The following is a 57,671-nucleotide window of genomic DNA, read 5'->3' as shown; positions in this document are numbered from 1 at the left end:
AAGATTCTGCAGGCACGGTGGAAGATAGTCGCTGTCGTCACTGTAGTCGTGATCTTGGGTGCATTGGGCGCCTCGTTGATTGCCACACCGATTTACCAGGCTTCCACGCGCCTGTTCGTGTCGACCTCTACCGGAACAACGGTGAACGAGGCTTACCAGGGCAACCAGCTCTCGCAGCAGTTGGTCACTTCCTACGCCAAGCTCCTTACCGGCGAGACACTCGCACAGAGGACGATCGATTCAGTCGGGCCGGATCGGCTCGGCGGGCTTTCCGCTGCGGAGATTTCATCGAAGGTGACCGCCACATCGGCACCGGAGACAGTTCTTCTCGATTTGAGCGTGCAAGATGCGTCGCCTGAACTGGCTCGCGAGATCGCAAATGCGCTGTCGGACGAATTTGTCGTCATGGTCAAAGATTTGGGTACACCCGCCAACGGTGGCACGGCGCCCGCGCGCGTCGTTGTGGAGCAGCGAGCACAAACTCCCGCGGAACCGGTCTCGCCGAAGACGTCGCGGAACGTGGCACTGGGTGCCGCGATCGGGCTTCTGCTGGGGATCGGCCTAGCGGTGGTGCGTGACCGCTTGGACAACACTGTCAAGGAACGAAAGACAGTCGAGGACATCGTTGGTGCGGCGATGGTGGGAACAATTCCGTTCGACAAGGAACGTGAAGTTCATCAAGCGATCAACTTCCACGAAGGCAACTCCGCCAGTGCCGAGGCATACCGTGAACTACGAACCAATTTGCAGTTCCTGGCAGTGGATCGCCCCCCGAGTGTCATCGTCGTGACGAGTTCGCTTCCGTCGGAGGGTAAGACCACGACCGCCGTCAACATCGCACTCGTGCTGGCCGAGGCGGGCAAGAAGGTATGTCTCGTTGAAGGTGACCTCCGTAAGCCACGTGTGTCGAAGTACCTCGGACTGATCGGAAGCGTCGGGCTCAGTTCGGTCCTGGCCGGGCAAGCAGATCTGGACGACGTGCTTCAGGTTACGAGCAATGCAGACCTGACGGTTCTTGCCTCGGGGCCGATTCCTCCGAACCCGAGCGAATTGCTGGGGACTGACACTGCCCATGCAGTTTTTGCTGATCTCCGCAGAAGGTTCGACTACGTCATCATCGACGCCTCGCCGTTGCTCCCGGTTACGGATGCTGCAGTTCTGTCTGCTCTGGCTGACGGCGCACTCGTCATCGCTCGTCATGGTTCGACGAAGAGGGAACAGTTGAGCAGGGCGGTGGGCAACCTCCACAGCGTGGGCGCGACGATTCTCGGCACTGTCATAACGATGACCCCGCTGAACGGTCGTGGGGTTTACGAGTACAAGTACTACTACGACTCCGATCCTGTTGTTGCTGACGTACCTGTGGGAAGTTCGGCCAGCGCCAGCGCCAGCGCCAGCGCCAGCGCAGTCAGCGAAGTGCGGGCTCCGTCGACAGTCAACTGAACGGGTCGAGTACTGACCTTTGCTTCACCCGCGTCCGCGCTAACGGGCCCCCGAGCATTGCTCGGGGGCCCGTTGGCTTTGCAGCGACTCCGCTAGCCCCGACCGTGTCGGCGCGGAAGGCGACTACCCGTCGCAGACACCTCGATCTTTGAACCGGACCCGACTGGAGATGCTCGTGAGAGTATCGCCGGTCGGGTCGTCGGCGTTCGGATACGTTCTTATCGGTTTGCCGGGATGCCGGTGCCGGCCCATTGCGTTTCCGGCGATTTGTGTCAGACCACGTTGTCGGCACACTGCAGTCCGAGCATGCTTCCACTCGGATGTGCTTTCGCGTAGAGGGCGCCGCGTGTCCGCATCCTTGGCGGCGCGGTATCCCCGTTGCATAGAGACGCGATGACGTTGGGATCGAGCAGTTTACGAACTCAGCCGACGTGCTCTTCTTTCGGTAAGTGCCGATCGCAATTGGCCAGGTATATGCGGTAGCAGCCTCCGTGTATTGCAGCTTCGGGCCGGTGGCGGAGTCGGCTATTGCGAATGATGTTGTACTGCAGCGTTTTGCGATATGCGAACTGATCGATTGGTAGGTGTGGCCCAATTTGTCGGGGATTTCGTCTTCACATATCGCGGTGGCGCACCCAGCGGCGAAGTGTCGGACGATTGTTCAGAATTGCCGTGCGGCCGGACGGGCGATGGTTCGATTTGCGGAGCGTTTACCGACCGCGTGCGGGTTTCCGTCCAAACGTGGAGTCCAATTGATCAAGGCAATGAAAACTATAGGTACGCAATGCGACTGGTGAAGCATGTGCGCACGTGCTCGCCTGGAAGCTGAATAACTGAGCTCCATGCTGGCGTCAGGAAGAACTTGGTAAAACACTATTGCCACACTGTCCGGAATGTGGCAAACTCCTCACTGGTACTGACCAGCTAGCCAAGTAATTGCCAAGATGTTAGTCCCGGCAATATCGCGGCTGGCGACGTCAGCGGGCGAGGTGAAATCGCCGATCGTCCCGTGTTTGGGTCGTTAGTGGACTCTGCTTCAATCATGGGGTGTGAGCTGCGGCAATGCCGCAATAATTCGACAGTCGGGCCGAGGCCTGGCCATAGTCGCCGGTTGAACTACAAGGCGCACGTAATGCGACCATTCGCACTGAACGCAGTAATGCGGAGCAGTTGCTTCGCCGTCGAAGTATCTGGATTCGGCAAGGCGGTCCGATGGACCTCGGCCGGCGAACAGCTTCGCGCCGAGTTCTGTGCGTGGGGAAAGGTTTCTGAATACATGACGGTTCTCGAGATGGCCGCGCCCACCGAAGAACGGCCACAACAACACCGACGAGAAGCTCCGAAGAGGGCTGGTGGAGTATCCGCACGCAGGAAATGGCAATCTGCTTACCTCCGACGTCTGGCGATCACCGACACGATCATCGTTGCGGCAGTTGTGTTTCTGGCTCAATGGTGGCGGTTCGGTGGCGACTCGGATGTCCTCGACGGAGAAGCGCTCGGCCATTTGAGCTACACCGCACTGTCTTTCGCCCTGATTATCGGCTGGTTCGCCGTACTGAGAGTATTTCGCACCCGATCTCCCCGTGTGATCGGAAGCGGCCCTGAAGAGTATCGATTGATCGCTGTCGGAACGCTCCGGCTGTTCGGACTGATTGCGATCGCCAGCCTCCTCCTTCACCTCGAGATCGCGCGCCTTTACCTTGCCGTGGCGTTTCCGGTGGGATTGACGGCCTTGATCGCAAGTCGTTGGATCTGGCGACGAGTGATTGCCCGCGAGCGAGCTCGAGGTGAATTTCGAACTGCAGTACTCGTGGTCGGTGTGCGAGGGGCGGTTGTCGACCTTGCCCGAAACTTCGAGCGCGACGATGCCCATGGATACCGAGTCGTCGGAGTCTGCGTGCCCGGCCACGGAGGCGGAGCGGGTGAAGTTGTCACAGTGAACGGCCGGGACATTCCGGTGCTCGGTGACGAGCACAGTGTCACCGACGCACTCGAACAGGTCGGTGCCGACACCGTGGCAGTGACGGCGTCGGAGCGACTCGGACCGGAAGGGCTGCGCAAGCTGGCCTGGGATCTCGAGCGCGATCATGTGGACCTTGTTGTTGCACCGGGGATTCTGGATGTGTCCGGGCCGAGGCTCTCCATGCGTCCGGTCGCAGGATTTCCGCTGATACATGTCGAGCGTCCGCGTTATCACGGCGCACAGAAGTTCTCGAAGACGACCTTCGACATCGTCTTCGCGACGCTGGTACTCACCGTGATCAGTCCGGTGCTTCTGGCGGCTGCGATCGCCGTCAAGCTCACGAGTAAGGGTCCGGTTCTGTACAAGTCCGAGCGGATGGGGTTGGACGGTCAGCCGTTCCCCATGCTCAAGTTCCGCTCGATGGTCCAGAATGCTGATTCACAGGTCACGGCACTGATGAAGGAGAACGAAGGCGCCGGAGTGCTTTTCAAGATGCGAGACGATCCGCGTGTGACGACTGTCGGTCGATTCATGCGTCGATACTCGATCGACGAGTTGCCCCAGTTCGTCAATGTCCTCCGGCGAGAGATGAGCGTTGTAGGACCGCGGCCACCGCTTCGGCGCGAGGTCGAGATGTACGACGGTGCGGTCAGTCGTCGGCTACTGGTCAAGCCCGGTGTCACCGGCCTGTGGCAGGTCAGCGGACGTTCTGATCTTTCGTGGGAAGACACTGTCCGCCTGGATCTTTCCTACGTCGACAACTGGTCGATGATGGGTGACGTCATGATCGTCGCGAAGACGCTCAAGGCGGTGGTGGGAAGTGATGGCGCCTACTGACAAGAAGGCGGCACCGGCGCCTTGCGAGAACAAGGCTCCGAACAATCCGCTGATCTTGCGAACGGCATTGGTGATCGCGGTCGTCGGCGCGAGCGGAGCCTTTCAGGCGTACACGCAGAAGACAGCGCTCGGATCGTTGCTCGTACACGGTTCGGCCGTTCTCGCGGCGACACTGGCGTTGGTCTACTTCCTCGATCGGCGATACTCACGCAACGCGACCTGGCCGGTCTTCGCGCTTCTGGTCGCGGCCGGCGTTCCGGCAACCAGCTGGTACTGGTCGACACTGCCCCGGAATTCCGCCGTCGCCGGCATCGTCATCGTGTGCTTGGCGATCACGGGAATCATCGTCGCCCGTGAGTTGACCTTCGCGGTGCGAGTGCGGACTGTTGCCCTCACCTTGCTGGTACTACTCGTGCTGTCGCTGATGGTCGTGTTCCTCGATCCTTCGACTGGCCTCGACGTGGACACCCGCGCCGTCACGTATCGAGGAATCTTCACGCACAAGAACACTTTGGGCCGAATGGCTGCGATCGAAGTTGTACTCGTCGCTGTCATGCTCATGCTTCCCGACGTCAAGCGGATTCCGTGGGTTGCGGCGCTGGCTGTCGCCTGCATCGTGTTGTTCGAAGCCCGGAGCCAGACCAGTCTCGTCGCAGCAGGGATTGCGCTGGCGACAGTGCTTGCACTGAAGTGCTTTCGACGGACACCGAACGCTCACCTCGCCTCGACTGTGATCATCGGCCTGTACTTCGGGGTGTCCGGCGCGATGAAGGTGCTCGGACCCGATGTCGCAGAATTACTCTCGCGAGACGTCACGTTGACCGGCCGGCTTCACCTCTGGACCGTTTCGAACTATTACGCCGAACAGCGGCCTCTGCTCGGATGGGGCTTCGGCTCGGTGTGGGCGCCGGACAGTGCAGTGGGGCAAATGATTCGGTCCAAGCTGTCTTTTTCGGCAACCAGCGCACACAACGGAATGCTCGACATTCGGCTGCAGATCGGTTGGATCGGATTCCTGCTGCTGTTGGCCGGCTACTACCTGCTCCTGAGTACGGCTCTCTCGCGAGCTCACAGCAGAACCGAGTACGTCGCCGTCGTCGCGCTGATGGTTCTCGTCTTCTCGATGGACTTGACGGAGTCGACGCTCTTCTTCGGCGCTATGTGGTTGATCGTGTGGATCTTCCTGGCTCCGTACGGACCCTCCACACCCCGTTCACACGGTTCCCGCAGCGCCGAGCTGTCTATCGGTGGCGGCCGTATCGACAAGAACATCGCCAACAAATCCGTTCCGGCGCGAAGAGGAGGCGAGTGAGGTGTACAAGTCATTCGATGTAACCCGCACGGAGACCGCTGTGAGCCCGATCGCCGACGTTCGATCGGCGGCACCGAAAGCGCTGATGTTCCATGCGATCTATCGAAATCCGGGTGGTGAGGAACAGAGCTTCGCAAATGAGTCCAGGCTCCTCGAATCGATCGGGTACGAGACGGTTCGGTGTACCACCGAAAACAACAAGATCTCTCGAAGACCGTGGGCGGGCGCCGCAGCAGTGTTCAGTCCTCGGGTACTCGTCGATGCGTTGCGAATCATCCGCTCGGAGCGACCGGACATCGTTTACGTCAACAACCTCTGGCCGTCGTTCTCGGCTTCTTTGCTCGTGGCCGCAAGAGTCGCCGGAATTCCTACGCTGCAGGCGGTTCGGAACTATCGCCTGGTAACACCCTCGGCCAAGTTACGCGCAGATGGCACGTGCACCGAATGCGGTTCCACCAACTACTTCACGAGTTGTGTCCGCAACGGATGCTACGGAAACAGCCGACTGCAAAGCCTTGTCTGCTACCTGAGCGCTGCGGCAGTCAAGCTCAGCGTCTTGGGGTGGAAGCAACACAGGTTCGTCGCAACGAGCGCGATGACAGCACGTCTGGTCGAGGGACGACTGATCGAATCCGACCGCGTCGTGGTTCGTCCGAACTTCGGGTTCGAAGAAAATGAACCCGAATTCCGGAGCAATGATTCGGTTGTGTGTGTCAGCCGACTGACACCCGAGAAGGGCGTCCTCGACTTGGTGCGTAACTGGCCCCAGGGCGCCGGAAGCCCCTCCCTCACAGTTCTCGGTGACGGACCGCAGTATGGCGAGATCTCCAGCTTGAGTACAGCTCTCGACAATGTCACGATGGCCGGATTCACGTCACACGAAGATGTGATCGAGATACTCCGCCACAGTGCGGCGTCCGTGGTCCCATCTCAATGGGCAGAGCCGTTCGGACGCGTCGCGATCGAATCGATGTCGGTTGGTACCCCCGTCATCTACGCAACCAGCGGTGCACTCGCGGACATCGTCGGACCGGGCGGAACCCCCCTTCATTCCCTGGAAGAATCGTCGATCCGGGAGGCACTCGCACGGATCCTCGGAGCGGACGACCGATCCGCGATACGCAAATCCGCATATCGTCACTACGCGAGTCGCTTCACCTCGCGCAAGGCGGCGACGTCGATGCGTGAGCTCATCAACGAGGTGAGCTCGTGAACGATCGCACTCGACATGTGACATTCATGGCGGATCAGGGACTTTCGAGCATCCTCACTTTTGTCGTTCTCACCTCGGTGGCACGACTCGGTGGTCCGATCGAAGTCGGCCAGGTTGCCGTCATTCAATCGGCGGGTCTGTTGGCACTGGCGCTTGGGCGAGCGATCGGCGTCGACGTCTGGCTCTCACGAGGAGCGAAGTCGGACGAGCGTCGGCCGGCTTTGGCCCCCACGATCGTGCTGGCGGCAGTATCGGTGACATCGGTGTGGGCACTGTTCCTGATCGCCGGGTCGGAATCGATGAATCTCACGGTATATGCCTTGGCCGCAGTGGGTTTCGTGATCTTCGACGTGATACGCACGATGTTGATGCACGATGGTGCGAGTTGGATCTCTGCGTCGATACAGATCGTGACACTCTCGTTCGTACTTATTGCAGCTTTCCTGGTCGAGAATCTGACACTTGCTCTCGTGACCTACACGGTCGGTGTCTTCGTTGCGCTCGCTCTCGGTCACGCATCCATGCGTCTGGTGCCGCCGGTGCCGTCGATCAGGTACTCGCGCACGCACCGATACAGATCCGTGCCGTTCGCGATCGAGATATTGATGGGATCAGCTGCGCAGCAGGCAATGTTCTTGATACTGACCGTGGTGGCGTCGATCTCGATGATCGGTGAGATCAGAACTGCCCAGACACTGCTCGGTCCACTGTCCTTGATGTTCGCAGGTATCTCGCCGATCCTGATGCGCAAGTTCGGAAGTGGTGTCGAATCGATGAGCCCGAGCGAGTGCATGGCACTCGGTCGCCGAGTGGGATTGCGGATCTTCCTCGTCTCGATCGTCTGCGTTTCGCTGATCTGTCTCGTGCTCGAGATTCGGCTCTCGGGAGTTCGATTGATGGATCACCTTGTGGGGTCGCATTTCCCGAACTTGATGCCGGTCATTCTGCTGTGCGGACTGGCAGTGGCGTTCAACGGGATTCTTCTTGGCGTAGGAACGTCGATTCGAGTCGTGGACAAGACCGGAACGCTCAACACATTTCGCGCATTGCTGCTGCCGCTGCAGTTTCTGATCGTTCTCGGAGCGGGATTGTCCGACGATGCCGTCTATGTCGCAGGAGCATTGGCGGTATCGGCCGGTGTCAGTGCGAGCGTCGTGCTCCTGGTCTCGATGAACGACGTCTCTCGACCGAAGGTTGGTCTCTCATGAAGGACCTGAGCGGCGTCATGGTCGCGATTGTGACGTACCGTCGCGAATCGGCACTTGCGCTCTGCATTGACAGCGTCAGGGCGTCGATCGTGGCTGCCGGCGTTGCGGCCGAGATCGTGGTAGGCGACAACGATCCTGATTCCACCACAGCGACATACGTCGTCGACGGGATCGAGCGACTGCATCTCGGGTTCGGCGGGGTATCGGCAGCGCGACGTGCACTCGTCGATCTCGCCAACGCGCGAGAACGTCGATACATCGTGTTCGTCGACGACGACGAATATGTCGAAGTCGACTGGCTGTCGAATCTCCTCACCTGCGCCGCAGATTTCAACGCGGGTGCTGTGGCCGGTCCTGTGATTCCGGTGGGTCTGCCTGCTTCAGAACTTCCATTGCACGCGCGTGTTCGCCACACCACCGGCACTCCGGTTGCGTCGGCAGGCGCTGGAAACCTGTTGTTGGACCTGAAGGCTTTGAACGGCTTGAACTTCAGTGACGATTGGGATCTACCTGGCGGCGAGGACACCGAGTTCACACTCCGGATGTGCGCCGGCGGTGTCCGGTTGCTGTGGTGCGACGAGGCAATTGCGTACGAACCCGTCGACGCGGATCGGCGTCGGGATTCCTGGCTCTTCGCACGATACGTCAACAACGGCCGGATCCTGGCGCTCTGTCAGGGACAACTCACCGCGCCGCAGTTGACGGTTCAGATCGTCAAGCGAGCTGCTCTCGTAGTCGCAGCGGCCGTGGCGATACCTGTCGCCGTGTTCAGCCCGCGTGTCAAACGCGTCATTCTCGATCACGGTGCACGCAACATCGGCTGGTTCTCACAGCAATTCGACCGCCGCGGTTCTCGGATGCCGCGCGCACAGAGGCTGGAGGTAGCGCGATGACACGGTTGTTGATGACGGCATACGCCTGCGATCCGAATCAGGGGAGTGAATCCGGGGCGGGTTGGGCGCTTCTCTCGGCGGCTTCCGAACTGTGTGAGTCGATCACGGTGGTGACTCGCTCCGGTGAGGCTCCCACGTTGGAATCCGCGTGTGAACAACTCGGTTGCGAAGTTCGAGTCGTGCGAATAGCGACGTTGACCGCAGAAGAAGCCGGATCGTACGGTCGATATCTCCGATGGCTCTGGCACACTTCACTGTTCGTTCGGCGTGAAGCGGCACACTTCGACGTCCTGCACCACGCAACGTTCGCCTCCGACTGGCTGCCCCCACCGGTGCTGTTCGGTGGAGTCGGTGGCAAACGACTCGTGTGGGGGCCTGCCGGCGGAAACACCTACCCGCCGATGTCACTCGCCAGGAGTGTCGGTATGCGTTACCTGGCCACCACGGCTGTTCGCACCTGCTCGACGAAAGTCGTACGGGCACTGACCCACATCTTCGTGTCCGGGCGCGTCGACACCTTCATCGCGATGAACTCCGACAGCGGCCGCGGGGCCCCGCGAGCCTGCGACGTCGTCGTCCAGCCCAATTGCGTTCTGGACTACGACGGAATCGAAGTTCAATCGGTACCCAGACCGAAACGAAAACTGCTATTTGTGGGAAGGCTGTTGCAGTACAAGGGAATCGACCTGATACTCGACGCGCTCGAGCATCTCGGCGCCGATTGGTCCATGACCTTTGTCGGGGAAGGGCCCGCTCGAGCGCGAATCGAGAAGTCGCTGCCCTACCGGCGCGGTCAGATCACGCTTCACGGGTGGCGCGACAGATCGGAAGTGATGAGGGAGATGGGGGCCTCCTCGGCCTTGCTCTTCCCGAGCATGCACGATTCCGGCGGTTGGGTGGCCGCCGAAGCGGCCGCGGTGGGCCTCCCGGTGGTCTGTTTGGATCTCGGCGGTGTACCGACTCTGGCCGGTCGGAACGCCGTGGCGATTCCGGTTGCGCCGGCATCCACGCTTCCCTCGCGTATTGCTCGATCGATTGTCGAGACCGAGCTTTCTCACTTTGAACCGCAACGTGATTGGACTCGATCCCGGTTGGAATCGATCTTGTCGCGCAGCTACGGCCAGTGCAATGAACGTCAACAAACGAACTCGGAAAAGTGGTGAGACAGATGAGCAGTCCGTTCGAGGTCATCGAGGTCGGTGGCATTCCGTTTGCCGCGACCAATCTCGAGGGAGCTACCGATTGGGTAGTCAACGAGAGGCGGGAGGGGGCGGGAACCGGAGTCTCCGTGCGGTTGTCGAATTCCTACTGCGTGTCGGCGGCACACAACGATCGCGACTACTCCGCAGTGCTGAAAGGCCCCGGGGTGAACTTCGCAGACGGAACCCCGGTCAGCTGGGTCATGCGGTTGACAGGTGGCGGTGCCATTTCCGATCAGATCGGTGTGCGACCAGTTCGCGGTCCGTCGTTCTTCGAGGCCACCCTGGACAAGGGACGCAGCTACGGCCTTCGTCACCATTTTGTCGGCACGACAGAAGAGACGTTGAGTCTCTTGAAGGATCGAGTAGAGGAGTTGTACCCGGGCATCGAGGTGGCCGGCACGTATGCCCCACCGTTTGCCGCGTTCAGCAAGGAGTTCGTCGACGACATCATCACGAAGGTCGGTCCGTCGTCACCGGACATCGTGTGGGTCGGTCTGGGTGCACCCAAGCAGGATTTTGTCACGAAGGCGATAGCAGATCGAACCGACTACGTGGCCGTCGGAGTGGGTGCCGCCTTTGATTTCCTGGCGGGAACTGTTTCCGAAGCACCAACTTTCGTCCAGAACTCAGGTTTCGAGTGGCTGTATCGACTTGTTTCGGAACCCAAACGTCTGTGGCGACGCTACCTGTTCGGAAACTCGACTTTCCTCCGGCTGGCATCACGTGACATTCGAAAAGCATTCGGCCGTTTCGGGGGACGCACATGAGCGAGATCAAGACTGCCGAGCGATTCGGAGGAATACGGACCACAACCGTGGTTTCGCAACTATCAGGCGGGCTGTCCCGCAACGGAAGGAACGCAGGATGAAACGCGCACTGATTACCGGAATCACGGGGCAGGACGGCTCTTACCTCGCCGAGTTGCTGCTCTCCAAAGGCTATGAGGTTCACGGACTGATCCGTAGATCTTCGACGTTCAACACGTCGAGGATCAACCACATCTATGTGGACCCGCACCATGCAGGTGCTCGACTCTTTCTTCACTACGGTGACCTCAGTGACGGAGCGCGTCTGGTGACGCTGCTTGCGCAGATCAAGCCGGACGAGGTGTACAACCTCGCTGCGCAGTCTCATGTCAGAGTGAGCTTCGACGAACCCGAACACACCGGGAACACCACCGGCGTCGGGTCGATCCGATTGCTCGAAGCGGTTCGGATGGCAGGACTCGACTGCCGGTTCTACCAGGCGTCGAGCTCCGAGATGTTCGGTGCGACACCACCACCGCAGAACGAGGAGACACCGTTCTACCCTCGCTCGCCCTACGGTGCGGCGAAGGTGTACTCCTACTGGATCACCAAGAACTATCGTGAGGCGTACGGGATCTTCGCCGTGAACGGAATTCTGTTCAATCACGAGTCCCCCAGGCGTGGTGAGACATTCGTGACGCGGAAGATCACGCGCGCAGTCGCACGTATCAAGGCCGGTATCGAGGATCACCTGTACATGGGCAATCTCGATGCGATTCGCGACTGGGGATACGCGCCGGAGTACGTGGAGGGAATGTGGCGCATGCTGCAGGTCGACGAGCCTGAGGATTTTGTGCTCGCCACCGGTGGCAACTACTCGGTGCGCGACTTCCTCACCGTCGCTTTCGAACATGCAGGTCTGAACTGGGAAAACCACGTTCGATTCGACGAACGGTATCTTCGGCCGACCGAGGTGGACGCACTGATCGGGGATCCGAGTCATGCTGAGCGCAAACTCGGTTGGAAGGCCGGCGTCCACACACCCGAACTGGCCCGGATCATGGTCGACGCTGACATCGAAGCGCTCGAGCACGAAGGGCGACCGTGGATCGACACTCCGGCACTTCCCGACTGGTTGGCGACGCGATGAGTGATTCGTTCGCGCCGCGACCCCTCGATCGAGACGCACCGTTCTACGTGGCTGGACACCGAGGTTTGGTCGGCTCTTCGGTGTGGCGACACCTGGAATCTGTCGGCTTCTCCAGGTTGCTCGGAAAGACGTCGGCCGAACTCGATCTACGTGACCGGGAAGCTGTTTTCGATTTCTTCGCCCGCGAAAAGCCGACCAACGTGATCCTCGCAGCGGCAAAAGTTGGTGGGATTGCGGCGAACAGCACTTTCCTCGTCGACTTCCTGTCGGAGAATCTGCGCATCCAGGTGAACGTGCTCGACGCCGCCCTCGCGCACGGCGTCGAGCGTCTCCTGTTCCTCGGATCATCGTGCATTTACCCGAAATTGGCGCCGCAACCGATCAAGGAGGAATACCTCCTCACCGGTCATCTCGAGCCGACCAACGACGCCTATGCAATTGCAAAGATCGCGGGATTACTCCACGTTCAAGCTGCCAGGCGGCAGCATGGTCGCCCCTGGATCTCGGCTATGCCCACCAACCTGTACGGCCCGGGAGACAATTTCTCGCCACGCGGATCGCACGTACTTCCCGCACTCGTTCGGCGGTACGACGAGGCGCAGTCGTCCGCAGTCCAGTCGGTTGTCAACTGGGGGAGTGGCAACCCGCGCCGTGAATTCCTGCATGTCGACGATCTGGCGTCGGCGTGTCTGCATCTGCTCGAAAACTACGACGGTGCATCGCATGTCAACGTCGGAACCGGCGAGGATCACACAATTCGTGAGATCGCTTCGATAGTCGCCGCGGAGGTCGGATACACCGGAGAGACGCGGTGGGACACCTCGAAGCCGGACGGAACGATGCAGAAACTTCTGGACGTGAGCATGATTCGTGAACTCGGGTGGCGGCCGACGATCGGATTACGCGAGGGTATCGCGTCGACGGTCTCGTGGTACCGCGACAACATCGGTGCCGTACGCACCTGAATCGCTTTTCCCATCAACACACTTCGCACACTCTCGAGAAAGCAGATCGAGCAACATGAGCACTCGCATAGCAGTATTCGGCACGGGATACCTGGGCGCGACACACGCGGCCTGTATGGCCGAACTCGGTCACGAGGTCCTCGGAGTGGATGTCGATGCGGCAAAGCTGGAGAAACTGGCAGCAGGTGAAGTTCCGTTCTACGAGCCAGGGTTGGGCGAGGTCCTACGAAAAAACATCGATCGAGGGCGACTGAAGTTCACGTCGTCGTACGAGGAAGCCGCAGAATTTGCGGACGTGTTCTTCCTCGGCGTCGGGACGCCGCAGAAGAAGGGCGAGTTCGCCGCGGACATGATCTACGTGGACGCGGTGATCGAGACTTTGGCGCCGCTGCTCACCAAACCCTCGGTCATCTTCGGCAAGTCCACGGTGCCGGTGGGAACCGCGGAACGGCTCGGTAAGCGCGCGCGGGAACTGGCACCGGTCGGTGACGGCGTCGAAGTCGCGTGGAATCCTGAGTTCCTCCGTGAAGGATTTGCCGTCCAGGACACGTTGCACCCGGACCGGCTGGTGCTGGGAGTCGATCGAAATGTCCGCGGCCGGGCGGAATCTGTTGCGCGCGAGGTTTATGCAGAGCTCATCGATGAGGGGATTCCGTTTCTCGTCACGGACCTTGCGACGGCGGAGTTGGTCAAAGCGTCAGCGAATGCTTTCCTGGCCACGAAGATCTCGTTCATCAACGCCATCTCCGAAGTGTGCGAGGCCGCGGGCGCCGACGTCACGGTGCTCGCCGACGCGATCGGGCACGACGTTCGGATCGGACGTCGATTCCTCAACGCGGGAATTGGTTTCGGCGGAGGGTGTTTGCCGAAGGACATCCGCGCCTTCATGGCTCGCGCCGGTGAACTCGGTGCCGACCAAGCACTGACGTTCCTGCGCGAAGTCGACAACATCAATATGCGCAGACGTACCCGAATGGTCGAATTGGCGCGAGAGGCATGTGGGTCGCTGCTCGGCGCGCGAGTCGCAGTTCTGGGTGCCGCATTCAAGCCGGACTCGGACGACGTTCGTGACTCGCCGGCACTCAATGTCGCGGGTCAGATCCAGCTCCAAGGTGCCGCAGTGAATGTGTACGACCCGAAGGCCATGGACAATTCGCGCGCGCTCTTCCCGACGCTGACCTACTCGGCAAATGCGTTGGAGGCCTGTGAAGGTGCCGATGTCGTCCTGGTATTGACCGAGTGGCCCGAATTCTTGAAGTTGCAACCGTCTGATCTCGACTCGGTGGTTCGCAAGAAAGTGATCGTCGACGGGCGCAATTGCCTGTCCCCAGCCGGCTGGCGGGGCGCGGGTTGGGCATACCGCGGATTGGGACGTCCGTGAGCACAGGGCATGTTGCCTGCTGCAGTTGATCGATATCGAAGTTGAGAAAGCCCGGTTCGCCCTCGCGGCCTGACCGGCAACGACCGCTCAGACCCGCAGTGGACATGCGTGAGCCGAAGGAGACATCAAGATGGAAATAATCGACTACCTCAAGATATTACAAGCCAGGTGGCGGATAGTCGCGGTCGTAACCGTGCTCGGAATCCTGGGAGCACTTGGTGCGTCCCTTCTTTCGACACCGATCTACCAGGCCTCGACCCGGTTGTTCGTGTCGACCTCGGCGGGAACCTCGGTCAACGAGGCACTTCAAGGTAGCCAGTTGTCGCAGCAGCGAGTTCTGTCGTATACAAAACTCCTGACGGGTCGAACGCTCGCACAGCGGACGATCGACGAACTGGGGCCGAGAGTGGTCGGCGGGATGTCGGCTGACGAGTTGGCCTCCAAGGTCACTGCAACGTCGGCGCCCGACACTGTGTTGATCGACCTCGCAGTCAAGGACGCGTCACCGGAACTTGCACGCGAGATAGCGAACACGCTCTCGTCCGAATTCGTCGCATTGGCACAGGAACTGGAGACACCCGAGAACGGTGGAACACCGCCTGCACGTGTGGTCGTCGAGCAGCAAGCTCAAGAGCCGACTGTTCCCGTGTCACCCAAGACTTCGCGCAACCTCGCGCTCGGAGCAGTGGCGGGACTCCTGTTGGGGATCGCTCTTGCGCTGATTCGCGATCGTCTCGACAACACGGTGAAGGATCGTCGAACGGTGGAAGAGATCGCGGGTTCGGCGATGGTGGGCACGATCCCGTTCGACAAGGACGTCGAAGTGAACCACGCGATTGCTTTCAGTGAAGGTAATTCCGTGAGTGCCGAAGCGTTCCGTGAATTGCGCACCAACCTTCAGTTCCTCGAAGTCGATCACCCACCTCGCGCGATTGTCGTCACGAGTTCGCTTCCCTCCGAAGGTAAGACAACCACAGCAGTGAACATCGCGCTGGTCTTGGCGGAGGCAGGTAAATCGGTCTGTCTGATGGAAGGTGATCTCCGGAAGCCGCGGGTATCGAAGTACCTGGGATTGATCGGGAGCGTCGGTGTCAGTTCGGTACTCTCTGGTCAAGCGACCCTGGATGACGTGCTGCAGCCGACCGAATTCGCCGGGCTGACCGTGCTGGCCTCGGGGCCGATCCCGCCGAATCCGAGCGAACTGCTCGGCACGGACACGGCCAAACACGTTCTGGAGGAACTGCGGGCGCGATACGACTACGTCATCATCGACGCCTCTCCGTTGCTACCCGTCACGGACGCTGCAGTTCTGGCTGCCATGTCGGACGGCGCTCTGGTGATCGCCCGACACGGCTCCACGAAGCGTGATCAACTGGCGCGCGCCGTCGGAAACCTACAGAGCGTGGGAGCACACGTCCTGGGCACTGTCATCACGATGACGCCGTCTCGAGGCCGTAATGCGTACGAGTACAGCTACTCCTACGAATCGGATAAGTCGCTACCGCAGTTGACCGCGGTGACGTCGCTCAGCCCTCACCGAAGCGAAGTCGGCTGAGCAGCGGGCCCACGAGATCGGCGATCTGAAGTCCGATCTCGTGAAAGAGTCTCTCTTCCTTACCCATCGGATCCGTGACGTCCTCGGGTTCGGTGGCACGAAAACGGGGTCGGGCGGCGGCGAGATCGTCGACACTGCCGGCGTCGGCGAGCGTGGCCAACCGTGCGGCCTCTCGAAGGGTGAAGGTGCGCTTCAGGCGGGTCGGAGCCATCGCCAGGACTTTGTCCCGGTGATTTTCGGTCATCGTGAGAATGAGATCGGCATCCGCAGCCAGCGCCGTCGTCAGACGTCGGGCTTGAAAATCTCCGGGGTCGCCGCCGAGATCCGCGAGAACCCGTGCCGCAGTCGGCTCGATCGGGTGTCCGACCATCGCCCGGGTGCCGGCACTCGAAGCGGTGAATCCGGTGGCCCCGGCTTCAGCGGCGTAGGCACGCGCGAGGCGTTCACCGGTAGGTGATCGGCAGATGTTTCCCGTACAGACAAAGAGAACGTGCATGGCAGAAGCATAGGTCGCAGGCGCGACGCACTCGTCGTACGCCCGATGTTGGTTTCGCGCCCACCTGGCGTACGCGTGTCGGAAAGTTCGGGCGCATACCAACAACACATGAAAATGACCGTGTTCGGAACGGGATACCTGGGGGCGACCCACGCAGTGTGTATGGCCGAACTGGGTCATGACGTGCTGGGAGTCGACATCGACCAGTCCAAGGTCGACAAGTTGTCTCGGGGGGAGGTCCCGTTCTTCGAGCCGGGCCTGACCGAAATGCTCGAGAAGAATCTGGAGTCGGGTCGGCTCCGGTTCACGACGTCCTATGCCGACGCCGCGGATTTTGCCGACATCCATTTTGTCGGGGTGGGGACTCCGCAGAAGAAGGGGGAGTACGCCGCGGATCTGAGTCACGTTCATTCGGTGATCGACATGTTGGCGCCGTTCCTTCGACGGCCTTCGCTGATCGTCGGCAAGTCGACCGTTCCGGTGGGCACGGCTGCGGCTCTCGGCGAGCGACTGCGGGCCACCGCGCCCGCGGGAGGCGCCGTCGAGGTGGCCTGGAATCCGGAGTTTCTGCGTGAGGGGCACGCCATCGCGGACACCCTGAGTCCTGATCGGTTGGTTATGGGGGTTGATCGTGATCGACCGGGAAATGCCGAAGGTGTTCTTCGTGAGGTGTACGCCGAGATGTTGGGTGCGGGGGTGCCGTTCCTCGTGACCGATCTGGCGACATCCGAGTTGGTCAAGGGGTCTGCGAATGCGTTTCTCGCGACCAAGGTGTCCTTCATCAACGCGATTGCGGAGGTGTGCGAGGCCACCGGCGCCGACGTCACGATCTTGGCCGACGCTCTCGGATACGACGCTCGGATCGGCAGGCGGTTTCTGAATGCGGGGTTGGGGTTCGGCGGTGGTTGCCTGCCGAAGGACATTCGGGCTTTCATGGCACGCGCCGGAGAGTTGGGTGTAGACCAAGCGCTGTACTTCCTTCGTGAGGTCGACAGCATCAACATGCGGCGACGCACAAAAGCAGTGGAATTGGTGACGGCAGCCTGCGAAGGCGGTTTGCTGGGAGCTAACGTGTCGGTGCTCGGGGCCGCATTCAAGCCCGAATCCGACGATGTTCGCGATTCGCCTGCGCTGAACGTTGCGGGAATGATGCAGCTGCACGGGGCGGCAGTCACCGTCTTCGATCCGAAGGCGATGGACAATTCTCGCCGACTGTTTCCCACCCTGCACTACGCAACCTCCACGTCAGACGCCTGCAAGAATGCCGATGTGGTTTTGATCGCGACCGAATGGGACGAGTTCGCCTCACTGAAGCCTGGCGATCTGGAACCACTCGTTCGTCGACGCGTGATCGTCGACGCCAGAAATTGCCTCGATCCCGAAGTCTGGCGTGCTGCCGGTTGGAACTATCGCGGCTTGGGGCGTTAGGTCGAGCGTCCAGGTAGCGAAACAGTAGCTGTGATTGGGTGTTCGATGCGACGCGCGAACCTCGCGGCCCATCCCTAGTGGGTAGACTTCCGGCCGGGGAATGACGGGGTCTGCTGACAGGACCCGTCCACGGTCGACGAAGGTGGATCATGAACTTGGTTTTGGGCGTGACGGTGGGAGCCAGCGCTGTGCGTTTGGCGCGCCCGGGGACGCCCGACCACAGCGGTCCGGTGTTTCGATCGAGATCGGTTGATCGGGGGCGGGACGTCCCGGAGGACATCGCTGCAGAAGCGACCCGGGTGGCGTTGTCCGAGAATGCCGAACTCAGCAGCCATACGGTTGTCGTCTACCGCGATCAAGCGCAAGCCGGTGCACTCCAGTCCGCGTTCGAACAGAAAGGCATCGACAACTTCGCGTTGGTGCCCGAAGTATCAGCGACGCTCCGGATGCTCGAGGAACCCGGCGCACTGACCGATCAGAGCACGCTCGTCGTCGTCGACATGGGTAGTTCTGGATCGACGATCAGCGTTGTGGACAGGCATACGAGATCGACCGTCGTGACCGCTCGGTCGACTCGGGTCAGTGGAGACCACTTCGACGACCTCGTCTACTCCGACCAGACCGTGCGTCGCCGAATTGCGACGCCGGCCGACCCGGACGGCGACTCCGAACTGCAGTCGCGATGCCGACTTGCCAAGGAACAGCTGTCCACCCGGAGCGCGGTGTGCCTGCCCGGCCCTGGTGGACTTCTCTTGTTGTCGCGGGAAGTTTTCGATTCATTGGTCGTCACGTCGGTGGAGACTTTCGCGCGAGAAATCCGAGAGGTCGTCGCAACGTCCGGCCGCAACCCGGACGCGATTGTCCTCATCGGCGGCGGCGCGCGCATCCCGATCGTGCGAGCGACTCTCGCGGCGTGGCTGGATTGCCCCGTCATCGCGCCCGAGCAGCCCGAACTGGTGACAGCGCAGGGCGCTGCGCTGATCGCGGAGTTGTCCATGGCGCCGTCGTCACGCCTTGTCGCCGCGCCGGTTCAGGTCCCCGCGGTGGCGCCGATCTTCGCGCCTTATCCGATTCACACACCGGCAGAAGTGCCCGTCCCGGTGCAGGCGTTCAGCCATGGAGGGGTCGCGACCCTTCCCGAATCGGAGCGACCGAAAGCCGTGCCGGAGGTTGCTGTCGAGGCGAAGTCTGTTCCACAGGAACAGATCTCGAGTCCATACGCTGCGGAACTGCCGCAGCCGCGACCGAACCGGCACGAGCAACGATCCGACCAGAGTGCAGATTTTGTCGTCGCTGACAGTGGACCGGCCACGGACGGGTTCGGGGCCGAGCGGGACGCCGATACCGAGGCCGTGATGGTTGACGCCCAGGCGTACTCGGCAGTGCGCGAAGACGAGGGAGTCGGAGCAGGAACCGCACACCCGTCGTGGCTCTCCGGAACCCAGACTGTGGGAACCACGTCCACCGAGCCGAGGAATCCACTGCGTTTTGCAGGCCTCGGGGCGGGTGTGATCGCGGCAGTCGTCATTGTCGGGTTGGGGTTGGGCTATGGAGGAAAGGTCTTCGGAGACTCCGAGCAAGCTGGGCCTGTGGCAACCGAGGTGACCACCCCGGCCCCGACGACCACGACTACTCCGCCGCCGCCGTCCACAACGACGCCGCCTCCGACGACGACCGAGGAAGCCCCACCCGTCGTCGAGGCGCCGCCGGTTGTGCAGGACACCTACGTGCCGCCGGCACCCGCACCTGCGCCTCCGCCGCCCGCGATCTACATTCCCGGACTGCCGCCGATTCTGTTGCCGGTCCTCCCGCCGATTCCTGGACTCTGAGGCCAGGTTTCTCAGCGTTTGGAGTGGCGTCCACCTGAAGTCGAACCGGCTTGGACCGCACTGCCGGGTGGCCGCGCGAGAATCACGGCGATGGCAGTGGTGAGCGGAACCGAAAGCGCCAGAGCTATTCCGCCGACCGCGGACCGTACGATTTCGATCGCGACGGCATCACCGACCAAAACGTCCTGAAGTGGGCGCCCGCTGACACTGAAGAGCAGCAGCAGCGGCAGCGCCCCGCCCGCGTACGCGAGAACCAGGGTATAGACCGTGCTGGCGATGTGATCGCGTCCAACCCGCATCGCACCGCTGAAGACTTTTCGGCGGGACGCATGTTTGTCGAGTTCGGCCAACTCGAACGCCGAGGATGCCTGGGTGATGGTGACGTCGTTGAGAACGCCCAGCGAGCCGATGATGAATCCCGCCAACAGCAGGCCGGTGATGTCTATGTGCTCGATGTACGTCTGAACATTGGTGTTCTGCTCTTCGGACAGTCCGGTGAGATGAGTCAGTTCGATACAGAGGTAGGAGAGAACGGCAGCGAGCACCATCGCGGCGAGGGTGCCCAGCAATGCCGAACTGGTTTTCAATGAGACGCCGTGCGCCAGATAGAGAACTGCGTACAAGATCACCGCCCCGGCGACCAGTGCAACGGGTATTGCAGGCTTGCCGTCCAGTAAGGCGGGGAGGAGAAATCCGACGACAACGCCGAAGGCGATCACCAGGCCGACGAGTGCGCGCAATCCGCGCCACCGCGCAACGGCGATGATGACGACGGCAAACGCGATGACGATCAGCGCCAGCGGGAGTCCACGCGAATAGTCCTCGAAGGAGTACTGCGTATTGCCGTTCGGGTCCGTCTGACGCACGAGTCGAATGTGGTCACCCACGCGAAGGTCCGGCTGACCGGCACCTGGAATGACCTCGAGCAATGTCTTTGTTCCGGCGTTAGGCCCGGATTCGATATCGACGATACTTCGCTGACATTGATAGGCAGAGGTGGGCGGCGGTTGCGGTGCACCCACGAATACCCTTCCGGCGGAGGAGCTTCCGCAGTCACCGAGGTCCTGCATCGTGACCGTGCCCGCCTCGGTTTCCACCGAACTGCCGTCGGCGTTCTGAAACGGGAGCGGGACGGGAAAAGAGTTCTTGTCGGGCCACAGTGCGATTGCTGCCGCGACGACGACCATGCCGATGACGACGAGCAAGCCGATGACGACGCGGGATGCGGTGGGCCCGATCTGGATGGGTCCGCCGTGGCCGTGGCCGTGACTCATCGGAAACGGAGTGTCGGACTGGGGATTTGCACCGGTGCAATGTTATCGGCTCCGAAGCGAATGGTCAGCTTCTGAAGACAGTGTCGATCAACGGCAGTGGCGAACACGGCAGTATCGAACAACGGCCGTGTCGAACAACGGCAGTACCGATCAACGGCAGTGTCGGCACAGGAAATATCCGGGAGAGAAGTACCGGAGAGTGAAACTGGGATTGGTCGAGCTGGGTGGCGGGGAACAGGGGGGGTTGTCCCCGCCACCAACCTGGTATCCACAGGGGGGGGAGGGATACCAGGTGCTCGCGGCACCGAAGTGCTGATAACTAATGTACCCAATTTCAAACCGATTTGGCGCGTTGTCCAACTACCAATTTCACAACGAATCACGTACCGGTTGGACCGTTTTCACATCAGGGCAGGTCACTAAATAGTTAAAGTGTCAATCAAACCGCATGGTTTGCGAAATATGTGACCAAGGTCGCACAAATGCCCCGCCGTTTTACGTTTACGGGGCATTTGTACAACGAATTGTTTACTCGATTTCGCCCGGATTCGACCGGAGAATCTACTGCTTGTAACTGGTGAGGAAGTTGCCGAATCGCTCGATGGCCACGGCAAGATCTCGGGCCCACGGAAGGGTCACGATCCGAAGATGATCGTGGTTCGGCCAATTGAACCCGGTGCCCTGAACCATCAGGATCTTCTCCTGGAGAAGCAGGTCCTGAACCAACTTCTCGTCGTCGTGGATCTCGTAGACGTTCGGATCCAGACGAGGGAACGCGTAGAGCGCGCCGCGAGGCTTCACGCACGAGACACCAGGAATCATGTTCAGTCGTTCCCAAGCGACGTCGCGCTGCTCGAGCAGGCGGCCGCCCGGCAGGATCAGGTCCTCGATGCTCTGATGTCCGCCGAGGGCGACCTGAATGGCGTGCTGTCCGGGAACATTGGGGCACAGCCGCGTCGACGCCAGGAGATCGAGCCCCTCGAGGAAGCCGGCCGCATGATCCTTCGGCCCGGTGATCGCCACCCAGCCGGAGCGGTAGCCCGCGACACGGTAGGCCTTCGAGAGGCCGTTGAAAGTCAGGCACAACAGATCAGGGGCAAGAGTCGCCAGCGAGATGTGCTTTGCGTCGTCGTAGAGGATCTTGTCGTAGATCTCGTCAGCGAGGAGCAGAAGCTGATGCTTGCGCGCCAGATCGACCAACTGCTGCAGAACCTCCATCGAGTAGACCGCACCCGTGGGATTGTTCGGGTTGATGACGAGGAGAGCCTTCGTCTTGTCGGTGATCTTGGATTCGATATCGGCGATGTCGGGATTCCAGTCGTTGGCCTCGTCGCAGAGATAGTGGACGGGGGTGCCGCCGGACAAGCTCGTCATCGCGGTCCACAACGGGTAGTCCGGCGCTGGGATCAGCACCTCGTCGCCGTTGTTGAGGAGGGCCTGCATGGTCATCGTGATCAGCTCGGAAACACCGTTGCCGAGGTAGATGTTGTCGACGTCGAGCTCGGGGAAGCCGGGAACCAGCTCGTATCGCGTCACGATCGCGCGCCGCGCCGACAGAATGCCCTTGGATTCCGAATAGCCCTGCGCATAGGGCAGAGCAGCAATCATGTCCCGCATGATCACATCGGGAGCATCGAAACCGAACGGTGCCGGGTTGCCGATGTTGAGCTTGAGGATCCGGTGCCCTTCCGCCTCCAACCGGGCGGCATGCGCGTGCACCGGTCCACGGATTTCGTACAGGACGTTCTGGAGCTTCGACGACTGCTCCAGCTCGCGCTGCGGCTGACGATGGCGGACGGGTTCTGGTGTGCTCACGAGTTACATGATCCCACCACTGTGCAAGTGCATTGTCGGGGACTGTGCAAGCGCATTGTCGGGGACCGCGTCGCACGACCCGTTGGCTATTGTCGAGCGATGACCCCGAGCGAGCAGATTGCAGCCCCGTACGGATCGTGGACGTCGCCGATCACAGCAGCTGATCTCGCTGCAGGCGGGCACCCCGTCGAGGGCGGACGATACGTCGGCGACGAGATCTGGTGGGCCGAACTCCGGCCGACCGAGAGCGGTCGGACGTCGATTCGTCGGTCTGGTCTCGACAACCAACCCATCGACATTCTCCCCGCGCCGTGGAACGCGCGGACCAGGGTTCACGAGTACGGCGGTGGCGCCTGGACCGTCACGGAGTCCGGGAAGCTGGTCTTCAGTGAATTCTCCGATCAACGTGTGTACGTCCTCGACGGCGTCACTCCGCGGGCTCTGACGCCAGAGCCGGCGTCGCCGGCCGCGCTGCGGTACGCGGATCTGCAGATCGTGAACGGCGAAGTGTGGGCGGTTCGGGAAGCGCACGCTGATGACGGGACGATCACCCGCGACATCTGTGCGATTCCGCTGGACAGCTCCGGTGACATTCGCTCGATCGTCGGCGGCTCCGATTTCCTCTCCTCGCCGAGGCTTTCGCCGAGTGGAACCAAGATCGCCTGGATCGCGTGGAATCATCCCCAAATGCCCTGGGACGGTACCGAACTACGGGTTGCTCCACTCGTCGACGGCGTCGCGCAAGCGTATTCTGTGCTGGTCGGTGGACCCGAAGAGTCTGTCCTGCAACCGGAGTGGATCACCGATGACGAGCTCTATGCGATCAGTGACCGCAGCGGATGGTGGAACATCTATCGCGTCGGCGCCGAGATCACCCCGATCTGCCCGACGGATGCGGATTTCGGTGGGCCGCAATGGCGGTTCGGCGCGCGCTGGTTCGTCGAACTCGAGAACGGACAACTTCTCACCGCACGCACCGTGGGAACCGACACACTGGCGGTACTCGACCCGGCGTCGGGAGAACTGCGCGACATCGCGATCCCTGGCGTCACCAGCATCGGCCTCATGCAGGTCCGTGGAGACCGGCTGCTGCTCACCTCGGGCGGAGCAAAGCTGGCGGGTGCGCTACGTGAATTGAACCTCGGTACCGGCGAACTCGAAGAAATCCGTTCTTCGGTCGAAGAATTGCCCGAGTCCGCCTATCTTCCGGAAGCGCGGGCCGTCGTCGCCCACGGACAGGGGCGAGAAGTGCATGCCGTCGCATATCCGCCGCGCAGTCCGCGATACAAAGGTCTCGACGGTGAACTGCCGCCGTACGTCGCATTTGTTCACGGCGGCCCGACGGCACACGTTGCACCGGCACTGAACCTCGTCTACGCCTTCTTCACCAGCCGCGGAATCGGCGTCGTCGACGTGAATTACGGAGGGTCGACCGGTTACGGACGTGAGTATCGCAACCGACTGCGCGGACAGTGGGGCGTCGTCGACGTGCAGGATGTCGTCACCGCCGTCACCGGGTTGGCCGAGCAGGGACTTGCCGATCCGGCCCGCCTTGCCATCGAGGGCGGATCGGCCGGCGGATGGACTGTTCTGGCCGCACTGACAACTTCCGATGTGTTCGCTTGTGGTGCTTCCTATTTCGGCGTGGCCGAACTGGACCTGTTTGTGCAGGAAACTCACGATTTCGAATCGCGCTACGTCGACGGTTTGATCGGACCGTTGCCGGAATCTGCCGACCTGTACGCGGAACGTGCTCCGCTCAACAACGTCGACGGGTTGAACTGCCCGGTGTTGCTGCTCCAGGGTCTCGACGATCCGATCGTGCCACCCTCGCAGGCGGAGCGATTCCGAGATGCCCTGGTGTCCAAGGGCATTCCGCACGCGTACCTGGCCTACGAGGGTGAATCTCACGGATTCCGCAAGCAGTCGACCATCATCAGCTCACGTAACGCCGAGTTGTCCTTCTACGGGCAGGTACTAGGATTCACCCCACCCGGCATTCCGGCACTGGAGCTGTGGGAGCCGGCTAGTACCTGACCGGCCCGCGCGAGAAGGCCGCCGTGATCCGACCTGCCACGACCGACGGAGTCGACAGGTCGGACCAGGTCCACCTCGCGACCTGCCAACCTGCGTCACGGAGCCGGTCTTCGCGGAGTTTCTCGTTCCAGAGCACGTCCTCGGCGCTGCGACCGGCGGGCACCAGTCGGCCGTACTTGATGCGACCGTCGAACTCTCCGACAGTGCACTGTTCACGCCACAGGAAGTCGACGCGACCGACCAGCCCGCGAGCGTCGTGGATTTCGACCTGTGGCTCGGGGAGCGGCAAGTGCTCGCGGATGAACAGCGCGAGGCTGCGTGATTCGCCGACGCTTTCGATACGGGAGTCCATCGCAGCGAGGGCGTGGAGCGCGTGTCGATGTCGCGGGTGGTTCGGGCTGAGCGCAATCGAGTCCGTAAGCGCTTCCGTCGTCAAAGATGACCGGTGCAGTGCTGAATTACCAAGCACGAGAGCCTGTTCGAAAGGCAGCACTCTGGCGAGATCGGCAACGGTGCGAGCCGGAGTCGTGACGCGCAGACCATCGACTTCGGTGATCTCGTTGTCCGTCAGCGATGTCGAGTGCACGTGACGTCGAGCGGACTTTCGGCCACCACCTCGCCGGTTCCGGGACAGGTGGACGACCTCGAGCGGAGTGTTCCAGAGTTCGAAACCGTGCAGAACCGCAGCCGAGATGTGGCTGACAGTGGCACCGGGTGAAGCGGCGCAGGCCACGGCCTCGGTCCGCAATCGATGTCGTCCGTAGGCGTCGAGGCGGGACAGGTGGCCGCTGTCCACGTACGCACCACGATGGATTCTCGCCCAGGTTCCACTGGCGCAGGCCTGCCGGATCTCGGCATCGGTGCGACCGATCGAAAGTTGGTCCGGCCTGCGGATGATATGTGCCTGTTCCCCCATGTCGATCGATCTTGGTGCACGTGGCGACGAGAGGGAAGTGCTGATCCGGAGGTTGTGGATAAGTTCGAGTGAGCACCACTTGTCCACAGTGCGAACCGGTTTGATCCCGTTGGAGGGGGTGTTGAGTAGACGGAAACGGTGGCCGGTTCTCGACGTTGCGCCCGGGTGTTCCTTGCGTTCGGAGCGTTCGCGTGCCACGCTGTAGAACTATGACTACAGGAAAGGCGGACACCGCCACCGTCGCGTGAGCGCCGCACCGATTCGCTCGTCGGGATCACGTCGAGCGACATTGCCCGAGAACTTCAATCTCTTCGATGAAGACAGTCTGGCCCTGGAAAAGATCCGCGACGTTTGGCTCGAACGCGGATTGTGTACTCGTCCAGCTGATCGAAACACCGCAGAATCCTCTGTCGCGCAACTGTATCGGCGGTCCGGACTCCCGAAACCGGAGTTCGTCTGGGTTTCGTCTCCCCGTGCCGGTTCGGATCTGATCGTCACCGAAGGACTGTCGACCAAGATGTCCTTGGACGGCACCGGACTCGACTGCGCATCTGGGTATATCGCGAGCATGTTTGCGGCATCGCGCCGACGCATGGACGCGCGAATCGAATGTCGGAGAACTGGCTGGCAGATAGAACGCCGGCAGAGGGAGCGCCTGATCAGGGCGTCCGTTTGGGAATCGTTGCACACCACGCTGTTCGACGGCGTCGCAGCTGCGATACGAACGATGTTGACCCCGGTGGCCGGCAGGGTGACCTGGTACGGACAGCAAGAAGCCCATCGAATCGCGTACTACGACACGTTCCGCCGATATGGTCTTGCGACATTCGAGTCGGAAGATCGTGAGCTTCTGGACGTGCAAACGGCGCTGGCTGACTCTACCGGGTGGTGGTGGGCGTTCGACACTGTGTGCATCATGGCTGAACGACCCACTGCCTTACATGCCGAACCGATTCCGGGCAGCGCGCAGGGAGCGCGGCGGTTGCACCATTCTGATTCCCCCGCAATCGAATTCGACGACGGCACAAATGCGTTCGTTCTGCACGGGGCGATCGTTCCCGACTGGGTGGTGCTCGACCCGACCGCCGAACGGATCGCGCAGGAGCGCAATGTCGAGATCCGCCGATGTGCGATCGAGCGCATCGGCTGGGATACCTACATCGAGATTGCCGGACTGACACTGGTCGACGAAACTGACGATCCCGGCAATGCAGGTTGTCTCCTTCAGCTCTACGCGTCACCGGAAGGCTGGGGCCGAAGTGGGCGAATCCTACTCGCGGTCAACGGCTCTCTCGAACGCGATGGGCGTCGGCGGCGATACGGACTTCACGTAACGGGATGGTTCACGTCCGCGATGGATGCCGCCGGATGGACCTACGGCATCACCGGTGCCGACTATGCACGCCTCGTTCGCCGAACCTGAACGTCAAACGCACCCCAACCTCAAACCCCAGGTGATACTTATGAACTCGAACATGACCTTGTCCGCTCTTACCACCCTCACCGGCCTCGATGTCTTCGACTATCTCGACAAGGAAGTGTCCATTCCTGTGGTCGACGGTCTTCAGGCACAGGGCGATCTCATCGTGATCCCGTTCTCGCTGCTTGCAAACATCGTCGCGCCTCTGCCGTGGACTCGATCCGTGAACGTTCCGCTCTCCGGAGTGGAACTGCTGCGGAGCGCGGCGGGCGGGAACCCGCACAGCTTGGTTGCAGACGCAGGGGAGTGCACCTGGTCGACACCGGTGAAAGATGCTCGGGGCCTTGCGCTCGGCGTGCTCGACACCCGGGTGACCGCGTACCTCATCCATCCGGAGCACGGCGCGACCGGCATCGCTCCGGGGCGTTACGTCATCGGACGGCAGCAGGAAAGGGGTGTCGGGCGGGCGCGTGGTGCGGTGATGCTTGTCGCTGATTGACACGCCGACCTCGAGTTGGCGGGGGAGTGAGCACCACTTGCGTAGGGCGAGCACCGGTTTCCGCGTGCTGCACGGTGTGTTGGGTCGAGGGAAAGGGTGTTCGGTCGGCTAGGCGCTCCCATACAAATGCGAATGCCCCCACCATGACGGTGAGGGCATTCGCAGGTGGTGCGTCTACTTCTTGCGGCCGGGAGCCTTTGCGCCGGCCTTGAATCCGAGTCCGCCTGCCTTGGGGGCGGGCGGCGCGGCAGCAGGTGCCGGAGCTTCCGCGGGTGCGGACGCCTCAGCAGGTGCTTCGGCAGGTGCTTCTGCCTTCACGGGTTCGGCCTCCGCAGCCGGTGCCTCCGCAGCCGGTGCCTGCGCTGCCGGCGCCGGGGCTGCAGCGGGGGCTGCCTTCCGAGCACCGGGAGCCTTTGCACCCGACTTGAATCCGAGTCCGCCGGCCTTGGCGACCGGTGGAGCCTTCGGGGCTTCCGCCTCAGCGGCCGGAGCCTCTGCAGGTGCAGCAGGTGCAGCGGCGGGTGCTTCGGGCGCAGCGGCAGGTGCTTCAGAAGCAGGGGCTGCCTTCGCGCCAGGCGCCTTGGCCCCGCCCTTCATCTGCAGTCCCTTGCCGCCGGGAGCCTTGGCGCCGGACGCCAGGCCCAGACCCTTCGGCTTGGCGACGGGTGCAGCAGCTTCGGGTGCAGCAGCCTCAGCAGCGGGAGCTTCCGCTGCCGGTGCGGCCGCAGCCTTGGCTCCGGGTGCCTTGGCGGCGCCCTTCATCTGCAGTCCCTTGCCACCGGGAGCCTTGGCTCCGCCCGCAAGACCGAGACCCTTGGGCTTTGCCGCCGGTGCGGCGGGTGCTGCGGCTTCGGCAGCGGGAGCTGCGTCGGCTTCGGCAGGAGCTGCCTTCTTGGCGCCGGGAGCCTTTGCCCCGCCCGCCATTCCGAGTCCCTTGCCGGGTGCCTTGGCGCCGGGAGCTTTCGCTCCGGGTGCCTTGGCAAGGCCCTTCATGGCAAGGCCCTTGCCGGCGGGCGCAGCCTTGGCTTCCGGCGTCGCGGCTGCTTCCTCGACTTCGGCGACCCGATCCTGCTCGACGGTTTCGGCCTTTGCCTCAGCAGCGACCGGTGCCTTCTCCCGCGGGATCACCTTGATGTTCTCGGTGAGCTTGGCGGGTTCGAGGCGGGTGACGGAGTTGAGCATCAGCTGTGCGACATCGACAACCTCGACGCCTTCGCCCTGGCCTTGCTCCTGGCGGGCAGTGACGCCGTCGGTGAGCATGACGCGGCAGAACGGGCAACCCGTGGCGATCTTCTTGGGGTTGGTGGAGAGCGCTTCGTCGACGCGGTCGACGTTGATGCGCTTGCCGATGTTCTCTTCCATCCACATGCGGGCGCCACCGGCACCACAGCACATGGAACGTTCACCGTGACGCGGCATTTCGACGAGCTTGGCGCCGGAGGCTTCCATGAGTTCACGAGGAGCGTCGTAGACCTTGTTGTGGCGTCCGAGGAAGCACGGGTCGTGGTAGGTGACGTCTTCGCTCACGGATGCAACGGGAATCAGCTTCTTCTGGCGCACCAGACGGTTGAGCAGCTGGGTGTGGTGCACGACCTCGTAGTCGCCGCCCACCTCCGGGTACTCGTTGCCGAGGGCGTTGAAGCAGTGCGCACAGGTGACGACGATCTTGCGCTTCTTTTTCTCGATACCGTCGAAGACGGAGTTGAGCATCTCGATGTTCTGCATCGCGAGCTGCTGGAACAAGAACTCGTTGCCGGCACGACGAGCGGAGTCGCCGGTGCAGGTTTCGTCGGCGCCGAGAACCATGAACTTCACTCCCGCGGTGGCGAGGAGCTCGGCAACGGCCTTGGTGGTCTTCTTGGCACGGTCTTCGTAGGCACCGGCGCAGCCGACCCAGAAGAGGTACTCGTAGTCCTCGAAGCTGTCGGCATCCTTGCCGAAGACGGGGATCTCGAAGTCCATCTCGTTGATCCAGTTGAGACGGTCCTTGGAGTTCTGACCCCAGGGGTTGCCCTTGTTCTCGAGGTTCTTGAACAGGCCGGCGAGCTCGGAGGGGAACTCCGATTCGATGAGGACCTGGTAGCGACGCATGTCGATGATGTGGTCGACGTGTTCGATGTCGACGGGGCACTGTTCGACGCAGGCGCCGCAGTTGGTGCAGCTCCACAGGGTTTCGGCGTCGATGACCGGGGCCATCTCACCTTCGACGGTCTCACCGACGAGCTTGCGGTCGGCCTCGAGTCGAGCGGCTTCCGGGATCGCGGCGAGGGCGGCTTCCTTGACGTTGCCTTCGGCGTCGACGAGACCGATCTCGTCGCCGCCCATGTCCTTGCGTCCACCGGCCAACAGATACGGGGCCTTGGCATAGCCGTGGTCACGCAGCGACATGATGAGCAACTTGGGGGAGAGCGGCTTTCCGGTGTTCCACGCGGGGCACTGGGACTGGCAACGCCCGCACTCGGTGCAGGTGGTGAAGTCGAGCCAGCCCTTCCAGGAGAAGTCTTCTATGTTTCCGGCGCCGAGGGTGTCGGTGTCGGGGTCGACGTTGTCCATGGTGAGGGCTTTGCCCTTGGACATCATGGGCTTCGCGGCGCCGAGGGCGACGGTGCCGTCGTCTTCACGCTTGAAGTAGATGTTGAAGAACGCCGAGAAGCGGTGCCACGCGACGCCCCAGGTGATGTTGCGGCCCACGATCGCGAGCCAGATCATGCCGGTCATCAGTTTGACGAACGCGAACACCGAGATCATGACGGGGCTGGCGGGAAGCAGTTTCGCGACCTGCATGGTGAAGAAGTCGGTCCACGGGTTGGCGTGGCCGTAGGTCGCGATCTTGCCGGCCTTGACCATGATCATGCCCAGGCCCTCGAGCAGGACGATGCCTTCGATGACGTAGGCAGCCTTGAAGTTGGAGCCGCCGAAACGGGACAGGCGCGCGGGCAGACGCGGGTGGTTGAGCTGACGGATCACGATCAGCGTGGTGATACCGATGACGGTGCCCAGGCCGAGGATCTCGTCCCACAGGTGCCACGCCCACGTGTTACCGAAGATGGGCCAGTGGAACTCGGGGTTGAACGTCTGGCCGTAAGCCTCGAACCACAGCAGGAATCCGCCGAGGAAGCCGACCATGACGAGCCAGTGGGCCCAGCCGACGCTGCGGAACTTGTTCATGCGCGTGTGCGCGATGAACTCGATGATCATCTGCTTGAAGCGAGGGAAGAACGGGCGCCATCGATCGGGTGCCGACTGGCCGATGCGCACGGTGTTGAACATCCTCAATGCACCTGAGAGGAAGATGTACCAACACACCAAGCTCAGCAGTGCACCAATCGTGCCCAACGTAATCGTCAGGGCATTCATGTCGCGGCCTTTCGTTTCAGGGCGACGCGTCGGCCACCTCGGGACAGCCCACTGATACTAACCTGCGTTATGTTACCCGCCAGTAACTAGCATTACCAGCCTGTAGGTACCGGCTGGTAACCGCTCGTGGCCTGGAGAGATCAATCTTCTGCGTCCGACGGGCTTGGCCAGACGCAGACATGTCTGGTCGTCACGTTAGGCGGTGCCCATCAGGTGTCCATCTGTCAGGCAGCCCTAACTCGGGTTCCGAGCAGGTGAGGACAACCGACCGGCTGTTATCGTTACGCCCGTCACGCACAGGGGAAACGGGTGGTGTGAGTCATCGACTTGCGCCCGCCCGATCCCGGGGAGGATTGAAAATGTTCATTCGTAAAGCTGCGGCCGTCGCAGCGATGACCATTGCCGCTACGGGCATCGCTGCAGGTACTTCTTACGCAGCTCCGGAGAGGTCACCCGACGTTTCTTACACCGCCGAGGTCGTCGACCAGGCTGTCGTCACCACCATCGATGCCGGGGCATTCCGCGTATCCGGTGACGGAACACACGTCGACCTGCAGAACAGCCAGGGCGCAACTCTCGTGAGCCTGCCGCTCGCGTTCAACCTCGGCGACGTTCAGTTCCCGTTCGACGAGACCATCAGTGAGGACGGCAAGACCCTCACCCTCAAGCCGAACCTGGATCCGGCCAGTTCCAAGCCGAAGCCGGTCGCTGCCGAGTTCACCCCGGTCGCTTCGCCTGACGAGGATCAGAAGGCCATCGAGAAGTTCCAGTCACAGCTCGGGCTTGCCACGCAGATCGGTAGCCTCACCGGCACGATCGTCGGGGCGGTCATCGGTTGCATCGTGGGTCTGGCCGGCCTGGTCGTCGGCTGCCTGCCCGGCTTTGTCACAGGGGCCGGTATCGGTGGAGTCGCCGGTACCATCCTCGCCGGCGGCGGAACCGCCGTCGTCGCGGGCTTGGACCTGATCAAGGTTCTGAACGCTCCGGCTGGAACAACTCTCTTCCAGTAGAACGTCACGAACGCCGAAACGGGCGCCACACCTTCAGAAGGTGTGGCGCCCGTTTTGCTGTCTCGAGGAATGCGTGTGATCAGTAGTCGCGAACCTTCAGGCCTGGGTTGGCGGCGAGGATGTCGTTGATCGGCGTCGCGTACTGCGTCGGTGCTTCCTGTCCGAACAATGTCTCGGCCTGAGCGATCTCGCACAGGGGAGAGGTGGCGACGTTGGAGGCACTCGTGATGCCCACTGCCAGCGTTCCGGACACGATGGGGCCACCGCTGTCACCCTGCAGGACGCAGATGTTGGTGGTGAAGCCGTTGTCGAGGGTGTGATCCAAAACCTTGGCGACGCGGTTGACGCCGGTGACGACGCCGCAGCTGAAGCCTGTGGTCGACCCTGCCTTGCAGACCGGGGCTCCCACAACAGGATCGGCGGTACCGGTGATGTTGACCGAGCGGTTGAACGGGACCCGCACGCTGTTGTTCTCGAAGCGGTACTTCGCGTTGTCGTCGATGTTGATGATCGAGTAGTCGCGTCCGTCGAAGCTGCTCTTGGCGAAGTTTCCGACCCGGGGTCCGGTCTGGTTGTTCACCATCGGGAAGACCTGGCTGGAGTTCGAGGTGCCGGCGGCGGCGCGGTTGGGATCACAGTGGCCGGCGCTGATGTTGACCGTGCGTCCTGAACCGTCGGTGCCGTTGAAGCCGAACGAACAACGCAGCCCGGTGTTGCCGGAGGTTGCGCCGAAGGCGTCTCCGCCCAGTGCGGCGTCGCCGGTGGCGGATCCGGTTGCGGGGATGAGGTCCGCGACGATCGGGGGAACCAATAGCGGAGCAGCGGTGTGCACAACTGTCCGCTGCAGGAATTCAGGCAATTCGATGCCGGCGGCAGGATCGGCCGTGAGGGCGACTCCGTTGCCGACTACGTCGACGGCAATGCCACGCACGAGGTCAGCGACCTCGGCAGGCTGCGAATCGAGCCACGTGTTGAGCGCCGAGAGCTGACCCTGCAGAGCCTGTTCGCTCTGAGCGACGTCCTTGACCTCGAAGCCTGCCTTCTCGGCGGCCTCGCGGGCGGCGTCCTTGTCTCGACCGTCAGCGAGAGCGACGACGCCCTTGCCGAGGTCGTCGAGCCAGACACCGGCAAAGGAGTCGGGGAACTGGACGCGCGCGATGGCGGCGAACTCGGCGAGCTTCTGCGCGAGCTCGGAACGCGAGACGAACTGGTCGGGCGTCAGCGCCAAGTCATGCTGTAGAGCTTCGGCGAGTTCGACGGGCAGATGGGCTGCCTGATCGGATACCCCGGATTCGTTCGGTTCTGCGTTCGCGACCGCGGTAATCGGTCCGAGGAGCAGCAGCGCGGCCGAACCGAACACTGCGGCACGACGTGCGATGGAGCTTCGCATGAGGGCCTTTCCACTTCGTTGACCGCGTACCACCCCCCTGGGAGCACACGGATACGGCTCACGGACTTGTGGTGAGCCGATCACAGTCGACCATGACTATATGGGTTCGAACGCACTAATCCCACCCGTTACACAAGCGCGCAGCGGTGACTCCGACCGCCGACAACACTGTGCCCGCCGATCGAGAAACGGATCGGCGGGCACAGTGAGTAGCTCAGGGCTTGGTCAACCCGCAGTGCGAACGCGGATTCCGGAACCGACACCGCCACCGGATGCGCGATCTGCCGCGTCGAGAATGTCTCCGACCGGAATACCGAGATTCGAGGTTCCACCCGAGGTTGCCAGTACCAGGTTCGCTTCGTTGCAACTGGGGGCGCCGCTGCTGTTCGAGCCGCTGGTGATGCCCAGCGCCAAGGTTCCGGAGACGATGGCGCCGCCACTGTCGCCGGCGAGGGTGCACGCGGTACCGGCGAAACCGCGGACGGTTCGCGAATCTCCGTCGGCCATGACCAGCTGTGTTTCGACTCGATCCGCCGCCACGACGCCACAGGTGAAGGACGACGTCTGGCCCGACTTGCAGATGGGGGCACCGATCACGGGACGTGCTGTTCCGGTGATCGCGAGGGTGGTGCCGTTGGCGCCGCGGACGGCAGCGCGATCGAGGCCGGCGTCGATGCCCGACTGGTCGAACTTGATGACCGAGTAATCGAGATCGCCGGCGTTGTTGCCGACGGAAGACTGTGAGAAGGCGCCAATCAATTGACTGTCGTCGACGTTCGCGTGATTCGGCAGGTAGACCGGCGACTTCGAACCCTCGGCCGGATTGCAGTGTCCCGCACTGATATTGAGTGCGTTGTTCTGATTGTCGACGGCGTTGAACCCGAACGAGCAGACCGAGATGTTCTCGGTCGGCGTCTCGCGAATGGGGCCCGTCGACGTGATGTACGTGTCGCCGCCGAGTGCCCGGGGATCAACCGATCCGCCACCGTCCGGGCTGAGAACGATCTTGGTGTTCTCGAGCAGGGTCGGAAGATTGAGCGCCTGCCCGACGGGGCTGTTCGCGACGTCGATGACAACCTGGTTGTTCAGGACGTCGATAGTCGCCGAATTGACTGCGCGTGAAATTTCCTTGGGCAGCCCGGCAATCCATCCGTTGACGTCGGCCAGTGTCTTCTCGAGAGTGTCGGCGGAGACCGGGGCGACGTGCGTGCGGTAACCGTCGTCGGCGGCGATGCGTGCAGCTTCGGTGGTGGTGACGGCTACGACGGGTTGACCGTCGAGTCCCATCCACGAGCCGGCGTAGTCGCCGGGGCGCTCGGACTTGAAATCCTGGGCGTACGCACCGAGCTCCTGAGCTTTGGCAGCGCGGTCCAGATACTCCTGCGGGGAGATCTTCAGATCGCGTGTGATCGCCTCGACGAGCTCAGCCGGAAGCTGGTCGGCTTCGAGCTGTTCGACATGCGTGTCGGAGGCGGGCTCTGCCGATGCTGTCGTGATGAATGGAGCTGCGAGCAGTAGTGCCGAGGCGCCGACCACAGCGGTGCGGATCGCCAACGAGTTACGCATGAAATCCCTTCAAGTCCCCGGCACCGAGCCGGTAGGTACCGCACCCACCATAGGGGAAAAGTTTCGAGGAGGAATGTGCGCCTCCTGTCGAACAGTTGAATCCTATTGTCTAACCGGGCATTCCGGGTCTCGGGGCCACCGGCATTGCGGGCATGTCGGGATTCGGAACCGCCGGATCGGTTGTGTCGGTCGGGTTGGAGGGCTGTGTCGGCGTCGTCTGTGTATCAGTGGGGTCGGTCACGGTGGGAGTGTCCGGGGTAGCCGGATCGACCGGATCCAGCGGTCTGACGACCGGCGGCAGGTTCTCGATCCGAAGTGGGTCGATCTGCACGGTGATCGGCGATCCCTGCTGCACGGGGGCGTTCGCCGTTGTCGATTTCTCTGCACTGGCGCGCGGACTCTCCGGCGTGGGCTGGGATGCGGATGAGGTCGGATCCGCTTCGGATGACCACCACTGCGCCGTCGGCGGCGCGCCGAGTGCGGGTACTTCCGGCGGGAGCGAGGTCGCTGATTGCGAAACCGCACCGGACGGACTCGCCGCGGTGGCGGGAGTGGTGCCGGGGGACAAGGGAGATTGTGCGTCGAGAATCCCGGGTGCCGGAACTGTCGGGGTGTGTCCGATGATGACTGCTGCCGCACAGCCAGACACCGTCAGAAAAACTGCGGCGGCTGCTGCGGCGATGATCGGTCGGCGCTCCGACTGCCACTGACGACTGCGCCAACTGTCGACACTCGCTGCTTTCGTGACCGTTGCCTCCACCTCGGATTCCGGCTCCGGTTCGATCAGGATGAACGGCGGAAACTCCTCGGGGGTCTCCTCCGGCTCGGAAAGAGCGGTTGGCTCGGGTTCGGAACTGGCATCGAATTCGGAACAGACATCGGATTCGGAACGGCCAGTGGTGATCGAGAAAGGCGCGGCCAACGCCGCAGCTCCGCGAGCCGCACTGTCGTCGGCATCCGGATCCGCGAGCCAAGCCGCGGAGGCGTCCTCTTCCGGAATCAGTTCGACGCCGTCGAGATCCATGCTGTCGAGTGCGACGCGCAGTGCGTCGACGGAATCGCTCGACCAACCCGCGGGAATCACTGCAGAGATGTCCAGGTTGTGTTCGGTGAGTGCGCGGACCTCCTTGACCAGGCAATACATGGCCGTCGCTACGAGTTCTTCCCCTCGCGTCATGTGCTCGGAGAAGTTGTCGGTATCGTCAGTTCCGACCCTGTCGAGGAACCCCCGCAACCCGGCGGAACCCGTCGCCGTCTCACCTAGCTGCACGGTGCCGTCAGGGGCGTGGTGCAGCACCGATTCGCGTTCGAGGGTCACCAGCTCCGAGTCAGGTTTCGCGATCGCAGCAATGCTTCGTTTATTGCCGACGGCGAGTCCGACTCCCCAATTCATAACGATCCCCGTTTCACAGTTACCGAACTTTGCTCGGCATGCATGTCCTGATTCCTGTGAAAACTATCACTTAAACGGATATACGCAACCCTCCGGACAATATTCAGCTAACTATTTGTTCGCCGGTGTCATGCTTCGAAGGATGGTGAGCAATTCCGAACGAGACTGCGCCCCGACGCGCCGCTTGATGCGTGCGACATGGTGCTCGACGGTTTTGGCGGAGATGTAGAGACGTTCGCCGATTTCCCGATACGTCAGGCCGACGACGACGAGTTCGGCAACTTCTTGTTCGCGCTCGGTCAGTACCGACGGTGGTGTCGCGCTGTCGGCCGAATCGGTTGCGATCGTCTCGGCCGTCGACGTAGTGCGTAGCGAGCGCGCAACGTGGAGCAATGCCGTCGCCGATTTGGTGTCCGGGGTGCGCAGCGCTGCTTCGCCGGCGAGGCGCGCCGCGTCCCAGGGGAGTCCGATTCGGCTGAGCGTTCGCGCAGCGGCTTCGACTTCGTCTGCGTCGACGCTGCCCTGCATGAGTAGGAGCCACTGGCGGCCGGCGGTCGCCAAACCGGCTGCGTAAGTGTGGGTTTTGGCTGATTCCGCGAGTGCATGCGCGTGTGGAAGGAGGTCGGCCGGCGACTGCGCGAGGATCGATGCCTGGACGCCGTACCAATGAAGCGGCGAAGACCACAGCGGCGGCTCGCCGAGTGCGCGGAGGAGTGAGCGCGCGTCGTCGACAAGATGCTCGACCTGCTCGGCCTCGTCGAGTCGTACTGCCGCAAGCCACAGTTCGCCGATGGGAAGCAAATTGAAGAGATCCACGCTGCAGGACGAGAGGGCGCCTGCCGCGCCGGACCAAGCCCGACGCAACTGAGCGAGATCCCCGGAGCGCCGAGCGAGACCCACCATCAGAGCATGCAGAAACAGTGCGTCACGTTCGCGGAGGGGGCCGCGGACTACCTCGTCCGGTAGGTCGTCGACAGCAGTGTCGTTCCCACGGATCATCGCGATCCAGGCGCCGAGAATGTGAAGCCGTGCCCACGTGTGGCTGCTTGCGTCGTCGGCGGCGATCGCGGCGGTGACAACAGCGGCGGCGCGTTCATGTGCACCGTTGTGCAGGAGCGCCAGAGCGACCAGTGCCGGGGCGGAATCTGGCTGGAATTGCGAGGTGTCGGCGCCGCCGGGGAGGGAGAGCGCGCGTGACATCGTGTTGAGCGCACTCGGTGCACTCCCCGTTACCGATTGCATCAGTCCGTTGGCGAGAGTGGCAGCGCCGACCGTGGTGCTCGACGGTGATCCGGTGTGTCCGGTGAGCGCCGCGTTCGCGTCGTCGACCTTGCCGATGCCGAGGAAGGTGATTGCGGCGAAGGGGGATTCGGTTCCGGTGCGCTCTGGCCCGAGCCAGGCGTAGAGATCAGCAGCAGCGCCGAGTTGACCACAGCTAGCGGATGAAGCTGCGCGGACCCGCACTGCCGTCGCCAGTTTCGCGTTGTCGAGATCGGTTTCGGCGATGACGGAATCTGCCAGGCGGCACGCGGTGTCGAGGTCACCACTTCGAGCCGAGACCTGGGCGTACAGCAGCGTGTCGGCCAGGTCGAGAGGCTCGATCGAATGCACACGACGAAAGAGATCTGCCGCGACCGCCGGCATGCTGCCGTCGACTGCGTCTCGTAGCGCGGCCGTGAGATCGTGGTGGCGGATGCCGGAGTCGAAAAGCCTTCGTGCTGTGTCGATGTCGAGAGTTCGCGCGTGCGCGCGTGATTCGACGATTCTGATCAGCTCGCTGCGGATACGCCCGGTGCTGGTCGACTCTGCCAAGACGCTCGCGACGAGAGGAGATCGCGACCCGAACAGTCCGGACGCCAGTGCGCGGTCGAATGCGGCTGTGAGGCTGAACTTCTCCTGTCCCAGATCGAGTTCGAAAGCGTCGACGTCCGGGACGGCGAGTGAAACCTCGAGGATCTCCCGCTCGATCGGATGCAGAGCGGTGACCTGATGGAGAAAGTGTGTGCGTACGGCCGGCGCCATTTCCGGGCGGCCCGCCGAGGCGGCGGCGAAGTACGCTTCGATGGCCCCGAAGGAGCCACCGGCAAGGTGCTCGAGCGTCAGCATGGCACGGTCGTCAAGTGGGATTCTTCGCTCTGCGGCGATCTTCCGAATATCGGATCGGTTCAACGGGTTCAGGTGAAGGACGGTACCGAAACCCGAGATGCTCGCGTAGATCGGTGCGAGTGGAGGATCGATCCGATCGGAGGCGATGACAACTCCGAGGTCGTCGCGTTGAACAAGCTCGTTCAGGGCGCGGATTTCATCGGAGGTCAGAGCCTGCGCGTCCGCGATCACCACAATCGCATCGGCCGGGGCGTCATGTGCGAGCGTGGTGACCACGGGCTTGTCACCCGATTCGATTCTTTTCCGCACTGCCCTCGACACTTGGGGCCGAGCGCTGGCGTCGGTCCCAGTGACGAACAGGCGCAGCGGCGATGCAGTTAGATCGATGCCGCGCAAAAGTCCTGCGATATACGACGATTCGGTGCCGCTGTCACGGTTCATCGAAAGCCTGCCGGTCAGCGGATCGGCGCGGTGACGCCGCCGACGACACCACCGACCACGTTTCCGACACCACCGACGACGTTACCGAGACCTCCGACCACGCCGCCGACACCGTCCCCGACGCCGTCGACCAAACCGCCGACTCCGTTGCCGATGCCGGTCGCAGCATCACCGATACCGGTTCCGACGCCAGCTCCAGGTGCAGGCGCAGGCGCGGGCGCCGGGGCGGGAGCCGGTGCGGGCGCCGGGGCGCCGGGTGCGGCAGGTGCAGGCGCCGACTGGGCGGTCTCGCCCGGTGCGGGCGCTGATCCAGCTGGTGCGCCGGCAACCGGAACTGCCCCTGGCGCCGTCGTCGAACCGCCTGCGGCAGCAGGAGAACCGGGCTGATTGTTCTGAGTTCCGTTGTTCGCAGTCGTGGATCCTGTGCCTGCCGCTTCGGCTGCCGTGGTGCTGCCGGGAGTAGAGCCTGCGGTGGTCGATGCGGTCGAGGAGGTGGACTCGCTGGTGGTGTTCGCCGAACTGGACGGGACGTTGATCTTGTCCATGGCTGTTCCGATTCCGAGCCCACCTGCGGCGAGCACGATGAATGCTCCTACCACTGCAGCAACGACGCCCACCCTCGACGAGCGTCGAGTCGCCGTGTTCTCTTCCTCGGTCGGCTCGGCAAGCAGCGGAGTGGAGAAGGCCGGAACCGGTGCGGGTTTGCGGGTGGGCTCGGCAGGGACAACAGGGACAGCGAGTGCCGTGGTGGCTGTCAATTCTGTAGCCAGCGTCGCGGCGCCGGACGCCGCGCAAGACGCCGGATCGGCGTCGGCGATCACCGGAACACGAAGCTCCGCAGACAATAGTTCGGCGACAAGGGGAATGGAGGAACTTCCGCCGGCCAGAACAACCTGATTGACATCGCTGGACTCTACGCCCGCAGATCGCAGGCTTTCGCGAACCAAGGCCACTGACTCGGTGAGAGCGGGGCGAATCAGATCCTCGAGCTCGGAACGAACGAGTCGAACGTCGCTGACGGCGCCGGGAAGTGCCACGGGAGCAACGGTTTCCGTCTCGGTGGAAAGTTCCTCCTTGGCTGCGCGAGCATGCTCGCGCAGCGTTTCCAGCGCTTCAATCGTCTGGGGAGCAAAGGGATCGAGGGCCGCGAAGTGATCCGACACCGCATCGAGCAGGTGCACGGTGACGAGGTGATCGAATTCGTCGCCGCCGATGTCCTCGCTGCGCAGCGGTTTTCCGAAGATCTCGCTTCGTCCGCCGGTCGTGGACATCATCGTGACGTCGAGCGAACGGGCGCCGAGGTCGTAGACGACGGTCAGACCGTCGTTGACAACAGTTCCGGAAGCGGCGAGCCACGCCATGACAGCCGCGGGTTCGGTGACGAGAGTCGCGCCGTGAACCCCGGCGTCGTCCAGCGCGGACTCCATGGTGCGTGCTGTGTGGCGGTTCCAGGCCACGGGGTGAGCCAGGACGACCGTCGGCCCTTCGTCGCCGCCCGCCTGGCCGACGAGCGCACCTACCGCTGTTGCCGCAAGATCCTCGCCGCGGTACTCGGTGCCGTCGGCGGCAAGTATCGGAATCGGATCGCCGACGCGCTCGACAAATCCGGTGATGACGGATCCGTCGTCCAATTGCAGTGCACTGGGTAAGCGGACCTGTTGCGTTTCACCGGTTGAGCCGTCGCTGACAGCTACGAGAGTGGCCGAACCGATGCTGATGCCGAGCCCTGCCGCCATGAACGAACTCCCCTGGTCGTGGGCGACAGAAGGACTGTCGCGGTTGTCTGCGATGTCGGTTTCAGGACCAAGATCGTTACCGGATTGGAGGCGCTCCGACGAAGTAGGGGGCCGATCCCCTAATCGGGGCAAATCCCCTAACCAGGCCAGTCGCGGCTCATAGGGGACTTCCCCCTCCGCCCCGGCAGAAGAGGGGGGTGCTCCCCGTTGGCCCCGGTCGCAAAAGTTCTTAGCGTTGATTCCACTCGCTACCTCTGGCAGCGCACCAGTTTCCGGAGTACCGGCAACATCCCACCGGCAACATCCCACCGGCAACATCACGGTCAACGAACTTCAGGAGAACCCGCCATGGCAACGAACGCCGTACTCGAATTCATCCTCGGGCTACTTCGCGACGACGAGGCAGCTGCCAACTACTGCGCCAACCCGACCGAGGCTCTCAACGCTGCAGGTCTGTGCGACGTCAGCCCCGCCGACATCGTCGCTGTTGCTCCGCTGGTCGCCGAGTCCGGACTCTTTGCCGGTGGCGGCGCCGACCTGTCCGCGATCGTCAACGCCGGCGCGTCCGCGGCCGGTGCGATCGGCGGCGGGCTCGGAATCGGTGGTGGACTCACCGGTGGCCTCGGTGGCGGCCTCGGCGGCAGCCTGGGTCTCGGCGCCGGTGCAGGCCTCGGAGTCGGAGGCGCTCTCGGCGGCCAGTTCGATCTGGTCGGCGACTTCGCAGCAGCCCTCAGTGCTGCGCTCGCCATCGGCGGCGAGATCAGTGCCGACCTCGGCGCAGCCTTCGGCGCCGTGATCGAAGCCGGCCTCGGCCTCGGTGGCGCACTCGACCTCGGTGGCGCACTCGACCTCGGTGCACAGCTCAGCGCGGCTCTGGGTGGTGCGCTCGGAGTGACCGGCGGCCTGACCGCGGAACTGGGAGCAGCGCTCGACGCAGCAATCGGCGCAGTCGGCGGACTCGACCTGACGGCAGGGCTCAGCGGAGCCCTCGCACCCGTCTTCGCCATCGGCGGCGACCTCGGAGCGGACCTCGGACTGGCTCTCGGTGGACTCCTCGGCGGCGCAGCAGACCTCAGTGGTCTCCTCGACATCGGCGGCGAACTGGGTGCAAGCCTGACCGGCGCACTGGAATCCGCCCTTGCCCTCGGCGGCGGCCTGGACCTGGCCGGCGCTCTGACGGGTGACCTCAGCACGGCGTTGTCCGGCGCGCTCTCCGGTGTCCTGGGAGCCGGCGGCACGATCGGCGCTGATCTGGGTGCATCGCTCGGCGGCGTTCTCGGCGCGATCACCGACGTCAGTGTCCTTACGGATATCGCGGGAGGGCTCGATCTCGGTGCTGCCCTCAGCGGCGCCCTCGGCGGAGCACTCGGCGTCGGCGGCGGCTTGGAAACCGCACTCGGCGGCGCACTCGACGCAGCACTGGGCCTCGGCGGCGGACTCGACCTCGACGCAGTGCTCGGCGGCGGCGCGGACCTCGGCGCGCAGCTCAGCGCGGCACTCTCCGGCGCTCTCGGTGCCGGTGGAACGGTCGGAGCCGACCTGGGCGGCGCACTCGGCGGACTGCTCGGGGGAGCACTCGACATCGAAGGTGGACTCGGCGCCGACCTCGCGGCGGCTCTGGGCGGCGGCGCGAATCTGTCGACGGCCCTCGAAGGCGTCCTCGGTTCGGCACTCGGCGTCGATGCCGGGCTCGCGGGCGGCCTCGGCGGCGCACTCGACGCAGCACTGGGCGCAGGCGGACTTACCGGAATCGACCTCGGTGGTGCACTCGGCCTGGGCGGCGAAGCAGGCTTGGCTGCCGGTGTGGCGGCGGCTCTCGACACCGCTCTCGCAGGTGCAGGCGGCCTGGGTGCTGTCGGTTCGGTGGGTACAGACCTCACCGGCGCGCTCGACGGTGCACTGGGCGCAGGCCTCGGGGCTGGATTGGGCGGCTCTCTCGACAGCATTCTCGGCGCCGAAGGTGCCCTCGGTGGAGCGCTGGACTCGGCACTGAACATCGGCGGAATCGGTACCGGCGCGATCGGCGCCGATCTGCCCTCCGTCGACCTCGGCGCAGTGAACCTCGGTCCGATCTCCGCTGACCTGCCTTCCGTCGACCTCGGAAGCATCGCGGCGGACGGCCTGAACCTCGGCGCTGTGACCGGCGATCTCGGAGCAACGGTGGGCGGCGCTCTGGACGCAACAGCAGGTCTCGACGCAACCGCAGGTCTCGATGCAGCCACGAACGCGGCGGCCGGCTTGGGGGGGTCGCTAGGCGGTGCAGTGGGCGGGTCGCTCGGAGGTCCCCTGAACGGTGTCACTGACCTCGGTGGATCGCTCAGTGGGGCCGTCGGAGCAGTCACCGACGTGACCGGTTCGATCGGAGCAGACGCAACCGCGGCTGCCGGTGGCACGGTCGACGGTGGCGGTACCGTTGGCGGTGGTGGAGTCGCTGACCTGGGTGGATCTCTCGGTGGAGCGGTCAGCGGAGTGTCCGACCTGACGAGTTCGTTGACCGGTGCGCTGAATCCGTGGTCGTCGATCGATGCGACCGACGCTTTCGGTTCGAGTTCCGCTTCGGGCCTGAGCGCCGATACCGAACACTCGCTCTTCGCCGAGGATTCGGTTGCAGCACCGGTCGATCACATCGACCCGGTTGCGGTTGTCGATCACCTGCATCCCTGATCTGCTGACGCAGGAACTGAAATCGGTCAAAATGACCTGATGTAACAAATCCGGCCCTGCGCGCGCTATGCGTTCGCAGGGCCGGATATTCGAGTCGGGAAGAATTGCGGGTCAACGTAGCTCATGAGTGATTCAGCGAGTCAGGTAAGCAACCGGAAGGCGCGCGTCGCGTCGTCGACGGCGTCGTTGCTCGAACGGACAGCCGTAGTGGCGAAGGATTTCGGGCGCACGGATCTGGTGCGGCGACTCGAGAACGCTCAGGTCAGAGTCAACGACCCGCGTATTCGCATCGTGGTGGTCGGCCCCCTCAAGCAGGGCAAGAGCCAGTTCGTCAATTCGCTGCTCGGCATCGACGTCTGCTCGGTCGGTGACGACGAGACCACTGCCGTGGCGACGGTCGTGCAGTATTCGGAGACCGCGGTTGCCGAACTTATTCTCGCCGATCCGGGCGCGACGCCCATCCGGGTACCACTTCCGCTCGAAGAACTCATGGGGATCACCCCGGCCACACCTCGCGCCGAAGGGCGCGAGGTGTTGCGCGTCGAGGTCGGTGTTCCCAGTCCACTGTTGGCCGACGGTTTGGTACTGATCGACACCCCTGGCGTGGGCGGTCATGGAAATCCGCATGCTGCAGGAACATTGGGATTGATCACCGCGGCCGATGCCGTGTTGGTTCTGTCGGACTCCAGCCAGGAGTTCACCGAACCGGAGCTTGGATTCATCCGCCAGGTCGTCAATCTGTGTCCTGCGGTGGCCGGGCTGATCAGCAAGACCGATCTGTACCCGCACTGGCGGCAGATCCTCGACGCCGACCGCGGACACCTCCAGCGCGCCGGGTTGGACCTGCCACTCATCCCGATCTCCTCGGTACTGCGCTCGCACGCGCTGAGGCTGGGGGACAAAGAACTCGAAGCGGAATCCGGCTTCCTGGACCTCTATCAGTTCTTGCGGGACAACGTCGTTGCGCGTGCCGAGTCGAACACCCGACGCGCGGTAGCGATGGACGTGCGTTCTGCGGCAGCGCATCTGACGTTGGAGATGGGCAGTGAGCTTGCGGCGCTGAAGGATCCGTCGACCGCTCAGGCGGCAGTCGCCGGACTGCAGCGCGCCCGGGCGGCGGCCGAGGAACTGCACAAGAAGACCTCACTCTGGCAGCAGAGCCTCGGCGACGGCATCGCAGACCTCGCCGCCGACATCGATCACGACCTCCGGGACCGGTTGCGCCGGGTTACCCGCCAGGCCGAGGAGACGGTCGACGAAGGCGATCCCGGTAAGGACTGGGACGTGGTGGGGGAGTGGCTCGAGCAGGAGATCGCCACCGCGATCGGTGACAACTTCGTGTGGGCTCACGACCGTGCGCAGTGGTTGGCAGAAGTTGTGGCACAGCACTTTGCAGAGACCGGCGACGTCGCGCTACCGCATCTCGACGTTGCCGACACAGACGGTTTCCTGGAACCGGTCGGTGCATTGGCGGACCTCGAATCCGGCCGAATCGGCATCACTCAAAAGGTCCTGGTCGGTATGCGCGGCTCGTACGGCGGCGTGCTCATGTTCGGCTTGATCACCACGATGATGGGCATGGCTCTGGTCAACCCGATCTCCATCGGCGCCGGGGTTCTGCTGGGCACCAAGGCTTATCGTGAAGACAAGCAGGCTCAGGTACTCAAGCGTCGCGCTGAGGCGAAAGCGGCCATCCGACGGTTTGCCGACGACGTCAGCTTCCAGGTGGGCAAGGAGTCGAAGGATCGCCTCCGCCTGGTGCAGCGGCTGTTGCGTGATCACTTCACCGACATCGCCGAACAGGCATTGCGCTCGATCAACGAATCCCTCCGCGCCACGCAGGAAGCCGCGCAGCTGGAGTCGAGCGAACATGCCGCTCGTATCAAGCGTCTGGAGACCGATATGCGCGTCGTCGCGGAGCTCGACGCCGTTGCCGGAACATTGATCGGCGAAACTCCCGCTCCTGCTTCGGCAAAGGTGACCAACGCATGAATGCAACGACCGCCGTGACTGCTGTGGAGTCGGCACACGCACTGATCGACCACGCCAGACGGGTCTACGCCGATGAACCACAGACGCGCGCCCAGTTGGAAGAATGTGCGGCCAGGCTCGACGAGCCGCTGAGGGTGGCGCTCGCCGGCTCTCTCAAGGCGGGTAAGTCGACGCTGCTCAATTCGCTTGTCGGACAGGATATAGCGCCGACCGACGCGACCGAGTGCACGCGCGTCGTCACCTGGTATCGGAACGGGACGACGCCGCAGGTGACCGCGACGGCCGAGAACGGCGCCGAGTTCAACGTGCCGGTGACACGCCGCGACGGCAGGCTCACCTTCGATCTGGGCGAGTACACCGCAGACTCGGTGGACCGCATCGACGTCGACTGGCCGTCTTCGGCTTTGGCGCGTACGACGATCATCGACACACCGGGTACCTCGTCGCTCTCGACCGAGGTTTCGGCCCGCACCTGGGACATGCTTGTTCCCGACGGCGGGGCGCCGGGCGCGGATGCAGTGGTCTATCTCCTGCGGGCCCTGAACGCCAGTGACATGCAGTTTCTCGGGAAGATCGCGGATCACGTGGGCGGAGAATCCGGGCCGCTCGGAGTGATCGGTGTTCTCTCGCGTGCCGACGAAGTCGGCGCAGGCAGGCTCGACGCGTTGTCTTCGGCGAAGGACGTCGCGGCACGATTTGCCGAGGAGTTGGAGCGAACTGGCCTGTGCCAGTCGGTGGTTCCGGTGGCAGGTCTGCTCGCACTCGCTGCTCGGACGATGAGACAGAGTGAGTTCGCGGCCTTCTCGGCGCTCGCGCAGGTTCCGGCCGAGGATCTGAGCCTGGCGCTCCTCTCCGCAGATCGCTTTGCCAGGCAGGACAGTCCGCTGCCGGTCGATGCGGCCATGCGGGCACAATTGGCCGATCGGTTCGGGCTCTTCGGAATTCGCCTCGCCGTGACGTCGATCAAGTTGGGGGCCACTGATTCGCCGTCCCTGGCGGCCGAATTGTTGGAGCGCAGCGGCCTGGACGAACTGCGTCAGGTGATCGACGTTCAATTCGGTCAACGGGCAGATCAGCTCAAATCGCATACGGCGCTGGTGACGCTGGGAAGAATCCTCGAAGCCGATCCGAGCGAGGAAGGCGATCAGATCGCGGCGGAGGCGCAACGGTTGCTCGCCGATGTTCACGGTTTCCACGAACTTCGTCTGCTCGGGCGTCTTCGTTCGGTACACACGGATCTGCCACCCGACGACCTGGCACAACTGCAAAGACTGATCGGTGGCTACGGAATCCGGGCCAGTGACCGGCTGGGCTGCGAACCGGAAGAATCGCCGGAGGTGCAGCGTGCGCGCGCTACTGCGGCGGTCCGGCGATGGCGCGAACTGTCCAGACATCCGCTCTTCGACAGATTCACCTCGCGCGCCTGCCTGGTTGCTGCCCGCAGCGCCGAGGGCGTCCTGGCTGAAATTGTGCCCGAATAGGGACCCGTTCACTATGCGAGCGCCGGAAGAGGGTTCTATCTTGAGTTCGGGATGATCCGGACATAACTCCCAGGTTCGGGTCCCACCTCGATGGGAGCACGCGCATGGCGAGTGACATCAAGTCCGCATCACCGGATCGAGCCACCTTCGTCCTGGGGACGCTCATCCTGGTGGCTGCGGTCGCGAACCTCAATCTCTCGGTCGCGAACGTCGCGCTACCCGACATCGGGCGGGCTTTCGACGCCAGTCAGACGCAACTGAATCTGATCGCGGTCGGCTACTCGCTGGGCCTGGCCGGAACGGTGCTCTACCTGGGGGCCTTGGGAGACCGATACGGGCGCAAGATGCTGCTGGTCACCGGCATGGCGTTGTCCATTCCGGCGTCGATCGTGGCGGGATTCGCCGGGAACTTCGAAGTTCTCTTCCTCGCCCGAATAGTCGGAGGCGTCTCGGCAGGTCTGGCATTCCCGACGACGCTGGCCATCATCACAGCGCTGTGGGCAGGACCGGCACGAACCAAGGCGATAGCCATGTGGTCGGCCATCGGTGGCGCGATCTCGGCACTGGGGCCGATCGTCGCGGGCGCGTTGCTCGAGCAGTTTCACTGGGGATCGGTTTTCTTCGTCACCCTTCCGTTGGCGCTCGTGGCACTGATCTGCTCACTGATGTTGGTACCTGCTCACGTCAACGAGACGACCGAGCGAGTCGACCATCTCGGCGGCATCGTTTCGATCGTCTTCATCGGGGCGCTGGTGCTGTCCATCAACTTCGCGCCGGTCAAGGGTTCGGGCACGATGGCACTCGTGCTCGGTGCGATCGCGCTCGTCGCGGGCATCGGGTTTTTCCTGCAGCAACGACGCGCGGTCAATCCACTGTTCGACCTTCACGTAGCTGCGCGCCCGACTTTCTGGGTCGCAGCCGTGGGCGGATTGGTGGTGTTCGGATCGCTCATGGGCGCGATGTTCATCGGCCAGCAGTTCCTGCAGAACGTACTGAGTTACTCGACGCTGGCAGCCGGTGCGGCCATCATTCCGGCGGCCCTGGCGATGGTGATCGTTGCGCCGCGTTCGGCGACCATGATCGAAAGGTACGGCGCCCGAGTCACTCTGCTCTCCGGCTACCTGTTTGTGGTTCTCGGATTGTTTGTCGCGCTGTTCATGTGGAACGAAAGCACGCAGTATTGGCAGGTTGCGTTGGCCTACGCACTTGTCGGCATCGGCGTCGGACTCGCCGGTACACCGGCATCGCGCTCCCTCACCGGATCCGTTCCCGTACATCGCGCGGGTATGGCGTCGGGAACGTCGGACCTGCAACGCGACCTGGGCGGTGCCATCATGCAGTCGATTCTCGGCGGCATACTCACCGCCGGGTACGCAAAATCGTTGGGGAATGCGATCTCGTCCTCGCCGAACGCATCCGAGGTGACTCCCGAAACTCAAGCCGCGCTCACCAAATCCTTCTCCAGCGCTGAAGTTCTGGCGGAACGGTACCCGCAATACGCGGACCAAATCATGACCGCCGCCAAAAATGCCTTCCTGGACGGGGATACACATGCCTACCTCGCGGCGATCATCATCGTGTGCGCCGGTGCCGCAGTGGTGACGTTCTTCTATCCGCATCGCGAGCGTGAGCGTGTCCTGCTGGCGCAGTACGCGGCCGAATCCGATCTCGCCGCGGAGAAGAGTGCTGAGAAGAGTTGAGCGCGCTCTGGTACTGATGAGGGATGCCACAACTACTTCACATCGATTCGTCTGCCGAACTCCGCAACTCGACCTCGCGTGACCTGACCGCACTGTTCGCTGCGCAGTGGTCGGAGATCAGCCCGAATCACACGACGGTGACATTGGACCTGCACCGGGATCCCTTGCCGCACCTCGCGGACGCGGCCCTGCACTACGCACCACGCTTGCGCGTCGACGGAGAGAGTCCGGACGCCGACGCAGAAGCACTGCAGGCTCGGGTCATCGAGCAACTCGCCGCGGCGGACGTAGTCGTGATCGGTGCACCGATGTACAACTGGTCGATTCCGTCCACGTTGAAAGCGTGGATCGATTACGTACACGTCCTGGGTACAACGGTGCCTTTCGACACTCGCACTCAGCCCATGGCAGGCAAGCCCGTGGTGATCGTGTCCAGTCGTGGAAACACCTATGCGCCGGGTTCGGGGAACGAGGCCAACGATCACACCGTCCCGCCGCTCGTTCAGGTACTGGGGGTCTCGATGGGAATGGATGTCTCCGTCATCACCGCGGAACTGACTTTGGCGCAGCGTATTCCGGCGATGGCGCCGCTGATCGAGCAGGGTGAGGCGAGCCTGCGCGCTGCCCGGGAATCGCTCGTCTAGTTGGCCCGTAGCTTAGGAGCCTGATCAGGGGCTTGATCAGGGCGCCTGACCAGGTTCAGGCGAGAGCCGAGATCATCGACGCCACGTCTTTCGGCTCTGCGTCGTAACCGGGGAAGTAGCAGCACACTTCGTCGGCATGCTCGCCGAACCGCCGCCGAATCTCGGTCGCGCATTCTTCGGGCGTGCCGACGACGGCGAGTGTGGTCAGCATCGGATCGGTGATCAACGAGGCCATGTCGGCGTAGCCGCCTCGCTTCGACAGGGTATTGAGTTCCGGCTGGACCTCCCCCCACCCTTCGACGTCGAGCACCGGACGGTATGCGGGCGTCGATCCGTAGAACGAGAGCAGCGCCCGGACGCCTCGGGCGGCCGCGGCGAGTTGATCGTCGCTGCGGCCGACCCCGACGATGACCTGCGGGATGATCGTGAATTCGTCTCGGGTGCGCCCGGATTCGCGAAGGCCTGTATCGACGGCCGGAAGTGTGCGCTCGAGGAAATGTCGCTCCGAGTGGAACGGCATGACCAGTAGTCCGTCGGCAACCTCCGCGGCGGTACGGGTCATCACCGGCCCGAGTGCCCCCATCAGGATGGGCGGCGGTCCATAGGGATTGGGTCCGGGGTCGAATGTCGGCGGCATCAGAGTGTGGGTGAAGAACTCGCCGCGGAAGTTCAGCGTCGAGGTGTTCTCCCACGCCGTGAAGATCGCCTTGACCGCGGCGACCGTCTCCTTCATGCGGGCCGCTGGACGCGACCACGTTGCACTGTAGCGTTTTTCGATGTGCGGTTTGATCTGTGATCCGAGACCGAGCCGAAAGTGGCCGCGACTGAGCAACTGCAGGTCGTTGGCCGAATGCGCCAGATGCATGGGACTGCGGGGGAACGCGATGGCGACGTTGGTCATCAGGTCGAGGTCGACGGCCGAAGCGGCTTCGACGAGTGGGAAGAACACGTCGTGCGGCCCCTCGAACGTGAACAGTCCGCCGGCGCCGGTCTCCGCGAGTTCACGGCTGCGGGCAGCGCCTGTGCCCGGCGCGGAGTCGAGTTGTACGTGAATCTTCATCGGCGTACTCGCAGCCAATCACTGACACCGGGAGCAAATGGTGCGATCGCCGCCACCGCGACAAGGACGCAGTAGAGAATCGGACCCCACGTCAGGACTCCAGCGCCGATATCCGCTGCGCCGTCGACCAGGGACATGAAGCCGAGCCCGGCCGCGATGCTCGAGGCTCCGACGATCGCCGTCATCACCCGCCCGGCGTTCTTGCGTGCGCGGAGGAGTTGAAGGCTCAAAAGTGCGAGCAGGACCAAAACGAGAGCGCCGCCGCCGCTGCCCGCCAGCACGACGGTCACGGCGTCGGAGATGTCGGTGGACGAGTATCCGGGGTTGTCGCGTGCAGTCGATTCTTCGAGAGCGGATCGGACGTCGTCGAGGCTGGTGACTACCACTCCGGCGATTCCGGCCAGCACGACGAACGAGCCGATCCAGGCAGAAGCAGACAAGGTCACGGCTTTGGGTGTCTCGTCGCTCGCCGGCGCTCGGAGTGGCCGAACCGAGACGTCGGGTCGCTCGGGTGCCGGGCGTGGAGGTGACGGGCGAGCAGGTCGAGCGGGGGAATTGTCGGGATCGGTCACTGGCCGATCGTAGCCATTTGGAGAGATGCGGAAGTGATGTGGCGCACTTTTTCGCCTTTTCGGGGAAGGCGGGAACAAATCTACGTGGGCTGTAGTTGACCATTTCGACAAGCTTGAGCGCCCCCGGCTCAACTTCAAGTTGACTCCCGGCCACGGTCGGAGGCAAACTTGAGCGGAGGACGCTCACCAAGCGAAAAACTCGCGGTCATGTTCGAGATCAACCACTCGAGCAGAGAACCGCAGAACGAAAGGTAGGAACACTATGGCTCGTGCAGTCGGTATCGATCTCGGTACGACCAACTCGGTAGTTGCAGTGCTGGAGGGCGGCGAGCCCGTAGTGGTCGCCAACGCCGAAGGCTCACGTACCACCCCCTCGGTGGTCGCATTTGCCAAGAACGGCGAGGTTCTCGTCGGTCAGCCCGCGAAGAACCAGGCAGTCACGAACGTCGACCGCACCCTCCGTTCCGTCAAGCGCCACATCGGCACTGACTGGAACGTTGAAATCGACGGCAAGAAGTACACGCCGCAGGAAATCAGCGCCCGCACGCTCATGAAGCTCAAGCGTGACGCGGAGGCTTACCTCGGCGAAGACATCACCGACGCCGTCATCACCGTCCCCGCGTACTTCGAGGACGCACAGCGTCAGGCAACCAAGGAAGCCGGCCAGATCGCCGGCCTCAACGTCCTTCGTATCGTCAACGAGCCCACCGCGGCTGCACTGGCATACGGACTGGACAAGGGCGACACCGAGCAGACCATCCTGGTCTTCGACCTCGGTGGCGGCACCTTCGACGTCTCCCTGCTCGAAATCGGCGACGGCGTCGTCGAGGTTCGCGCAACCTCCGGTGACAACCACCTCGGTGGCGACGACTGGGACGAGCGCGTCGTCGCTTGGCTGGTCGACAAGTTCAAGGCTCAGAACGGCATCGATCTGACCAAGGACAAGATGGCCCTGCAGCGTCTGCGTGAGGCTGCGGAGAAGGCGAAGATCGAGCTCTCCAGCTCGCAGAGCACCTCCATCAACCTCCCGTACATCACGGTCGACGCGGACAAGAACCCGCTCTTCCTGGACGAGCAGCTCTCCCGCAGCGAGTTCCAGAAGATCACCTCCGACCTGCTCGATCGCACCCGTGCGCCGTTCCAGGCAGTGATCAAGGACAGCGGAATCGCCGTCAAGGACATCGACCATGTCGTGCTCGTCGGTGGCTCCACCCGTATGCCGGCCGTTTCCGATCTGGTTCGTGAACTGACCGGTGGCCGTGAGCCCAACAAGGGTGTCAACCCGGACGAGGTCGTCGCCGTCGGCGCCGCACTCCAGGCCGGCGTGCTCAAGGGTGAGGTCAAGGACGTTCTGCTCCTCGACGTCACGCCGCTTTCCCTCGGTATCGAAACCAAGGGTGGCGTGATGACCAAGCTCATCGAGCGCAACACCACCATCCCCACGAAGCGTTCCGAGACCTTCACCACGGCTGACGACAATCAGCCTTCGGTGCAGATCCAGGTCTTCCAGGGTGAGCGCGAAATCGCTTCGCACAACAAGCTGCTCGGCTCCTTCGAGCTCACCGATCTGCCGCCCGCCCCGCGTGGCGTTCCGCAGATCGAGGTCACGTTCGACATCGACGCCAACGGCATCGTGCATGTGACGGCGAAGGACAAGGGCACCGGCAAGGAAAACACGATCAAGATCCAGGACGGCTCCGGTCTGTCCAAGGAAGAGATCGAGCGCATGGTCAAGGACGCCGAGGCTCACGCCGAGGAAGACAAGGCCCGTCGCGAAGAGGCAGAGGTCCGCAACCAGGCCGAGTCGCTGGTCCACCAGACGGAGAAGTTCGTCAAGGAGCAGCGTGAAGGTGAGAACGCGGGCAAGGTCTCCGAGGAGATCCTGACCAAGGTCGAGGCAGCGGTCAAGGACGTCAACGACGCCCTGGCAGGCACCGACATCGCTGTAGTGAAGACCGCAGTGGAGAAGCTGGGCACCGAGTCGCAGGCTCTGGGCCAGGCCATCTACGAGGCTTCCGCTGCAAACGAGGCCGGAAACACCGACGGCGCAGGCAATGACGACGACGTCGTCGACGCCGAGGTTGTCGACGAGCCCACCGACTCGGACAAGAAGTGACCTCGGACAACTCCGAGAACAACCCGGTCGACCCCGAGACCGGTGCACAGGGAGAGGCGGCGGGGGAATCCCTGCCGCCGCTCGACTCGGAAGACACAGGGGTAGTTCAGGAAGCAGAGTCGATCGTGGAGGAAGCATCCGCCACCGATCAGCTCGCCGAACGAACTGCGGATCTGCAGCGCTTGCAGGCGGAGTTCACCAACTACCGTCGTCGCGTCGAGCGTGACAAGCAGGTCATCAAGGAAACCGCGCGGGCTTCGGTCATCACCGAACTCATCGGAATTCTCGACGATCTGGATCGCGCTCGGGCACACGGCGATCTGGAAACAGGTCCGTTGCGTGCGCTCGCGGACAAGCTCAACACGACCCTGACGGGTCTGGGTTTGACCGACTTCGGTAACGAGGGTGACGATTTCGATCCCGCGCTCCACGAAGCGGTGCAGCATGAAGGCGAAGGCCACGACCCCGTACTCGGGACGGTCATGCGCAAGGGTTACAAGCTCGGCGACCGGGTCCTTCGGACCGCGATGGTGGCCGTGACGGACCGGGTGGGCGACAAGCCTGCAGACGGTTCAGAGGAAGAAGCGAAGTAAGAGTGAGAGGAGGAGACGCCCAGTGAGTCAACGGGAGTGGATCGAGAAGGACTTCTACAAGGAGCTGGGCGTCTCGTCCACCGCCACGGCCGACGAGATCAAGAAGGCGTATCGCAAGCTGGCCCGGGATCTGCATCCCGATGCCAACCCTGACGACGCGAAGGCCGAAGAGCGTTTCAAGACAGTCAGCGAAGCTCATGCAGTGCTCTCCGATCCGGAAAAGCGCAAGGAGTACGACGAAGCCAGGCGTCTGTTTGCCAGCGGCGGCTTCGGTCCCCGCGCGCAAGGCGGCGGCGGATTCAACCCCGGCGCTGGTGGTTTCGACATCAACGACCTGTTCGGCGGCGGCAGCGCCGGTGGACAGGACTCGGGTCTCGGAGACATCTTCGGCGGATTGTTCAACCGTGGGGGAGCGGGCCAGCGCACAGCTGCACCCAACCGCCCGCGTCGAGGCAAGGATCTCGAGACCGAGACGACGCTCGCCTTCCGCGAAGCAGCGCTCGGCGTCACCGTCCCACTTCGTCTGACCAGCCCGACGTCGTGCACCACGTGTCACGGCAGCGGCGCAAAGCCAGGCACCAGCCCGCGAGTGTGCCCGCATTGCAACGGAACCGGCGTAGTGAGTCGGAACCAGGGCGCTTTCGGATTCAGTGAGCCGTGTGACGACTGCCGGGGGACCGGCTCGATCATCGACTCGCCTTGCGAGGACTGCCACGGTAGCGGCGTCACCAATCGCACACGGACCATCACGGTACGGGTACCTGCGGGTGTCAGTGATGGTCAGAAGATCAGACTCAAGGGCAAGGGCGAAGCGGGTCTCCGCGGAGCTCCGGCCGGCGACCTGTTCGTCAACATCCGCGTCAAGCCGGACAGCGTCTTCGGCCGCAACGGTGACGACCTGACACTGACGGTTCCGGTGAGCTACGGCGAGCTGGTACTGGGAACGACACTGTCGGTGCCGACCTTGGACGGCCGTGTCGGAGTGAAGGTTCCGGCCGGAACGGTGGACGGACGTATTCTGCGAGTTCGCGGACGTGGCATCCCCAAGCGTCCCGAGGGAGCCGGTGACCTTCTGGTCACCGTCAAGGTATCCGTCCCGCAGAAGTTGGACGACCCGGCGATCGAAGCGCTGAAAACCTATCTCGAAGCCGAGAAGGCGAGCGGATTCGATCCACGGGCCGGGTGGGCCGGTGCATGATGACCGAACGACCGCAGAATCAATGGGATGCGACGGTCGATCCTGACGCTCAGATCTTCGTGATCTCGGTGGCAGCCGAGTTGGCCGGAATGCATGCGCAGACCTTGCGTAACTACGACCGACTCGGGTTGGTCACCCCGCACCGAACCACCGGTGGTGGACGACGCTACTCCCCGCGTGATGTTGCCCTTCTTCGTGAAGTGCAACGGCTTTCGCAGGACGAGGGCGTCAACCTTGCCGGAATCAAACGGATCATCGAACTGACCAACCAGGTCGAGGCTCTGCAGCATCGCGTCCGCGAATTGGCCGAGGAAATCGCGAAAGTCCATGCGGGCTATCGCCGGGACCTCGTGCCGATCCCGCGCAACAACGCGTTGGTGGTGTGGAAGCCTCGCAACCAACGCTAGTCGGAACTTTGGAAACACGGCCCCACGCCTAGTGGGATTCACTTCACCGAATCCCGCAGGGCGTGGGGCCGTTTTGGCGTTTCCACCCAGCGGGAATCGTGCTGTCGAGGCGGCTCGTATGTGCATAGCGTCCGCTTCCAGGACTTCTCTTTTGCGCGTTTGACGTTATCCAGATCACATTCTATGCTCCAACCCAAGCAACTGCTTGCTAGATCATCAAGCGGGTGCTTGGTTAGTTGGTGCTTGAAATCAGGCGTGTCCATCAGCCGATCCTTCTTTCGTCAGGTATTCGCCTGACGTTCGGTGCATACATGTGTTCTAGGAGTGCAGACATGAATCGTCGGCCCATTCTTGTTGCGGCAGTAGCCGTGACGGCTCTGGCTCTTGCAGGGTGTAGTGGTTCCTCGCAGTCCGACGGTGGCGCGGACTCGCCGTACCGAGTGCTGCTGACCGGCGGGATCAGTGCACAGGGAGTCCTCGCGGCGAACTCGCAGACCTCGCTGCTCGCCACCAAGGCGGGCGTTCAGGTCCAGAACGAGGCCGGGGGAATCGGAGGCCGCCAGATCGAGCTCACCACGGTGGACGACGCGGGTGACGCAACGATCGCCGTCACCAAGCTGCGCGAAGCCATCAACTCGGGCAACAAGCCTGACCTCTACCTCAACTCGGGTCCTTCGTCGATCGCTGCTGCGGTTCTCCCGATCCTCAAGCAGAACAACATCCTCTCGCTGAGCATGGCGCCCTCGCCTGATTCGACGGACCCCTCGAAGTTCCCGCTGAACTTCGACCTGGCTCCGGGCGCAACCGACACAGCTCGCGGAATTTCCGAGTACGCAAAGACCAAGGGCTACAGCAGCGTCGGAGTGCTGCACGGCAGCACCGCCTACGGTGAACTCTTCGGCGAAGAGATGACCAGTGCACTCGAGAAGGTCGGTCTGAAGGCTGCCGGCAACGAGGAGTACGACGCTGCAGCGCTGGACATGACGGCTCAGTTGCAGTCGCTCAAGAATGCCGGTGCCGCGGCCATCGCCTTGGATGCGTACGGTGCTCCACTCGGATATGTGTTGCAGAGCCTCGAGCGTCTCGGCTGGGATGTGCCGCTGGTCGGAAACACCTCGGTGTCTGCCACCAACCTGATCGCGAACGATCCGCCGGCCGGTGTGCTCGGTACGCCCCAGGTGAAGAACCTTGTGACGCAGGTGTTCACCAGCACGGTGTTCGATCCGAACAATGCGCTCGTCACAACGATGGTGGACACGATGGCGTCACTGGGCTCCATCCCGTCGACACTCATCCTCGCGGACAACTACGACGCTTTCCCCCTCGTCGCGGCAGCAGCGGAGAAGGTCGGCAGTTCGACCGATCCGAAGAAGCTCGCCGAGGCGCTGGAAACCTCGGAGGTCCAGGAGAATGCCAAGACTGCCTTCCTCTCGCGCTACAACTTCAGCTCCGACAACCACGGCCCGAATCCGGACACCAGTGAGTTGAAGTTCATCAGTCCGACGAAGATCCTCAACGGTCAGTTCGGAAACCCGGCTGCGTCATGACCATTCTGTGGTCCGGATTGGCGCTCGGCGCGGTCTACGTGCTGGTTGCCATCGGGTACAACATCGTTTTCGTTTCCTCCAACACTTTCAATTTCGCTCAAGCTCAGCTGATGATGGTGGGCACCTTTGTCGCCTACACCGGTCTGGTGACTCTGAAACTCCCCGTTCTCGTGGTGGCCGTCATGGCAACCGTGACGGTGATGCTCCTCGCCTCGGTCGAGGAGATAGTCGCGATCAGACCGGTGGCTGATCACCAGAACCAATTGGTGACGACCTTGGGCGTTGCGACTCTGCTCAACGGCGCCACCCAATTGATCTGGGGTAGTGAACCTCTCACCGTTCCGTTCTTCGGATCGAACGAACCGATCACCTTGCTCGGCGGCCGTACCTACCCGGTCGAGATCGCTCTGCTGGTTGCGGCGATCGCATTGGTCATCGGGTTGAGTTACGTCTCGAAGAAAACGATGACGGGTCTGGCTCTGATCGGTATCTCCGAGGATCGTGAAGCGGCGATGCTGCGCGGAGTCAACGTACGACGGTTGGCGTTGGGTGCGTTTGCCTTCTCGGGTGCCTTGGCCGGTGTCCTCGGACTGTTGGTGGGACCCAAGACGTTTGCGGTCGCGACGTTGGGTGCCGCACTGGCGCTCAAGGGGTTCGTGGCGTTGGCGATCGGCGGGTTCGGCTCTCTGCCAGGCGCTTTGATCGGCGGGTTGACCGTCGGTCTGGTGGAATCGTTCACTGCCCTGTGGGCGGGAAGTCAGTACAGCAATATCGCCGTCTTCACGGTGCTGATCGTCATCTTGATGGTCAAACCTGCCGGCTTGTTCGGCAATGTCCGAGAACGGGTGGTGTGAGATGGTAAGTGCGTGGCGGACTTTCCGTTCCCTTCCGAGCTGGATCATCCCGCTGGTCCTGGCCGTGGTGATCTTGCTGCTCCCGGTCCTCGGACTCGATCTGTCGACATCACGGCAGATTCAATTGGCCTGCATTCTGGCGCTTGTCGTCAGTGGTCTGAACCTGAGCCTCGGTTTTGCCGGTGAACTGGCCCTCGGTCAGGCCGCGATGTACGCGGCCGGTGCCTACACCGCCGGTCTGATGTCCCAGGCAGGTCACACC

42 protein-coding genes (2 of these 42 cut by a window edge) are annotated in these 57,671 nt (G+C 62.9%); 30 read left to right on the top strand and 12 right to left on the bottom strand.

The genetic code is table 11. The annotated features are described in order from the left end of the window. The 12 genes from ACFT1A_RS21060 to ACFT1A_RS21005 form a co-directional block, all read left to right on the top strand. Window positions 1–1,443 carry the 3' portion of a polysaccharide biosynthesis tyrosine autokinase gene (locus tag ACFT1A_RS21060; RefSeq protein WP_378448597.1) on the top strand. 21 nt of this gene lie to the left of the window's left edge, so only the last 1,443 of its 1,464 coding nucleotides appear in the window; the start codon falls outside the window, past its left edge; it ends in the stop codon at window positions 1,441–1,443. A 1,276-nt stretch (window positions 1,444–2,719) separates the two neighbouring features. Beyond that, window positions 2,720–4,243: a sugar transferase gene (locus ACFT1A_RS21055; protein ID WP_378448596.1), complete on the top strand. Its 1,524-nt coding sequence runs from the start codon at window positions 2,720–2,722 to the stop codon at window positions 4,241–4,243. After that, complete coding sequence (locus tag ACFT1A_RS21050) at window positions 4,230–5,555, top strand: O-antigen ligase family protein (protein WP_378448595.1); 1,326 nt, start codon at window positions 4,230–4,232, stop codon at window positions 5,553–5,555. Before ACFT1A_RS21055 ends, ACFT1A_RS21050 begins: the two co-directional genes overlap by 14 nt. Before the next feature lies 1 nt (window position 5,556). Next, window positions 5,557–6,768: a glycosyltransferase family 4 protein gene (locus tag ACFT1A_RS21045; protein WP_378448594.1), complete on the top strand. Its 1,212-nt coding sequence runs from the start codon at window positions 5,557–5,559 to the stop codon at window positions 6,766–6,768. Beyond that, the gene (locus ACFT1A_RS21040; RefSeq protein WP_378448593.1) at window positions 6,765–7,976 is read left to right on the top strand and encodes a hypothetical protein; all 1,212 of its coding nucleotides are present in this window, start codon (window positions 6,765–6,767) and stop codon (window positions 7,974–7,976) included. The genes ACFT1A_RS21045 and ACFT1A_RS21040 overlap by 4 nt, the downstream gene beginning before the upstream one ends. Then, window positions 7,973–8,869, top strand: a complete 897-nt coding sequence (locus ACFT1A_RS21035) for a glycosyltransferase family 2 protein (protein WP_378448592.1) — start codon at window positions 7,973–7,975, stop codon at window positions 8,867–8,869. Before ACFT1A_RS21040 ends, ACFT1A_RS21035 begins: the two co-directional genes overlap by 4 nt. After that, window positions 8,866–10,032 carry a glycosyltransferase family 4 protein gene (locus tag ACFT1A_RS21030; RefSeq protein WP_378448591.1) on the top strand — a complete coding sequence of 389 codons (1,167 nt, stop codon included), beginning with the start codon at window positions 8,866–8,868 and terminating at the stop codon, window positions 10,030–10,032. The genes ACFT1A_RS21035 and ACFT1A_RS21030 overlap by 4 nt, the downstream gene beginning before the upstream one ends. 5 nt (window positions 10,033–10,037) lie before the next feature. After that, complete coding sequence (locus ACFT1A_RS21025; RefSeq protein WP_378448590.1) at window positions 10,038–10,838, top strand: WecB/TagA/CpsF family glycosyltransferase; 801 nt, start codon at window positions 10,038–10,040, stop codon at window positions 10,836–10,838. A gap of 97 nt (window positions 10,839–10,935) precedes the next feature. Beyond that, window positions 10,936–11,967: a GDP-mannose 4,6-dehydratase gene (gene gmd, locus ACFT1A_RS21020; RefSeq protein WP_378448589.1), complete on the top strand. Its 1,032-nt coding sequence runs from the start codon at window positions 10,936–10,938 to the stop codon at window positions 11,965–11,967. Next, window positions 11,964–12,932, top strand: coding sequence for a GDP-L-fucose synthase family protein (locus tag ACFT1A_RS21015; RefSeq protein WP_378448588.1), 969 nt, complete (start codon window positions 11,964–11,966; stop codon window positions 12,930–12,932). The genes gmd and ACFT1A_RS21015 overlap by 4 nt, the downstream gene beginning before the upstream one ends. A 55-nt stretch (window positions 12,933–12,987) precedes the next feature. Next, on the top strand, window positions 12,988–14,313 hold the full coding sequence (locus ACFT1A_RS21010; protein WP_378448587.1) for a UDP-glucose dehydrogenase family protein: 1,326 nt from the start codon (window positions 12,988–12,990) through the stop codon (window positions 14,311–14,313). 130 nt (window positions 14,314–14,443) lie between these two features. Beyond that, window positions 14,444–15,868, top strand: coding sequence for a polysaccharide biosynthesis tyrosine autokinase (locus tag ACFT1A_RS21005; protein WP_378448586.1), 1,425 nt, complete (start codon window positions 14,444–14,446; stop codon window positions 15,866–15,868). Here ACFT1A_RS21005 and ACFT1A_RS21000 read toward each other — a convergent pair. Further along, on the bottom strand, window positions 15,840–16,364 hold the full coding sequence (locus ACFT1A_RS21000; RefSeq protein WP_378448585.1) for a low molecular weight phosphatase family protein: 525 nt from the start codon (window positions 16,362–16,364) through the stop codon (window positions 15,840–15,842). The two genes, ACFT1A_RS21005 and ACFT1A_RS21000, sit on opposite strands and share 29 nt — an antisense overlap. A gap of 108 nt (window positions 16,365–16,472) precedes the next feature. Between ACFT1A_RS21000 and ACFT1A_RS20995 the strand changes: the two genes are divergently transcribed. Both ACFT1A_RS20995 and ACFT1A_RS20990 read left to right on the top strand, forming a co-directional pair. After that, window positions 16,473–17,792, top strand: a complete 1,320-nt coding sequence (locus tag ACFT1A_RS20995; protein WP_378448584.1) for a UDP-glucose dehydrogenase family protein — start codon at window positions 16,473–16,475, stop codon at window positions 17,790–17,792. A gap of 149 nt (window positions 17,793–17,941) precedes the next feature. Continuing rightward, window positions 17,942–19,621, top strand: coding sequence for an Hsp70 family protein (locus ACFT1A_RS20990; protein ID WP_378448583.1), 1,680 nt, complete (start codon window positions 17,942–17,944; stop codon window positions 19,619–19,621). A gap of 11 nt (window positions 19,622–19,632) precedes the next feature. Here the strand turns inward: ACFT1A_RS20990 and ACFT1A_RS20985 are convergent, their stop codons facing one another. Both ACFT1A_RS20985 and ACFT1A_RS20980 read right to left on the bottom strand, forming a co-directional pair. Next, window positions 19,633–20,895, bottom strand: a complete 1,263-nt coding sequence (locus tag ACFT1A_RS20985; RefSeq protein ID WP_378448582.1) for a YibE/F family protein — start codon at window positions 20,893–20,895, stop codon at window positions 19,633–19,635. Window positions 20,896–21,456: 561 nt separating this feature from the next. After that, window positions 21,457–22,710, bottom strand: coding sequence for a pyridoxal phosphate-dependent aminotransferase (locus ACFT1A_RS20980; protein ID WP_019747413.1), 1,254 nt, complete (start codon window positions 22,708–22,710; stop codon window positions 21,457–21,459). Window positions 22,711–22,809: 99 nt separating this feature from the next. On the opposite strand from ACFT1A_RS20980, the gene ACFT1A_RS20975 reads away from it, so the two are divergent. Next, on the top strand, window positions 22,810–24,747 hold the full coding sequence (locus tag ACFT1A_RS20975) for a prolyl oligopeptidase family serine peptidase (protein ID WP_378448581.1): 1,938 nt from the start codon (window positions 22,810–22,812) through the stop codon (window positions 24,745–24,747). Here ACFT1A_RS20975 and ACFT1A_RS20970 read toward each other — a convergent pair. Next, entirely contained in the window at window positions 24,737–25,663 is a 927-nt protein-coding gene (locus tag ACFT1A_RS20970; protein WP_378448711.1) for a hypothetical protein, read from the bottom strand. The genes ACFT1A_RS20975 and ACFT1A_RS20970 overlap by 11 nt on opposite strands. Before the next feature lie 244 nt (window positions 25,664–25,907). Here ACFT1A_RS20970 and ACFT1A_RS20965 point away from each other — a divergent pair, with 244 nt between their 5' ends. Continuing rightward, window positions 25,908–27,086, top strand: coding sequence for a DUF6745 domain-containing protein (locus ACFT1A_RS20965; protein WP_378448580.1), 1,179 nt, complete (start codon window positions 25,908–25,910; stop codon window positions 27,084–27,086). A gap of 40 nt (window positions 27,087–27,126) precedes the next feature. Then, on the top strand, window positions 27,127–27,582 hold the full coding sequence (locus ACFT1A_RS20960) for a hypothetical protein (protein WP_378448579.1): 456 nt from the start codon (window positions 27,127–27,129) through the stop codon (window positions 27,580–27,582). A 174-nt stretch (window positions 27,583–27,756) separates the two neighbouring features. Here the strand turns inward: ACFT1A_RS20960 and ACFT1A_RS20955 are convergent, their stop codons facing one another. Then, entirely contained in the window at window positions 27,757–30,939 is a 3,183-nt protein-coding gene (locus ACFT1A_RS20955) for a (Fe-S)-binding protein (RefSeq protein WP_378448578.1), read from the bottom strand. Between the two features lie 359 nt (window positions 30,940–31,298). On the opposite strand from ACFT1A_RS20955, the gene ACFT1A_RS20950 reads away from it, so the two are divergent. After that, on the top strand, window positions 31,299–31,949 hold the full coding sequence (locus tag ACFT1A_RS20950) for an ammonium transporter (RefSeq protein ID WP_378448577.1): 651 nt from the start codon (window positions 31,299–31,301) through the stop codon (window positions 31,947–31,949). Window positions 31,950–32,028: 79 nt separating this feature from the next. On the opposite strand, the gene ACFT1A_RS20945 is transcribed toward ACFT1A_RS20950, so the two are convergent. From ACFT1A_RS20945 to ACFT1A_RS20925, 5 genes are all read right to left on the bottom strand, one after another. After that, window positions 32,029–33,339, bottom strand: coding sequence for a S1 family peptidase (locus ACFT1A_RS20945; RefSeq protein WP_378448576.1), 1,311 nt, complete (start codon window positions 33,337–33,339; stop codon window positions 32,029–32,031). Between the two features lie 225 nt (window positions 33,340–33,564). Continuing rightward, the gene (locus ACFT1A_RS20940; RefSeq protein WP_347871605.1) at window positions 33,565–34,905 is read right to left on the bottom strand and encodes a S1 family peptidase; all 1,341 of its coding nucleotides are present in this window, start codon (window positions 34,903–34,905) and stop codon (window positions 33,565–33,567) included. A gap of 109 nt (window positions 34,906–35,014) precedes the next feature. Then, window positions 35,015–36,298, bottom strand: a complete 1,284-nt coding sequence (locus ACFT1A_RS20935; RefSeq protein WP_378448575.1) for a hypothetical protein — start codon at window positions 36,296–36,298, stop codon at window positions 35,015–35,017. Window positions 36,299–36,409: 111 nt separating this feature from the next. Next, on the bottom strand, window positions 36,410–38,713 hold the full coding sequence (locus ACFT1A_RS20930; protein ID WP_378448574.1) for a LuxR C-terminal-related transcriptional regulator: 2,304 nt from the start codon (window positions 38,711–38,713) through the stop codon (window positions 36,410–36,412). 146 nt (window positions 38,714–38,859) lie between these two features. Then, complete coding sequence (locus tag ACFT1A_RS20925) at window positions 38,860–40,581, bottom strand: Hsp70 family protein (RefSeq protein WP_378448573.1); 1,722 nt, start codon at window positions 40,579–40,581, stop codon at window positions 38,860–38,862. 348 nt (window positions 40,582–40,929) lie between these two features. Between ACFT1A_RS20925 and ACFT1A_RS20920 the strand changes: the two genes are divergently transcribed. The 5 genes from ACFT1A_RS20920 (at window position 40,930) to ACFT1A_RS20900 (ending at window position 49,062) form a co-directional block, all read left to right on the top strand. Further along, window positions 40,930–43,245 carry an IniB N-terminal domain-containing protein gene (locus ACFT1A_RS20920; protein ID WP_378448572.1) on the top strand — a complete coding sequence of 772 codons (2,316 nt, stop codon included), beginning with the start codon at window positions 40,930–40,932 and terminating at the stop codon, window positions 43,243–43,245. A gap of 123 nt (window positions 43,246–43,368) precedes the next feature. Continuing rightward, a complete protein-coding gene (locus ACFT1A_RS20915) occupies window positions 43,369–45,237 on the top strand; it encodes a dynamin family protein (RefSeq protein WP_378448571.1) in 1,869 nt (622 codons plus the stop codon). Beyond that, complete coding sequence (locus ACFT1A_RS20910; protein WP_378448570.1) at window positions 45,234–46,718, top strand: dynamin family protein; 1,485 nt, start codon at window positions 45,234–45,236, stop codon at window positions 46,716–46,718. The genes ACFT1A_RS20915 and ACFT1A_RS20910 overlap by 4 nt, the downstream gene beginning before the upstream one ends. 104 nt (window positions 46,719–46,822) lie before the next feature. Beyond that, window positions 46,823–48,418 (top strand): MFS transporter, encoded by a 1,596-nt coding sequence (locus ACFT1A_RS20905; protein WP_378448569.1) that lies wholly within the window; start codon window positions 46,823–46,825, stop codon window positions 48,416–48,418. Between the two features lie 23 nt (window positions 48,419–48,441). Further along, window positions 48,442–49,062 (top strand): FMN-dependent NADH-azoreductase, encoded by a 621-nt coding sequence (locus tag ACFT1A_RS20900; protein ID WP_378448568.1) that lies wholly within the window; start codon window positions 48,442–48,444, stop codon window positions 49,060–49,062. Between the two features lie 55 nt (window positions 49,063–49,117). Here the strand turns inward: ACFT1A_RS20900 and ACFT1A_RS20895 are convergent, their stop codons facing one another. Continuing rightward, window positions 49,118–50,122, bottom strand: a complete 1,005-nt coding sequence (locus tag ACFT1A_RS20895) for a TIGR03617 family F420-dependent LLM class oxidoreductase (protein ID WP_378448567.1) — start codon at window positions 50,120–50,122, stop codon at window positions 49,118–49,120. Continuing rightward, on the bottom strand, window positions 50,119–50,694 hold the full coding sequence (locus ACFT1A_RS20890) for a hypothetical protein (protein ID WP_378448566.1): 576 nt from the start codon (window positions 50,692–50,694) through the stop codon (window positions 50,119–50,121). The genes ACFT1A_RS20895 and ACFT1A_RS20890 overlap by 4 nt, the downstream gene beginning before the upstream one ends. 262 nt (window positions 50,695–50,956) lie before the next feature. Here ACFT1A_RS20890 and dnaK point away from each other — a divergent pair, with 262 nt between their 5' ends. From dnaK to ACFT1A_RS20855, 7 genes are all read left to right on the top strand, one after another. Continuing rightward, window positions 50,957–52,810: a molecular chaperone DnaK gene (dnaK, locus tag ACFT1A_RS20885; RefSeq protein ID WP_378448565.1), complete on the top strand. Its 1,854-nt coding sequence runs from the start codon at window positions 50,957–50,959 to the stop codon at window positions 52,808–52,810. Further along, a complete protein-coding gene (gene grpE / locus ACFT1A_RS20880) occupies window positions 52,807–53,403 on the top strand; it encodes a nucleotide exchange factor GrpE (protein ID WP_249037189.1) in 597 nt (198 codons plus the stop codon). Before dnaK ends, grpE begins: the two co-directional genes overlap by 4 nt. Before the next feature lie 22 nt (window positions 53,404–53,425). Further along, entirely contained in the window at window positions 53,426–54,601 is a 1,176-nt protein-coding gene (gene dnaJ, locus ACFT1A_RS20875) for a molecular chaperone DnaJ (RefSeq protein ID WP_378448564.1), read from the top strand. Then, window positions 54,598–55,008 carry a heat shock protein transcriptional repressor HspR gene (locus tag ACFT1A_RS20870; protein WP_003944355.1) on the top strand — a complete coding sequence of 137 codons (411 nt, stop codon included), beginning with the start codon at window positions 54,598–54,600 and terminating at the stop codon, window positions 55,006–55,008. Before dnaJ ends, ACFT1A_RS20870 begins: the two co-directional genes overlap by 4 nt. Window positions 55,009–55,340: 332 nt before the next feature. Then, the gene (locus tag ACFT1A_RS20865; RefSeq protein ID WP_378448563.1) at window positions 55,341–56,555 is read left to right on the top strand and encodes an ABC transporter substrate-binding protein; all 1,215 of its coding nucleotides are present in this window, start codon (window positions 55,341–55,343) and stop codon (window positions 56,553–56,555) included. After that, a complete protein-coding gene (locus ACFT1A_RS20860) occupies window positions 56,552–57,409 on the top strand; it encodes a branched-chain amino acid ABC transporter permease (protein WP_020906602.1) in 858 nt (285 codons plus the stop codon). The genes ACFT1A_RS20865 and ACFT1A_RS20860 overlap by 4 nt, the downstream gene beginning before the upstream one ends. A gap of 1 nt (window position 57,410) precedes the next feature. Then, window positions 57,411–57,671, top strand: the start of a protein-coding gene (locus ACFT1A_RS20855; protein WP_378448562.1) for an ATP-binding cassette domain-containing protein. Its footprint extends 1,590 nt past the window's final position; the window shows 261 of its 1,851 coding nt (coding positions 1–261); its start codon is at window positions 57,411–57,413; its stop codon lies beyond the right edge, outside the window.

This window comes from Rhodococcus sp. NPDC057135 (assembly GCF_042670865.1).
Lineage (GTDB): Bacteria > Actinomycetota > Actinomycetes > Mycobacteriales > Mycobacteriaceae > Rhodococcus_F.
Note: the sequence above shows the minus strand (reverse complement) of the source record. Positions and strands in the feature narration are given on the sequence as shown.

Bases quoted from the DNA above. Each gene is read 5' to 3' on its own strand.
- ACFT1A_RS21010 (WP_378448587.1), top strand. From the start codon at position 12,988: ATGAGCACTCGCATAGCAGTATTCGGCACGGGATACCTGGGCGCGACA.
- gmd (WP_378448589.1), top strand. From the start codon at position 10,936: ATGAAACGCGCACTGATTACCGGAATCACGGGGCAGGACGGCTCTTAC.
- ACFT1A_RS20985 (WP_378448582.1), bottom strand. From the start codon at position 20,895: ATGAGTCACGGCCACGGCCACGGCGGACCCATCCAGATCGGGCCCACC.
- ACFT1A_RS20970 (WP_378448711.1), bottom strand. From the start codon at position 25,663: ATGGGGGAACAGGCACATATCATCCGCAGGCCGGACCAACTTTCGATC.
- ACFT1A_RS21005 (WP_378448586.1), top strand. From the start codon at position 14,444: ATGGAAATAATCGACTACCTCAAGATATTACAAGCCAGGTGGCGGATA.
- ACFT1A_RS20935 (WP_378448575.1), bottom strand. From the start codon at position 36,298: ATGAATTGGGGAGTCGGACTCGCCGTCGGCAATAAACGAAGCATTGCT.
- ACFT1A_RS20950 (WP_378448577.1), top strand. From the start codon at position 31,299: ATGTTCATTCGTAAAGCTGCGGCCGTCGCAGCGATGACCATTGCCGCT.
- ACFT1A_RS20860 (WP_020906602.1), top strand. From the start codon at position 56,552: ATGACCATTCTGTGGTCCGGATTGGCGCTCGGCGCGGTCTACGTGCTG.
- ACFT1A_RS20915 (WP_378448571.1), top strand. From the start codon at position 43,369: ATGAGTGATTCAGCGAGTCAGGTAAGCAACCGGAAGGCGCGCGTCGCG.
- ACFT1A_RS21030 (WP_378448591.1), top strand. From the start codon at position 8,866: ATGACACGGTTGTTGATGACGGCATACGCCTGCGATCCGAATCAGGGG.
- ACFT1A_RS20920 (WP_378448572.1), top strand. From the start codon at position 40,930: ATGGCAACGAACGCCGTACTCGAATTCATCCTCGGGCTACTTCGCGAC.
- ACFT1A_RS20870 (WP_003944355.1), top strand. From the start codon at position 54,598: ATGATGACCGAACGACCGCAGAATCAATGGGATGCGACGGTCGATCCT.
- ACFT1A_RS20940 (WP_347871605.1), bottom strand. From the start codon at position 34,905: ATGCGTAACTCGTTGGCGATCCGCACCGCTGTGGTCGGCGCCTCGGCA.
- ACFT1A_RS20945 (WP_378448576.1), bottom strand. From the start codon at position 33,339: ATGCGAAGCTCCATCGCACGTCGTGCCGCAGTGTTCGGTTCGGCCGCG.
- ACFT1A_RS20960 (WP_378448579.1), top strand. From the start codon at position 27,127: ATGAACTCGAACATGACCTTGTCCGCTCTTACCACCCTCACCGGCCTC.
- ACFT1A_RS20925 (WP_378448573.1), bottom strand. From the start codon at position 40,581: ATGGCGGCAGGGCTCGGCATCAGCATCGGTTCGGCCACTCTCGTAGCT.
- ACFT1A_RS21035 (WP_378448592.1), top strand. From the start codon at position 7,973: ATGAAGGACCTGAGCGGCGTCATGGTCGCGATTGTGACGTACCGTCGC.
- ACFT1A_RS21050 (WP_378448595.1), top strand. From the start codon at position 4,230: ATGGCGCCTACTGACAAGAAGGCGGCACCGGCGCCTTGCGAGAACAAG.
- ACFT1A_RS20865 (WP_378448563.1), top strand. From the start codon at position 55,341: ATGAATCGTCGGCCCATTCTTGTTGCGGCAGTAGCCGTGACGGCTCTG.
- ACFT1A_RS20900 (WP_378448568.1), top strand. From the start codon at position 48,442: ATGCCACAACTACTTCACATCGATTCGTCTGCCGAACTCCGCAACTCG.
- ACFT1A_RS20995 (WP_378448584.1), top strand. From the start codon at position 16,473: ATGAAAATGACCGTGTTCGGAACGGGATACCTGGGGGCGACCCACGCA.
- ACFT1A_RS20895 (WP_378448567.1), bottom strand. From the start codon at position 50,122: ATGAAGATTCACGTACAACTCGACTCCGCGCCGGGCACAGGCGCTGCC.
- ACFT1A_RS20910 (WP_378448570.1), top strand. From the start codon at position 45,234: ATGAATGCAACGACCGCCGTGACTGCTGTGGAGTCGGCACACGCACTG.
- ACFT1A_RS20990 (WP_378448583.1), top strand. From the start codon at position 17,942: ATGAACTTGGTTTTGGGCGTGACGGTGGGAGCCAGCGCTGTGCGTTTG.
- ACFT1A_RS21000 (WP_378448585.1), bottom strand. From the start codon at position 16,364: ATGCACGTTCTCTTTGTCTGTACGGGAAACATCTGCCGATCACCTACC.
- ACFT1A_RS20955 (WP_378448578.1), bottom strand. From the start codon at position 30,939: ATGAATGCCCTGACGATTACGTTGGGCACGATTGGTGCACTGCTGAGC.
- ACFT1A_RS20905 (WP_378448569.1), top strand. From the start codon at position 46,823: ATGGCGAGTGACATCAAGTCCGCATCACCGGATCGAGCCACCTTCGTC.
- dnaK (WP_378448565.1), top strand. From the start codon at position 50,957: ATGGCTCGTGCAGTCGGTATCGATCTCGGTACGACCAACTCGGTAGTT.
- ACFT1A_RS21025 (WP_378448590.1), top strand. From the start codon at position 10,038: ATGAGCAGTCCGTTCGAGGTCATCGAGGTCGGTGGCATTCCGTTTGCC.
- ACFT1A_RS20975 (WP_378448581.1), top strand. From the start codon at position 22,810: ATGACCCCGAGCGAGCAGATTGCAGCCCCGTACGGATCGTGGACGTCG.
- ACFT1A_RS21055 (WP_378448596.1), top strand. From the start codon at position 2,720: ATGACGGTTCTCGAGATGGCCGCGCCCACCGAAGAACGGCCACAACAA.
- ACFT1A_RS21015 (WP_378448588.1), top strand. From the start codon at position 11,964: ATGAGTGATTCGTTCGCGCCGCGACCCCTCGATCGAGACGCACCGTTC.